General features: G+C 70.4%; 28 protein-coding genes and 2 pseudogenes (1 of these 30 only partly in view). 15 read left to right on the top strand and 15 right to left on the bottom strand.

Features of this window, described 5'->3' with window-relative positions:
• The 4 genes and pseudogenes from Cba03nite_RS14975 to Cba03nite_RS14960 all read right to left on the bottom strand — a co-directional run.
• On the bottom strand, nucleotides 1-2739 hold a 2739-nt coding region (locus Cba03nite_RS14975), incomplete at its 3' end, for an nSTAND1 domain-containing NTPase (protein WP_203746204.1).
• A 272-nt stretch (nucleotides 2740-3011) separates the two neighbouring features.
• Nucleotides 3012-3638, bottom strand: a pseudogene (locus tag Cba03nite_RS14970) (hypothetical protein); the annotation flags it as partial.
• A 194-nt stretch (nucleotides 3639-3832) separates the two neighbouring features.
• Complete coding sequence (locus tag Cba03nite_RS14965) at nucleotides 3833-4513, bottom strand: vWA domain-containing protein (RefSeq protein WP_203746200.1); 681 nt, start codon at nucleotides 4511-4513, stop codon at nucleotides 3833-3835.
• 139 nt (nucleotides 4514-4652) lie between these two features.
• Complete coding sequence (locus Cba03nite_RS14960) at nucleotides 4653-5921, bottom strand: OmpA family protein (RefSeq protein WP_203746199.1); 1269 nt, start codon at nucleotides 5919-5921, stop codon at nucleotides 4653-4655.
• A 179-nt stretch (nucleotides 5922-6100) separates the two neighbouring features.
• On the opposite strand from Cba03nite_RS14960, the gene Cba03nite_RS14955 reads away from it, so the two are divergent.
• From Cba03nite_RS14955 to Cba03nite_RS14935, 5 genes are all read left to right on the top strand, one after another.
• Nucleotides 6101-7399: a hypothetical protein gene (locus Cba03nite_RS14955; RefSeq protein WP_203746198.1), complete on the top strand. Its 1299-nt coding sequence runs from the start codon at nucleotides 6101-6103 to the stop codon at nucleotides 7397-7399.
• 230 nt (nucleotides 7400-7629) lie between these two features.
• Entirely contained in the window at nucleotides 7630-8847 is a 1218-nt protein-coding gene (locus Cba03nite_RS14950; protein ID WP_203746197.1) for a hypothetical protein, read from the top strand.
• A 19-nt stretch (nucleotides 8848-8866) separates the two neighbouring features.
• On the top strand, nucleotides 8867-12118 hold the full coding sequence (locus Cba03nite_RS14945) for a tetratricopeptide repeat protein (RefSeq protein ID WP_203746196.1): 3252 nt from the start codon (nucleotides 8867-8869) through the stop codon (nucleotides 12116-12118).
• Nucleotides 12115-12900 (top strand): tetratricopeptide repeat protein, encoded by a 786-nt coding sequence (locus Cba03nite_RS14940; protein ID WP_203746195.1) that lies wholly within the window; start codon nucleotides 12115-12117, stop codon nucleotides 12898-12900. Before Cba03nite_RS14945 ends, Cba03nite_RS14940 begins: the two co-directional genes overlap by 4 nt.
• Entirely contained in the window at nucleotides 12887-13663 is a 777-nt protein-coding gene (locus Cba03nite_RS14935) for a DUF3825 domain-containing protein (RefSeq protein ID WP_203746194.1), read from the top strand. Before Cba03nite_RS14940 ends, Cba03nite_RS14935 begins: the two co-directional genes overlap by 14 nt.
• A gap of 675 nt (nucleotides 13664-14338) precedes the next feature.
• Here the strand turns inward: Cba03nite_RS14935 and Cba03nite_RS40500 are convergent.
• The 8 genes and pseudogenes from Cba03nite_RS40500 to Cba03nite_RS14900 all read right to left on the bottom strand — a co-directional run.
• Nucleotides 14339-14557 (bottom strand): annotated as a pseudogene (locus tag Cba03nite_RS40500) (hypothetical protein); the annotation flags it as partial.
• 37 nt (nucleotides 14558-14594) lie between these two features.
• Nucleotides 14595-16631 carry a right-handed parallel beta-helix repeat-containing protein gene (locus Cba03nite_RS14930; protein WP_203746193.1) on the bottom strand — a complete coding sequence of 679 codons (2037 nt, stop codon included), beginning with the start codon at nucleotides 16629-16631 and terminating at the stop codon, nucleotides 14595-14597.
• A 66-nt stretch (nucleotides 16632-16697) separates the two neighbouring features.
• Complete coding sequence (locus Cba03nite_RS14925; RefSeq protein ID WP_203746191.1) at nucleotides 16698-17117, bottom strand: hypothetical protein; 420 nt, start codon at nucleotides 17115-17117, stop codon at nucleotides 16698-16700.
• Between the two features lie 60 nt (nucleotides 17118-17177).
• Nucleotides 17178-17723: a YesL family protein gene (locus Cba03nite_RS14920; protein ID WP_203746189.1), complete on the bottom strand. Its 546-nt coding sequence runs from the start codon at nucleotides 17721-17723 to the stop codon at nucleotides 17178-17180.
• A gap of 143 nt (nucleotides 17724-17866) precedes the next feature.
• On the bottom strand, nucleotides 17867-18820 hold the full coding sequence (locus tag Cba03nite_RS14915) for a carbohydrate ABC transporter permease (RefSeq protein WP_203746187.1): 954 nt from the start codon (nucleotides 18818-18820) through the stop codon (nucleotides 17867-17869).
• 9 nt (nucleotides 18821-18829) lie between these two features.
• Complete coding sequence (locus Cba03nite_RS14910; RefSeq protein WP_203746185.1) at nucleotides 18830-19882, bottom strand: ABC transporter permease; 1053 nt, start codon at nucleotides 19880-19882, stop codon at nucleotides 18830-18832.
• Nucleotides 19883-19970: 88 nt separating this feature from the next.
• Entirely contained in the window at nucleotides 19971-21662 is a 1692-nt protein-coding gene (locus tag Cba03nite_RS14905; protein ID WP_239125743.1) for a type 2 periplasmic-binding domain-containing protein, read from the bottom strand.
• Between the two features lie 543 nt (nucleotides 21663-22205).
• Nucleotides 22206-22388, bottom strand: coding sequence for a hypothetical protein (locus Cba03nite_RS14900; protein WP_203746182.1), 183 nt, complete (start codon nucleotides 22386-22388; stop codon nucleotides 22206-22208).
• A gap of 116 nt (nucleotides 22389-22504) precedes the next feature.
• Here Cba03nite_RS14900 and Cba03nite_RS14895 point away from each other — a divergent pair, with 116 nt between their 5' ends.
• The 5 genes from Cba03nite_RS14895 to Cba03nite_RS39725 all read left to right on the top strand — a co-directional run bounded on the left by Cba03nite_RS14895 (nucleotide 22505) and on the right by Cba03nite_RS39725 (nucleotide 30547).
• The gene (locus Cba03nite_RS14895) at nucleotides 22505-23554 is read left to right on the top strand and encodes a LacI family DNA-binding transcriptional regulator (RefSeq protein WP_239125742.1); all 1050 of its coding nucleotides are present in this window, start codon (nucleotides 22505-22507) and stop codon (nucleotides 23552-23554) included.
• 425 nt (nucleotides 23555-23979) lie between these two features.
• The gene (locus Cba03nite_RS40310; protein WP_203746180.1) at nucleotides 23980-25506 is read left to right on the top strand and encodes an alpha-N-arabinofuranosidase; all 1527 of its coding nucleotides are present in this window, start codon (nucleotides 23980-23982) and stop codon (nucleotides 25504-25506) included.
• On the top strand, nucleotides 25506-27194 hold the full coding sequence (locus Cba03nite_RS14885) for a glycoside hydrolase family 43 protein (protein WP_203746178.1): 1689 nt from the start codon (nucleotides 25506-25508) through the stop codon (nucleotides 27192-27194). Before Cba03nite_RS40310 ends, Cba03nite_RS14885 begins: the two co-directional genes overlap by 1 nt.
• Nucleotides 27187-28869, top strand: coding sequence for a GH39 family glycosyl hydrolase (locus Cba03nite_RS14880; RefSeq protein WP_203746176.1), 1683 nt, complete (start codon nucleotides 27187-27189; stop codon nucleotides 28867-28869). The genes Cba03nite_RS14885 and Cba03nite_RS14880 overlap by 8 nt, the downstream gene beginning before the upstream one ends.
• Before the next feature lie 391 nt (nucleotides 28870-29260).
• Nucleotides 29261-30547 (top strand): ricin-type beta-trefoil lectin domain protein, encoded by a 1287-nt coding sequence (locus Cba03nite_RS39725; protein ID WP_239125741.1) that lies wholly within the window; start codon nucleotides 29261-29263, stop codon nucleotides 30545-30547.
• A gap of 346 nt (nucleotides 30548-30893) precedes the next feature.
• Here Cba03nite_RS39725 and Cba03nite_RS40305 read toward each other — a convergent pair whose 3' ends face one another.
• On the bottom strand, nucleotides 30894-41132 hold the full coding sequence (locus tag Cba03nite_RS40305) for a Tc toxin subunit A-related protein (protein WP_203746173.1): 10239 nt from the start codon (nucleotides 41130-41132) through the stop codon (nucleotides 30894-30896).
• A gap of 16 nt (nucleotides 41133-41148) precedes the next feature.
• Nucleotides 41149-49134 carry a SpvB/TcaC N-terminal domain-containing protein gene (locus tag Cba03nite_RS14865; RefSeq protein WP_203746171.1) on the bottom strand — a complete coding sequence of 2662 codons (7986 nt, stop codon included), beginning with the start codon at nucleotides 49132-49134 and terminating at the stop codon, nucleotides 41149-41151.
• 240 nt (nucleotides 49135-49374) lie between these two features.
• On the opposite strand from Cba03nite_RS14865, the gene Cba03nite_RS14860 reads away from it, so the two are divergent.
• Nucleotides 49375-49758, top strand: coding sequence for a hypothetical protein (locus Cba03nite_RS14860; RefSeq protein ID WP_203746169.1), 384 nt, complete (start codon nucleotides 49375-49377; stop codon nucleotides 49756-49758).
• Between the two features lie 335 nt (nucleotides 49759-50093).
• On the opposite strand, the gene Cba03nite_RS14855 is transcribed toward Cba03nite_RS14860, so the two are convergent.
• A complete protein-coding gene (locus tag Cba03nite_RS14855; RefSeq protein WP_203746168.1) occupies nucleotides 50094-51017 on the bottom strand; it encodes a class I SAM-dependent methyltransferase in 924 nt (307 codons plus the stop codon).
• A gap of 460 nt (nucleotides 51018-51477) precedes the next feature.
• Here Cba03nite_RS14855 and Cba03nite_RS14850 point away from each other — a divergent pair, with 460 nt between their 5' ends.
• The 4 genes from Cba03nite_RS14850 to Cba03nite_RS14835 all read left to right on the top strand — a co-directional run.
• Nucleotides 51478-52242, top strand: a complete 765-nt coding sequence (locus tag Cba03nite_RS14850) for a CHAP domain-containing protein (protein ID WP_203746167.1) — start codon at nucleotides 51478-51480, stop codon at nucleotides 52240-52242.
• Nucleotides 52243-52444: 202 nt separating this feature from the next.
• Nucleotides 52445-53299 carry a class I SAM-dependent methyltransferase gene (locus tag Cba03nite_RS14845; protein WP_203746166.1) on the top strand — a complete coding sequence of 285 codons (855 nt, stop codon included), beginning with the start codon at nucleotides 52445-52447 and terminating at the stop codon, nucleotides 53297-53299.
• A gap of 133 nt (nucleotides 53300-53432) precedes the next feature.
• Nucleotides 53433-54086 (top strand): DUF6357 family protein, encoded by a 654-nt coding sequence (locus Cba03nite_RS14840; protein ID WP_203746165.1) that lies wholly within the window; start codon nucleotides 53433-53435, stop codon nucleotides 54084-54086.
• Nucleotides 54087-54178: 92 nt separating this feature from the next.
• Nucleotides 54179-55304, top strand: partial view of a DUF6357 family protein gene (locus Cba03nite_RS14835; RefSeq protein WP_203746164.1) — the 5' portion only. 137 nt of this gene lie beyond the right edge of the window; only the first 1126 of its 1263 coding nucleotides appear in the window; the start codon lies at nucleotides 54179-54181; its stop codon lies beyond the right edge, outside the window.

The following is a 55304-nucleotide window of genomic DNA, read 5'->3' as shown; positions in this document are numbered from 1 at the left end:
TAGTTGTCCTTGTCGGTCCCAGATCCGCACGGTGCGGTCGCTGGAGCCGGTGGCCAAGCGTCCATCGGCGTCGAACGCAACAGCTACAGCCGTAGCAGGCAGGTGGAAGCTCAGCAGTTGCGGCGAAACCACTCCGGTGATGGTGGACGCTTCGTATAGTGCGGCCGCAAGCGTAGCCAATGGTGAGCCGCGCAGTACTGCCAGTGCTTCACCGCCCTGCCCCCAGAACCGTACGCTTTTGTCAGCTGAGCCGGTGGCCAGGCGTCCTTCGGTGTCGAATGCCACCGCCGTGACGTTGTCAGTGTGGCCGGTGAGGCTATGCAGTAGATGTCCTTGTTGGTCCCAGATCCGCACGGTGCGGTCGCTGGAGCCGGTGGCCAGGCGTCCTTCGGTGTCGAATGCCACCGCCAAGACGCTATGGGTGTGGCCCGTGAGGGTGTGTAGTAGCTGTCCCTGCCGGTCCCAGACCCGCACCGTGTCGTCGATCGAGCCGGTGGCCAGGCGCCCGTCGGTGTCGAACGCCACCGACTTGACGTTGTCGGTGTGGCCTTTGAGAATGTGTAGCAGTCGTCCCTGTCGGTCCCATATTCGCGTGGTGCGGTCGTGAGAGCTGGTAGCTAAGCGCCCGTCGGTGGCAAACGCCACCGCCGCGACAACGCCGGTATGGCCCTTGAGGGTGTGCAACAGTTGCCCATGTCGGTCCCAGATCCGCGTGGTGTGGTCGCTGGAGCCGGTGGCCAGGCGCCCGTCGGTGTCGAACGCAACCGCCAAGACGCCGCCGGTATGGCCGGTGAGGGTGCGTAGTAGCCGTCCCTGCCGATCCCAGACGCGCACAGTGCGGTCGAGCGAGCCGGTGGCCAGGCGTCCATCTGTATCGAACGCCACCGCCAAGACGTCGTCGGTGTGGCCGGTCAGGACGTGTAACAGCTGACCCTGCCGGTTACAAACCCGTACGGTGTTGTCATCGAAGCCAATGGCCAGGAGCCCCTCGGGGTCGAACGCCATCGCATGGACATAACCGACTTTTTGCCACGCCAGGACCTCTTCAGCGGGAACGGTGATCTTCAAGGCGTACCGGGCTGCGGATGTGGCGGCCAGTTCGGAGCAGATGGCGTAGGCCATGGCCAGAGCCAGGTGCGGATCGGTGGCCAAGGTAGCCAGGGCGGTGCGGGCCGCAGCGTCGGCGCGGGCCTCGCGCAACTCGCAGTCGCGCTCGACAGCTGCGGTCAAGTACCGCCGGGAGTCCTCGGGTAGGACAAGTCGGCCGAGCGCAGCGTCGAGCTCCCGGAGTCGCCGTCCGTCGACCAGGTAATCCGGGCTGTGTCCGGCATTGCGCCACGCCGCGGCCAAGGCACCGAGCTCGGTCGCGCGGCTGAGCATCACGGCGTGGGCGTCAATGTGTGCACGCATCGCATCCCAGCGGCGTAGTAGCGCCTCGTGGGCGATTTCGTAAACGGGTGTGCCTGCGCGGACATCGCTGGTGATCAGCCGCTGGGTGACGAACGCCTCCACGACGGTACGGGCTCGGCTGTCAAGGTCGGCGGCGGCCACGAGTTGGCGGGTGGGCTTCGCCCCGACCTCGGTCAGCGACACGAACGCCATCAGCACATCCAGGCATTGCCGCAGGGGTAGGGAGGTGTCGGCCACCGCCAGCGCCGCGCGCCGGTTGATGACGTCGAAGACCGTCCCGGCCGTCCGGTAGTGCTCACGGGTGATGTGATGATCACCGCCTCGCCGTGCATACAGGTCAGATAGGTAGCACGACAGTAGCGGCAGCACATCACCGCCCCCGGTGGCGTCCGCGTCGGCCAGGATGTCATCGACCAGGCGCGCGGCCAACGTCGTGTCCGTCTGCTCGGCCGGCTTCTCGATCACCTGCCGCAGCTGGTCGCGGCCCATGACATGGACCATGAACGGGAACGTGAACAGCTCCGCCCCCGGACCCTGCTGGAACACTCCCAAATACTCCGAACGCACCGTGGCCACCACCACCAGCCGTCGGTCAAGCCGCACCAGGCACGCCAGCAACGCCATGAACCGGACACGCTCCTGCTCCGTGTGCAGGGTAGCCAGCTCCTCCAACTGATCGACCACCACCAGCAAGGCGTCTGCAGACCCACGTAGTCGTGCCAGCCGCGCCAGCACGGGCCCCAGCGCCAGATCGTCAGCCCCAACCTTGGGCTGCTCGGACACCCGGCTGGCAGCCGCGCCGAGGCCAACATCCAGCGCAGCAGCCAGTGCGCTCAGGCCGTCAGAACCTGGGCTGACATCGGTCAGGACCTTCCACCGGTTGCGATCCAGCTGCGGCAAGAGCCCGCCCAGGACCAGCGACGATTTGCCGGCCCCAGACGGCCCCACCACCGGCACGAACCTCAGCCGCAGCTCCGACGTTGTCGCCACTCGCTCCACCAGGGCACTGCGCTCCTGGTCTCGGCCGGCGAACACACCCGCCCGCTCCTGCCGGTATGCAGACAGGCCAGGATATGGGTTGTCATCACCACCAACGCCGTCCCAGCGGGGCACAGCCCTCACCCGACCCCATCGCTCCCGCGCCCACGCCACGCCCAAGCCGGCCAGCAGCAGCACGCCAAGCAGCCAGGCGTAGGCCACCACCGGCTGCAACCAGTGCGGCCAGCCAGCAGCCTGCCCCGTGGCCAGGTTCGTGACTACGCCTACCGCGACCGCGTACACCGTGGTCTTGTAGTCGAAGCGCTGCTTCTCGCGCCGTCTGACCGCCACAACACCTCACCAACAATCGCCGGAACAACGCCCGTGAAGCCGTAATGGACAGCTGTCATTTCAGCACCCCCGCACAGGCTGGCACCGTCAGCCGATCAGACGCACCCAAGCGACGCGTGTTATTCGAGGAACATGTGCGGCCTTTGGCCTGGCCGCGAAGGTTACGGTGCGACTACCCGTCCGTGGGTACGGGTGGGTCAGGCAGTTGAGACCCGCTCATAGCGACCCGACCGACCGCGAGATGGGATGGGGCACCAGCAGATCGGGCGCGACTACCGTCGGAAGTCCGTCCAGCCATTCGGTGAGTTCCTCGGGACGTCGAGGAACGAAGGTCCTGATCGCGCGCATTCCTTCGAACTTTGCAGGGACGCCCGCATAGCCTTGTCGGGGAACACCGCCTCGCATACGTAGGCGACCGATACGGCGTCGATGTCGACGATGTCGTTCGCCGTCAACCGATGCAGCGGATCTTTGTGGTACCTGGTCTTCACGCTGATCGCCACCTGGGTGTGTGGCATCGAACCCATGAACAGTGGCGGTACCAGGCGTCGTGGCGATCGGCGGATCAGCAGCCAGCGGGTGAACCCGTGGTCGGCGGTGCCGGTATCGGGCAGCGTGGCCACGGCCCAGTCGTACAGGCGCGGGCACTTGGCGCGCTCGCCGCAGCTGCGTCGCTTCCACGTCGCGACCGGGGCGAGGCCGGCGAGGGCGTCGGCGCGGGCGCTGCCACCCTCGGTGGGGATCTTCTGGTTGCAGGCCACGGCCAGCACATAGGCCATACGCCGGCCCTGGAACCAGAGCCGGAACTTGCCGTCCTTGCCGTACGCCTCGTCGGCGGTCACCCACCGGGCCGGGATCCCGGCCTCCAGAGCGCGGCGCAGCATCGCCAGGCCGAGCGCCGGCTTCGTCGCGCCCCTTCACGCCACCACCGGGGACGCTTCATGACCGCTGTTGGGGATTATGCTGCCGCGTCCGCCGACAGCGGTAGAACTCAGGCATGTCTCTGTAGTCCTGATCCTGTAGTCAGTTTCGACTGGTCTGTCCTGGTTGTCTTCGACAGGCCACGCGCCGCTAGGGCTGGGCACGGCGGAGATCACGCGAGGAATTGACCGGTGCACGAGGCGAGGACTCGCGCGAAGGTCAGGCCGGTGGCGTTCGCGTCGTTCCCGTCGAAACGGTCTGGCTCCGCCTCAGGGAACGCCGCTGTCCACCCACCAGGCACCTCGATGTCGGCACCGGGCACGAGCAGGCGGATTCCGGCCAGGCCATGGGCCGCCCGCATCCGATCGGCGGCATCGGTGTCATCTGGCAGGCCGCGGAGCTGCCCGTCGGAGAGCAACACCAGGTAGACCTCACTGGTCGTGGCGGGCATCTGCGCGACGCTGTGCAGGACGGGCCCGAACTCCGTGCTCGAGCCGTCGACGGCGACTGCGCCAGGCAGCCGTCGCGGGAGGCTGGCTATCGCCGTCGGCCGCAGTCGCGCGCCGCTGCTGCCGGCGAAGTCAAGCACAGCGATCTCGTCGTCTGCCAGCATGTTGCCTCGGGCCCATCGCAGGAACATGTCCAGGGCGGCGTCGCAGGGCGCGGCGAAGTCCTCCATCGAGCCGGAGACGTCGGAAGCGAGGACCAGGCGAATACGGCCTACCCGCGCCCCGACCAGTCGCGCGTTCTCCAGCGTGGCGGGCCGGACCGGCTCGAACGACCCGCGAAGGGCCTGAGGTCCCCCCAGGCCGACCGGCCCGCGTAGCGTCACCGGGCCACGTAACTTCCTCATTGTCGCCTCCAGACTTATCGGCGGGCGCTTGCCTATTCGCTGCGGCTCCCCCGGCGCACGGCCGTCGGGAGCCGCTAGAAGGTCGTGCGCCCACCGACCGGGATCCGTAACTCGTCTATATGTGGACGTGGTTGCCGACTCAGGACTCCGGGCAGACGGCGGGTGGAATCTTCCCGGCGGGGTGAAGGATCACTTCGATACGGCGGTTGAGGGCGGCCGCGGCGGGGTCGTACACACCGCCCGGCCGTTCGGGCACGCGGGGTCGGGTCGAGCCGTAGCCCACGGGGTTGACGGTGGTCGCCGGGGCCAGGTGACGTAGCGCGTCGGCTGCGGCCTCGGCCCTGGCCTGCGACAGGGCCTGCTGCCCGGCCTGCGGGCCGTAGTCTGCCGTGTGGCCGGCGACGGTGGCCACCCACCCGGGGTGCTGGGACAGCTCGCGCGCCGCCGCGGCGAGTTCAAGTTCGGCGCCGGCCGACAGCTGCGAGCTGTCGGGGGCGAACAGGAGACTGCTTGCCAGCCGGTGGCAGGTGCCGCCTGCCGGCAGCGTGACTGTCGCGTTCTCCGGGGCCGGGACGGGGTCCGGGTATGCCCGCGGTGCGGGCGTCGGCTGCGCGGGTGCGCTGGTGCGGGTGTCGATCTGCACCGTGGCCCCGGAGACGCCCAGCAACTCTCGCCACAGGGCTTCCAAGCCGTTTCGGGCGGGCTGGGTGAGGGGCTGGTCGGTCTCGCCCATCCCCGTCCACACGACTGCCACTCCGGTGAGCGTGGGCAGGTTGCCGCTGTTCTTCGCTGCGGCGGCCGCTGCCTTGGCGTCGGCGTCGTAGCCCAGAACCGCAAGGTCCAGCGCGCCGGCGGTGGAGACGCCATCGGAGTTCACCATGATCTCCTCTGGCAGTTGGCGGCCGGCCGCGGCGATGGCAGACAGGATGTCTGAGCCGGTGGCGGTGGGCGCTGTGTCGGGGCCTTGCATCCACTCGTACACGCAGTCCAGGGCGATACGACGGGCGTTGTCGGCGGCAGGGGAGTCGTGTCCTGGGCGGGGGTCCAGAGCGACGGTGCGGACTGTCGTCGGGGTGGCGCCCGAACCGTTGACGGCGATGATCGTCAACACTTGGGACCGCTGCTGTGCCTGCGACAGGTGCTCGCGGACCGCAGGCGGCACGCCCTGGCGGGCCACGGACGCCGTGTGGTCCACGACGAGCACGCTACGACCGGCTCCATCGGGGAGTGCGGCCTCGGCGACCTGTGCGCACTGCTTCGGGGACGGCTGGCCGCTGGGCGCCGCTGTGGCCTGGCCGGCAAGTCCCAGCAGCCCCATGGGCGCCAGCAGCACCGCGAGAATTCTGAGGCGCCAGGACCTGGCGCGGATGCGTTCGCCGGTGGTTGCGCCGGCCGGGGTCGTGTCCATCGAGACCTGCTTTCGTGGCGGAGCGGCAGCCGGGCTGCCCGGTTGCCTCTTCAGCGGATCCCCCATTCGCCTGATCGACCGACTGGCATCGCCGGTCGGCGGCTCAACGGTGCCTGATTGGGGGAAAAGCATGAGCTGCGAAGGCTTGGGGTGGCCGAGCGGCAGCGAGGAGGCAGCAGATGAGCAGAACAGACAAACCGGGCATGGTGGAAGCGTGGCTGAGGAAGCTGATGCAGGACGAAGTCCACTCCCAGCCGCGGGAGGCAACGCAGCCGTCCAACGCCGAGAGCACGGTCATCGAGACGGTCGACGCAAACGCCACGGCGGCTGACTCGGGAGGCAGAGGGCCGCTCGAGGCAGGTGGCCGACGGCTCGTCACGGCCGTCCAAGAAGCCGCGGCCGTCGAGCAGGAAGTGGCGGCGGTTCAAACCGACCCCGGGCGGCAGGCGCGCGACGCCGAGCACGCCAAGCGTGGCGGCGAGAGCCTGAACCGTCCCATCGACCTCGACCGGCCGACGGTGCCGCTGGGATTTCTGATGGTGTGCGAGATCGTACTGTGCCTGGCGGAGTTGAACTTCTGGTTCGAGACGTTCAGCACCGACATCGACCGCTCCGTTCCGGCGCTGGGCCAGCAGCGCATCAGCGCCTTCCTGCTAGCGCTGGCGCTGCCGCTGCTGGGCGTCATGGCCGCGCGCTGGGCCGGTGCGACCGCGCAGCGCGCGCTGCTACACCCCGCGCCGGATGAAAACCAGCGACGCCACCAGCGGATCGGTGCGTCGCTTGCGCTCTCGCTGCTCCTCGGCGTCTGCACTGCGGTCTTCGTGCTGGTCCGATGGCGGTTTACCGCCGGCGTCAGCCTGGGCGGGATCGAGATCCCCGCGACTCCCATGGCCTTGATGTTCGCGGGTTTCATCATCGCCGATGCGCTCGCCCGGGCATTCCTCGTCAGTGAGAAGCAGCGGCAGAGCGCCGACCGCGACCAGGCGTGGCACGCCGACCGTGACCGCGAGCGCACCGCCGCGGCGCGCCGCACGAGCGCCGACGCGGCGTGGGTGCAGGCGTGGCTCGATCTGCGCGGCCAGGTCGACGCGGTCCTCAACGAGGCTAACCTGATGGCCAACGCGGGCGCGGTGCTGATCACGAGCCACCGGGCGATCGACCCGCAGGGTCCGCAGTCGGTGATGGCCGCCGCCGTGACGGCGCGTCCGGTCGGGTCCTCGGGCCTCACGGTGGCGGATGCGTCGATGCCGCAGCTGCTGCAGCTGCCCGCCGGGTCTACCGTGCTGCGGCACGTGGCGTCGGCCGTGAACCTGCTGAACGTATACGCGCCGCCCAGCCTTCTTCCGCAGGCTCAGGTCACCCACCTGACGCGGCTGTACGCCCGCGGTGGGCACACCGCCGCTGCACCGATGGTCGGTGCTGGCGCGAGCGTGCCGGTTGCAGTGCACCCGTGGTCACCGCGTCGGGCGGGACTGTAGGGGCCGCCGTGACGGCCTACGCATCCCGACCTGACCGGCACGCCAGCTCCCAACCCATGGCCAAGTTACAGTGGAAGGGCAAGTAGGACGCCTGCCGTCGCTGGTGGGAGGCCACGGTGGTCTGGTGGCGCACTGATCGAGATCGAAGTCCCACTAAGGAGCAGCTCTGCAGCCAGTGGCTGGACAGGGCGCTCCCGGTGGGTCGGCCGAAAGATGGGCTGAATCGTGGCGTGGTCACCAAGGAGTTGGTAACCTGCGTCGGCAGTGTGCTCGAGCGTACGACCTGGGTCGGCCATGCGCGCCGGGAACGCCAGTTCCGCCAGTACGAGCCGTACGCCGTTGCAGCAGGCACCACCCTGGCCGGGCTCACCATCGGTGATCTGGACGCAGCCAAGGTCGCAGGCCAATGGGACCAACTCGATCAACCGGGTATCTGCGCGACGGTGGCGACGGTGATCGCCTGCTTTGCATGGCCGGTGACGCACTCGATCTGCAACGTCGGCCAGGAGGCCATCGAACTTGTGAAGGCGCGATGCGTGCTGCGTAAGGAGGAGAGGGACAAGCTCAAGGATCGGGCCAGGCGTCGGGCGCGCGACCACGTGACCGTGAACGGCCGGGAGCTGGCTGCGCCAGGCTGGATAGCGCAGCTGCTCGAGCCCGGTTCACCGCAGCGGGCGCAGTGGGTCGACACGGTCCTTGCGATCCTCGTCGAAAAGGAGATCGTCCTCACGGCGCCGATTCCGCCCGCGCGAGCCGGTCGCGGCAGGAAAGAAACGACGCTGCCGATCGCGTACGTCGTCAAACGGCGCGACCCCGACCGGTTCGCCGTCCTCGCCACGCCTGAGGGCCGCGCGCTGCTCGACAAGGTCTTCAGGTCGGTTGCACGCCCGCTCAAGGTCTCGGGGGCGACCGCGGACGAAGTCGATCAGGTGTTGGGGCGGGCGGTTGACGAACATACGGTCTACCTGCTCGGCCTGCCCGACCCTCACGCCGAGCTGGATCCCAAGAAGGTCACCAACCGGGTGCGGAAGCTGGTCTGGTACCGGGTTCTCGATGCGCGGGCGGCCGCCCGCTACCAGCGCCGAACGCCCCGGCACTCATCCGGCGCTGAACACCCCTCATCCGACGACACGGCAGCCGCCGCGCTGATCGAGGCACGAGACACCCAGGACGCGATCGCAGCGGCGTCGGCGAGCCTCGCCACGGCCGGGTACTGGGAGGCACAGGCGGCTGCGCAGCTGCTCAGAGACCTTCGGGAGGTGGGTGGAGACAGCAGAACCCAATCGCGCTGGCGTAGCGCGCTGGCGAAGAAGTGGGACGAGGATGCCCGCCAGGCTGCTGCCGGCTGGCCGCCACTGGCCAGACATACGTCCTGCGAGGAGGCGATAGAACACATCATCGAACTGATCCGTGCCGCGCTCAGATCCGGTAGTGGGGGATCCGCGTGAACTGGTGGAGGGACGAAACGTGACACGGATCGAGCACATAGCGGACACAGCCGGTGGTGGACTCATCGTCACGCCGCACGGCAGCCTGACCTGGTGGAGCAGCCGGTTGAGTCCCATCCGACCGGCGCTGATCCAGCTGGCACCGGACGTGTTGGTCGGGGTCGACATGACCGATCCCCGCCGCGTGGTGTCCTGGACCGCACCGCACGCCGACGCGCTGGCGCTGCTGCGAACGTTGTTCGGGAATCGATGGCACGCCGACGCCTGCGCAGCGTTGCGTCAGCCGAAACCACCAGTCACGATGCTGGCCGCGCCCCCGCGACTGCCGGACGCCTGGGCGCGCTTCGCACTCGCCCAGGGTGTACGCCGTTGGCTTCCTGTCCCGGTCGACGAGGCCACCCTGGCGATCGACGACGCCCTGGCGATCCACCTGCTCGGGTGGCGGGAGCAGGCCCGAACCGAGTTCGCGACGGTATCCGCGAGCCTGCTGGATCGCGTGGACGGCTACCTCCGCCGTGAACTGCCGCCCGGCATGTTCCCCGACCTCCGCGCGGCGACCCGTGCCGCAGCTGAGCTGCTCGGCAGCGGGCACCCCGATGCGGCAGACCTCGCCGCCAGCGCACATCAACTCGATGCCGCCGGCCCCCCGACTGCCGTCGGGGCGACGGACTGGAGCGTGGCCATCGATGCCGTGTCCGGCGCTCCTGCAGGAGCACAAGGCGCGCCCGCGGCGTGCTCAGCGGCCCTCGGCGTGCGGAGTGCCGACACCGCCGGCACATCCCAGCTCGTCGCGACGATGATGATCGACCCGGCGCTGGTCCAGGCACGGATTCTGAAATGGTCTGGCGCCGACGTGCCCGAGGTCATCGTCGCCACCTCTGCCGGTAGTGATCTGATCAGCATCAGTGCGGCCCTGGGCGAGGACACCGACAGCGCCGACCGGGAAGTGTCCGAGCTGCGTCTGCGGACGCTGCCGTCCCACATCGACGAAAAACACACCGGCGTGAGATTGCGCGCCACCGCCGACGGCACGCGCGTCACGGCCGAACTGCGGCTGAACGGCCGCGACCCGCACACGCTGCAGCTACAGATCTACCAGGTCGGTCGCGAGCGGCTTCATCACGGTGTACGCCGGCCAGAGCTGGTCCACGCCGACCGGCTCATGCTGGAGGCCTGGGCACTGCAGCGGCTGGCCGTCGCCGCGCAGGCCGTGGACCCCGCCGCGCGCGGGCGGCCATGGATCCGTGACGTCCTGCAGCGCGCACTCACCTGCGGCCTACGCGCCGCCGCACAGCTCGGCGCGTTGGCCGCCGAGCCGCAGTCGCCCACGGGGATCATCGGACCCGACACCCCGCTGCTCGCCGGGCTGCGGCTGGCCGCCGGACGCCCCACGACGAGCGACCTGCGCGCCTACCAGGCGGCAGCCCTCGCCTATTGCGCCGTGATCCGCGCCACACAGCTGGACCCGGGGCCGGCAGATCCCGCATGCCCGGCGCTGCTCGCCGAGATCCAGTTCGTCGGCGAGGTCGCCGGCGGCGCCAGGCCGCTCACCGACATCACCTCCGTCGACGACGTCTGGAAGCCGTCGCTGGAGCTGATCCCCGACCAGGAGCAGGCCACCGCGCACACATTGCTGGGGCTCCTCGCCACGCTCGCCGACGAGCCCATTCCCCAGCAGTTGCTCGACGTCACGACATTCGCGTCCCACAGCCTCTTCGCTGGCTGTGATCGGGCGTCGATAGGCCGAGCGCAACAGGCCCTTTGCGACGTGGGCCTGGCCGACGTCGTGCGGGGCGGCTCTGACGACCACGCCGGAGACGGTCCGCCGCGCCTTCTTCGACTCGTATCGCAGGTCCGCGGACACGCGTGGCCGCAAGTGCAACCATCGCAGCCCGCATACGTGGACCTGGCGACCACCCTGGTCCGTCGGGCGGTGGAGGACGCCGACCCCGAACGCCCGGTCCACTGGCCACTGTGGCGGCTGCTGACACCACATTGCCTACACCTTCGCCGGCTCGTCTCCTCGGCTCCGCCGGCCGACCTGGCGACCATGCATGCCTGTGCCGACATCGCAGAGCAGGCGGCACGGTACCTGAGTGCCACCGGTCGCTATGAGGAGGCGGCGACCGAGTTCGATGCGATTCTCAGGCTGCGCGCACGGTGCTCCGGCAGCCCGGCGTCCACGCTCCGCACCCGCCACCTCATCGCTGAGACACTGCGCGAGCGCGGACGGCTCGACGAGGCCGAACGCGAATTCCGCGCCATCTACCGACAGCGCCACGACCTGCTGCGCGATGTCCCAGAAGACACCGAAGGCGTGCTCCACGACCTGGTACAGGCCGGTTGGGACACCCCGCAAGGCCTCGCTCTGCTACCGCGACAGTGGCACCCGCAGCTGCTCACGCCACTGCTCGATATGCTCGAGACCTACCAACAGCTCGCCATCACTCAGGCATATCGCGCTGCGGTCAACGGTGACGAGTGCGAGGGCGAGGCGCAACAGATCTACCGGGACGTCTACGAGGCCCGCATGCGGATACTCGGACCCGGCCACCCGCACACCCTCGACAGCCGACGTGGCCTGGCGATCAGGATGTACCGACGCGGGCAGCTCGACGAAGCCGAAAGGGAGCTCCGCGACATCTGGGAAGCCGAGCAGCGCCTGCCCGACCACCAAGCTGATCATCCCGACACCCTGGTGACCTGCAGCTGGCTCGCCACGGTGCTGGCGGCCCGGAGCGAGCGGGCGCAATCCACCCGCACGGAGCAGTACTCGGAGGCCACCGCGCGCGCCGTCGGCCCCGCAGACGACCCTGCGTCGGCAGAGGCCGAGATCCTGTTCCGCGCCGTCTACCACGCTCGCAGTCACACACTGGGTGACGAGCACCCCGACACCACCCGCAGCCGACTCGACCTCGCAGATCACCTGGTCACGCGCGGACGCAGGCTGCTCACACCACCGGCACAGGCTGCGCCGACCGCACCGGCGACGGCACCGCCGCCGTCCGTCGTCGTGCCCGCCGCGCCTCCGACGATCGGCCGCAGGGTAGGACGCGCCGTGCCGCTGGCACTGCGCAGCCAGGACTCGTCCGCCGACGCCCTCTACGACCTTGGCCAATTCGCCGATGCCATGCAGAACGAGTGGCGGAACCTGCTCGATCTTGAGCGCGACCCCTTGGCGATCCCCGGCCGTGACGTCGCCGCAGACGACTATCTGCAGGCGGTACATGCGCCCGCGGATCTGCTGAACGCAGAGGAGACACCACAGTGACGACTCAGCACTCATCTCAGGACCAAGAGCGCGCGGTGGCGCTCGACGAGGCCCTCTCCGCGTTCGAAGAGGCACTGGCGCTGATCAACGGCCAGCAGGAACCCGGCTTCTACGGCGTGATCCTTCATGACATCGGTGACGTCCACAAGGCAAGGGGCGACGCCGACCAGGCGGTGGTGAACTACCGGCAGGCCGTCCAGTACAAGCAACTCGACGGCGCACGCGACCCGGGTGACCTGGTGACAACGATGCTGTCGCTGGCCGACAGCCTCATCGACGGCATGAAACTGCCGCAGGCACGCTCGGCGCTGGACGACGCCAGAGATCTGCTCGCCACCCATGCGCCCGAGATGGAACAGGACCGCCGGGCCGTGCGAGTGCATCGTCTCGGCCAAACCTATGAACGCCTCGGCGACGCAGGCGAGCAAGGCGCGTACGACGAGGCCCTCAGCGCGTACCGGATCGCCCTCGATCTGGTCGAACGGCCGACCGATCCCGTCTCGTACGCCACAGTGTTGCGCGACATCGGCGATGTTTACCAAGCGCAGGGCAGGTTGTCCGAGGCCGCGGTCGCGTACGAGACGGCTGTGGAGTGCATGCGCAACCAGCGCGGAGCTGAACGGAACCTCGCTGCCCTGCTGCTCAACCTCGGCCGCATCCGACGGCACCTCGGATCGGCTCGCCAGATGGTTCGCAACGACGGCCAGGCCGAGCAGACGGAGGACGCTGCCTCGCACGTCGGGCCATCGGGAATATCGGAGGCTCGCGATGAAACTCAATGACTTCATCTGGATGCCGTTCAGTGACAGCCGGGACGACTATCGCAACGACATCGCGAAGGCGGCGATCAACGAGGACTGGGGCCACGACCTTCGTTACCTCTACGACTACGTGCGCGACAACTTTGAGATCTCGCACAAGCAGGGAAAGGTCCGGACAAGTCCGGAGGGGGCGTACTGCCTGTTCCGCGCCGGTTCGCTGGTCACCCGCGAGGGGGAGCCGTTGACGATCCTCGGCGTGAAGAACAGGCTGTCCGGCAAGCAGCCGTACTTCTATAAGCGACTGTTCGCCCGGGAAAGATTCGTAGTGCGCGACGACGACAATGTGGAGCACGACGAGGAGGCACCGCCGGCTCCGGATTACGAGATACCGCCGTACCACCCGGAATACAAACTCGCCTACAACTTCGAACACTATCTAGACGATCATGAACCGCGGATGGAGGAACGCTTCCCCGCCTTGACCACGCACCAACGCTTTCTGTGCATCTACGCGGCGTTGGAGCTGGCGCACAAGCGGGGCAACCAGGCGGCTGTTCCCCAGTGGTACTGTGACCGCAACGCCGATGAGGGAAGCTACCAGTGGCTTCTTCCGCTCTACGTCACCACCGAGGATCTGTCGATCAAACCGGACCTGGTCGCTACGTTGAGCCCGCAACCCGAGTACGCGGAGTACAACGTCCGCACGCTCATCCCGCCCGAGTACGCCTACAGCCATGCTCGGGCAGTATCCGGCCGAGACCCGCAGTTCAGAACGTGGGCGTAAGGTCCAGCTGTCGCGACCTTGGCGTCATCGCCGTACCGGATCCGGTCGCTATGATCCCGGCCCATGCCGGAAGGGGTGGGGTGCACAGGTTGGTGGTGACCAAGGCCAGGTCGTGGCCGGTCGTGGTGCCGGGCTCTCGGACGGCGGTTCGTCCTGGGCCAGATGAGGCCCCAATTGTCCAATTCGTTCGATCGCTGATGTCCGGCGCTTGCCCGCTGGGTATCAGCGCTACATGACCGTCGCCTCGGGCGGTTGCCGACCGGCCTCGGTTGCGCTGCTGAGCGGCCGGCTGCCGATCACTAGAGTGATCGGCCCGTCGGCACTGATTACCCGGCGAAAGCAGCAGCGGGTCGGCGGGCCGCGACAGTAGCCTGGACGTATGTCCATCTTGGGATGTTTCCCGAATTGAGTTCTAGCTCGGCAGTCACTTGAGCTGGGCAAACACGACGCAGAGTTGGTGCGATCACAGACCCCTTGACTCGGGCACTTTATACTTCTGGCGACCTCGGCAAACGTTGCCTAGTACACCGCTGACCCCTTTTATGACTGGGGGTCAAGGGGTCGTCGGTTCGAATCCGGCCAGCCCGACAGTGCGAGTACAAGGGCCTTGGCTGGCGTTTCTGCTGGTCAAGGCCCTTGCTCTATGTCGCGACAGTCGGACTCATCGGTTGTCGGTCATGATCGCTGGGAACCAGTTGGGGAACAGGACACCATCGCGACACCTCTCACGTCGCGTTGAGTAACTGCTAGATGTGTGCTGAGTGATTCCCCGGCGGCCTCGATCGCGCGTCGGTCGGGATGCAGGTAGCGCTGTGTCGTGGTCAGGGAACCGTGCTCGGCGATCTTGCGCAGGACGTGCACGGGCACCCCCGCGTCGGCCATCCACGTCAGCCCGTGTGGCTGCCCGAGGACCACAGCCTGCGCAGGATGATCAGGCAATGGGCTGCCGGCCCGCCGGTTCTGGCGCGGCGAGTATCCGGGTGACGGGCGCCGATGTGGCGAAAGGCCCGGGCACGACCTCACCTCGGAGGATCCCACAGAGGTCGGCGCTCAGGTCCAGGTCAGACCCGTCGGGGTTGGTGTAGCCCATCTCGGCTTGGTAGCTGGTCCCGAGGCGGTCGGTGGTCACCGGGGCGACCACGTGGGTGCCCAGGTGGGTCACCTCGACGCGAAGGGTGCCGGCTGCGGTGTCGAGCACCTCGACTCGCACGGGTGACGCGCCTGTGATGATGGCCGTGGGTTCCGCGCGGAACGGCTCGGCGCCCTCCGCGTAGAGGTTGCCCTCGATCCAGACCGGGAGGCGTGGCCCGGCCATCGCGTTGCCGTGCTCGTTCGGGTACTCCTGCGCCGTCGGGTAGGCGTCGTACTGCGAGGTGCCCACCGGGGTGGGCATGAAGGTGGCCTGCCCGGGCACGCCGTCCACGTCGATCGCGCCGGACCAGAAGCTCGCGAGCGTCGAATCCGACTGCGGTTCGGTGTGCTCGGCGCGCGCTCCGTCGCCGACGAAGACGTTGTTGTAGAACCGGTTGTCTCCACCGAGGATGTTCGAGACTCCGTAGACGGCCGTGGAGTGCGGGAGGTGGTACGGGGTGTACCGCTGGTGCTCGGTGCAGTTCGCGATGCGACCGGCGATGTAGTTGTGCACGTACGCGCCGCCGCTGGACATGTCCTTGACCGCCCACGGTGACAGGAACAGGTTCGAGTCCACGAGGTACGGGCCGTGGCAGACCTCGACCATGAAGTCTTCGGCGGTGGAGGCGTAGAAGACGTTGCGCCGCACCAGTGTGCCCTGGGCCTGCCAGTCGAGCCACAGGGCACGGTGCGTGTGATGGATGGTGTTCCCGCTGATCACGGTGTCGATCGCGGCATGCAGCTTGATGCCGGCCACCTCGGCGCCGTGCCACTGACGCTTCACGTGGATGCGGGAGATGTGGTTGTCGCTGATGGTCGAGAACGCCGCCCCCAGGTGCCCGACGATGCCGGCCTGCTCGCAGTCCCGGATCGTGTTGCGGCGCACCGTGTGGGAGCCGACGTGATCCCGGTCCCACGGGTGCGGCTCGCCCGCGGCGGGCCCGCGCAGGGCGAGCGCCCGCTGGATCACCTCGCGCTCGCGCTGTGTGCCGCCCTTGGCGCCCTTCGGCCCTGCGGCGGCCTCGTTCTGCCCGGTGCTGGCCTCTTTGCCCAGCGAGACGCCGACGTTCTTCGAGTCGGTGATCGTGTTGTCCTCGATCACCCAGCCCTTCGACCAGTGCGGGCCGATCAGGCCCTCTTGCAGCGCCGTGGGCGGGGCCCACTGCGTGGCGGCCTTCGTCAGGATGAAGCCGCGCACCGTGATGTAGTCAATGCCGGTGGCGGCGGGCCAGAAGACGAACTTGCGCGCGTTGATCTCGATCTGGTGCTCCGCCGGGTCGGCGCCCCCGAAGTTCGCCCAGATCGTGGTGACGTCGTCGCCCACCTCGCAGTACCAGGTCAGCAGCGAGCCCGCCTGGTCGGACGAGTCCACGGTGACCTCGGGGTGCTCGACGCCGGCCATGGTCAGCGACTCGTACAACGACTTGCCGTCGAGATACACCTCGCCTGTGTGCCAGGTGTTGACCTGGTCGAAGAACCAGTCCCCACCGATGCGCTCGAGGTAGGGGTTGCGCGACCCGAACAGGGAGTTCGGCACGGTCGCCACCCAGACCCGGCCCGCCGAGCCGGCGTGCGGATGCCAGTCGCCGATCACCTCAGCACCCGAGATCGTCACCTTCTCGAACAGGCCATCCGCGCCCAGCGCAGCCTGGTAGGTGATCGGCGCAGCAGCCGTACCGCCGCGCGGCGGGTTGACCCACTCGCGGTACACGCCTTCGTGCACGACGACGGTGTCCCCCGGCTGAGCCAGCGCCGCGGCAGCGCCGATCGTGAGCAGGGGGGCCTGCGCGGTTCCGGCGGCGGTGTCGGAACCAGACTTCGCGACGTGCAGCTCCACGCCGGTAACCTCAGCCTCGGGGACGGGGAAAGCAAGAGCGCTGCTGGTCATTGATGATCTCGGTTTCTAGAGTTTCCATCGGTACCTGGAGGTCTGCGTCTGAGTGCGATTACCTTGCGAGACGGTGGCGAGTCCGATTACGGCAGCCGGCGCGAATCGGGATTGCCGGCGTTCGACGAGGCACCCTTGGTGCGTGCGCAGGAGGGTCACGACCGTGACACCGGCGTCGGTCGTGACCTCGAGCTGCGACTCGACGGTGAGCGTGGCGACAGTGCCTCCGTTCTGCAACGTACGACCGGCCGAACCGCCTGGGTATGTGTCACCGACGGTCTTGATCTGGACGAGCGAGTCGATGGCAGACGACTTCTCGGCGACCTGACCTGCCATTGCCGCCGGGAAGAGCATCATTCCCACCGGCCCGCCCGGACCAGGCCGCATGTAGCGGGCGATCGTGTCCCCGAGGACGTAGTCCTTCAGGACCTCCACAACTACTCCTTCTTGACGGAGCCTCACCCCGAGACAACTCAGGTCCACGGCTGGAGAGCGTCAGACCTCCGCCTCCGGTTGCACGTACCCCCGGGCGACGAAGAACCGCTCGAGCAGGTAGCACCACCACAGGAGGATCAGGCCGGGCGCCACGAACACCGCGGGCATGAAGTTCCAGATGGCGACGCCCCCGAGGACCACGGCGATCCCGAGCAGGAACGTCAGGCTGGGCGTCGTCAGCCCCAACGTGAGCCCGTTGAGCATCTGGCGCCAGGTGGGGTTGGTGAAGCGGGCTGCGAGGGGCAGGCACCAGAAGACCAGGAGCAGGAGGAAAAGCCCGACGACAATGAGCGGCACCCAGACCTCCGCCAGCCCGAGAGTGGGCAGGTAGGAGAGCGTCAGGATGCCCACGGCCGCGACCGGGACGGCCAGCAGGCCGATGACGGTCGCCTGCCTCCAGCTCTGCCGCAAGGCCTTCGTGGTGATGGCCCAGAGGCCTGCGTCCTTGCCCAGGACGTACCGGCGGCACACCTCGTAGGCGACTACAGTTCCCGCTCCCGCCGTCACGACTAGGCCGAGGCTCACGAGCCAGAACAGGCTGATCACGATGACGGAGCCGAGCGAGTCCAGGATGCGCCACAGTCGCGACGCGGGGTGGTAACGGAAGATGGTCGGCGCCTTTCAGTGTGCGGAGTTGCGGGTCCTGAGGACGGGGTCGGCCTGCCGCGGCGGGCGGGAGCCCGGCGCCATCAGCCCTTCACGGAGCCGATCACGAGACCGGACACGAAGTGCCTTTGCAGGAACGGGTAGACGAACAGGATGGGGACGGCCGCCACCATGGTGATCGCCGACCGCAGCGCGATCGGTGTGGTGACCTGCCCGCCAGACTGCGCGCTGCCCGTGCCGGCCACGGAGTTCATGCCGGCGTTCATCGAGCTCGCCAGTAGCTTCTGCAACTCGTACTGCAGGGTGGACAACGCCTGATCGCCCGAGTTGTAGAGCAGGGTGTCCAGCCAGGAGTTCCAGCTGCCCACGGCCACGAACAGACCCACCACGGCCAGCGCGGGCTTGCACAGCGGCATCACGACCTGCCACCACATGCGGAACTCGCCCGCGCCGTCGATCCGTGCCGACTCGATGATCTCGTCGGGGATCGACTTCATGTACGTGCGCAGGACGATCAGGTTGAACGCGCTGATGATCGTCGGCACCCAGTAGGCCTGGAAGCTGTTCAGCATGCCCAGGTCCCTGATGAGCAGGTAGTTGGGGATCAGCCCGGCGTCGAAGTACATCGTCAGCACGAAGATCAGGGTGATCGAGCGGCGGAAGATGAACTCTCTGCGGCTGAGCGCGTAGGCGAGCATCGAGGTGAAGACCAGGTTTGTCGCCACCACCACCACCGTCTTCAGGACGCTCATGAAGAACGCCTGGTAGATCGTGGTCATGTTGAACACCACGTTGTAGTTCTGCAGCGAGAAGACCCGAGGCCAGATGCCGATCCCGCCACGGACGGCGTCGTTGCCGTCGTTCAGGGAGATGGCGAGCGTGTTCAGCAGCGGGTAGATCATGAGCGCCGCGAGGACCAGCAGGAAGGTCGTGTTGAGCGTCGTGAAGATGATCTGCTCGACCGTCCGCTTGCGACGCCGCGACCCGCCTCGTGAGGCGCGCCGCGCCAGCGGCTTCGCGACAGTGGTGAGTGACATGAAGTCCTCCTAGACCAGCGTCTCTTGGTTGAGGCGCTTGGCCGCTAGGTTCGCCGAGCCCACCAGGATGACGGCGACGATGGTCTTGAAGATGCCCGCGACGACGGCGAGGCTGTAGTTGCCCAGCTGGTAGCCATAGCGCAGCACGAAGACGTCGATGGTCTCGGACTTTTCGGACACCAGGCCGTTGCCGAGGAAGTACGGCAGCTCGAAGTTCGTGGACAGGATCCAGCCGCTGTTGATGATGAGCAGCACGACGATCGTGGGCCTGATGCTCGGGAGCGTGATGCTGAACATCTTGCGATAGCGGCCCGCTCCGTCGACCTCGGCGGCCTCGTACAGGCCCGGGTCGATCGCAGTGATCGCGGCCAGGTAGAGGATCGTGTTCCAGCCCAGCTCCTTCCACAGGCTCGTCCCGGCGACGATCTCCCAGAAGTAGTTCGGCTCGGTCAGGAACAGGACCGGCTCGTCGACCAGGTGCAGGCTCATGAGGCCCTGGTTGATGAACCCGCCGGAGGAGGGCAGCGAGAGCGCCACCGATGCCAGGCTCGCCACGATCACCCAGCTGAGGAAGTGGGGCATGTACGTGATGTTCTGCAGGATCCGCTTGAACGGCAGGTTCTTGACCTCGTTCAGCAGCAGCGCCAGGACGATGGCCCCGAAGGTCCCGACGATCAGGGTCAGGACCGACTGTCCCATCGTGTTGACCACGACCTGGCGGAACCGCTCACCGTTGACACCGGTGAACAGGTTGTAAAAGTTCTCCAGGCCCACCCACTGCTGGTTCCAGATGCTGCCGCGACCCGGCTTGTAGTGCTGGAAGGCGATCGCCCAGCCGTAGACCGGGACGTACTTGAACAGGATCTGGTACAGCAGCAGCGGGACGGCCATCGCGAGCAGGGCCCGCTGCGCCCAGACCCTGTCCCAGGTGATCTTGCGCTTGGGATCCTTCGCCGCGTTCTTTCGGGCCTTGCGCTGCTGGGCACGCGAGCTGCTCGCCGGCTCCGGGGCCGGTTCGAGCCCGGTGGTGGGCACAGGGGTGCTGACCGTGGCGTCCGTCATCTGTCAACCTCGTCCGGAGCAGTGGGCGGTAATCGAGAACGCGTCGTGGTGGGGGCGCACGCCGCCCACCACGACTGCTCGCAGACTGTTACCAGTTGGCCAGACGGTTCTTGATGCCGGCGTTGACCGCGTCCTCGTACACCTTGACGTCGATCTTGTGGAGGGAGTCGACGTAGGCCTGCCAGTTCTTGTCGAAGTCGGCGGGCTTGCCGGCGATGATCTTCGGCAGGTTCTGCACGCTGGTGTCGGTCACCTGCTGGTTGACCTGGTTGGCGGCGTCGGAGAGCTTGATGTTCCACGCCGGGTAGTACTTGGGGTTCTCCGCGATCTTGTTCATGAAGTCAAGCCAGGTCTTCTTGCCGTACTTCTCCATGAAGTTCTTGTCGTAGTCGCTCAGCGTCGCGTAGAACTCGGCGGGCTGGTCGTCGGGGCTGTAGGCGTTGCCGTCGGAGAACTTGCCCTGGTGCTTGGGCAGCATGTCGAGCAGCGCGTCGAGACGGTTGTGGGAACGCCAGGTGATGTCCTTGTAGTTCTTGCGCTGCTCGTCCGTGCGGGAGAAGACGCCGTCGGCGCCGACCTGGTAGTCCTCGCCGGCGATGCCCCAGGAGAGCGTCTTCTGCCACTCCTCGCTGAGCATGGTGTCGAGGAACTTCAGTGCCTTCTTCGGCTGCTTGCTGGAGACCGAGACGCCGAACCCCTGGTTGATGTTCATGACGGGGCGGTCGGCGTACCAGGGCGTCACCCCGTCGTAGACGGGCATGAGGGGCACGTAGGTGTTCTCGTCCTTGCCGGCGCTCTGCAGCGACTGGGTGGCGGTCCCGAAGTTCCAGCCCTGGTCGTGCATGCCGAGGACGGCGCCGGTGGCCAGCTTCGCGGTGTACTGGTCGAACGTCAGCGTGAAGGACTCGCGGTCGACGAGACCCGCGCTGTACTGCTGGTTGAGGACCTTGTAGAAGTTCTTCGCGACGTCCTTGTCAGCGTAGATCGACGCGTTGTTGTTGCTGTCGACGATGACGCCACCGTTGTTCGGGGAGCCTGCCAGCAGCGCCGGCGGGTTGGTCATGCCCCACTCACGGCCCTTGGACGCCAGAATCTCGAAGCCGACGGTCGGGGCACCGTTGGTCTGGGGGTGCTTCGCCTTGTAGTCCGAGATGAGCTGGAAGTATCGGTCGAGCGTCATGTTGCTGAGGTCCGGGTAGCCGGCGTCCGCGAGCACACGCTTCTGGATCCAGAACGCGGGACCGTAGTAGGTGCCGCCGGTGATGTCGCCGTAGAAGCGGTTGTAGTTCGGGAAGATGTACAGGCCCTTGTCTACCTCATCGCCCGAGTAACTCATCTTCTTGATGTCGTCCTTGACGTGCGCGGCGAGGTTGGGGTAGGCACCAGTCTCCAGCATGTCGTCCAGGCGCCGGAGAGCGCCGCCCTCCAGGAAACGCTGCTTCAGGTCGCCGGTGCCGATGAGGTCGGGGTACTGACCGCCCGCGAGCATGACACCGATCTTCTGGTCCTCGTTGTCCGGCGTGACGATCTCGTAGGTGAGGGTGACACCAAGCTTGTCCTTGAGCAGCTTGGAGATCTTGTTGTCGGGTGCCGGGGCCTGCTGGGCCGACGTGATCCAGACCGAGAGCGTCGTCGGGTTGCTGGGGCTCAGCACGTCCGAATCGTCCGTGCTCTCGTCCTCCGTGCAGGCAGCCAGGGCGATCAGTGCCATGGCCGTGGCGGCCACGGTGAGCTGCCGCCCGGCCCGGCGCAGGCCGCCGAGTCTGAGGTTGCGCTTCATGTCTCTCCTTACGAGAACTGTCCTGATGTCTCCGCTGTGAGAAAACTGTCCGGGCGATGTCGACCGGAGCTGTGCGCTGCGGACGCGAATTCGGCCTCGCGTCTTAATCCCGGCGTGATTTTAGCGATAAAGTAGAGAGGCGATCGAATTCCGTCAAGCCCCGCGCACGAACCGAGACTCCGCCGTGACGTCCCGGTCCACATGCAAGGAGCCGCATGCGTCACGCCCTCCAGAACGGCGCCCTGTCGGCGTACGGGTTGGCGTGGACAGGTGGGTGCGGCTGAACGTACCCAGCTCGCCGCACGCGATCGATCCCGCAGCGTGACTGCCCGTTCACTTTGGCCACTTCGGCGGTGGCGGTGGTAGGCCGAGGTCACGGCGAAAGGGATGGGCTCGATCGAGGGATACACCGTCGTCGGCCTTCCGGGGCGGGCATATCCAGCCGGTGACGGTAGGCCCCGGACCCGTACCCCTGATGGCGGCCAGGTCCTGGGACCTGACAGCTGCCCGGCGCGGCATGCGCGAAGCGGCCGGCCAGCCGCGCTAATTCGAGTGGCGGGACAGGGTGCCGTCGAGCGTGGTGCCCCACGCCTTGGCGACGCGTGAGGTGACCGTCGACGTGCCCGGAGACGGGCAGGTGCGCATCAGGCGCAGGGTGTCGCGGCAGGCCGGCGCGACGGTGACCGTGGTGGCGCCGCAGGCGTGGGATGGTGCCGGGGCCCCCACAGGGTCAGCAGCAGCTCGCCCCGTCTGGCTCGGTGGACTCACTTGCCAAGCCGTATTTTATCGATAATATGACGGCACCCCGCGGTATGGCCGAGCCGCGAGCCTCTCGTCAGAGGTTGCTGGGCTGGCAGCACGTCGCGCACAGGAGGATACACATGGCGAGGGTGACGATGGCGGACGTCGCCCGTGAGGCGGGCGTGTCGGCCATGACCGTGTCGAACGTCCTCAACGAGCGCCTCCCGGTCAACGAGCCGACACGTGCCCGCGTCATGGCCGCCGTCGCGGCTCTTGGGTACGAGGTCAACCTGACCGCGCGACACCTGCGCGCGGGACGGACCGACACCGTCGCCTTCATCGTGCCCAGCTTCCACGACTACTTCGGTGAGATCGCCGACAAGATCGCGCCGCTGATCGAAGCCGACGGGCGACACCTCGTCCTTGAGCGGACGAGCGCCAGCCCGGAGTACGAGATGGCGGCGGTGAGCGTCGCGCGACTCCAGTACTACGACGGCGTCCTGCTGTCCGTCGCCGGCCTCGACCGCGACCAGCTGGACCGCATGCGCACGCCCAAGCCGATCGTGCTGCTCGGCGAGCGTGACGTGCCCGACCGCTTCAACCACGTGCGGCTGGCGAACGAAGAGGGCGCCCGCCTCGCGACGGCGCACATGATCGAGCACGGCTCGCGACGCATCCTTGCACTGGGCTGCACGTTCGACACCGCGCACATGATGTCGTCGGACCGCCGCGCTGGCTGGGAGCGCGCACTTCGCGATGCCGGCCTCGATGTCGACGCACGCCATGTGGTGCCCGTCTCCACCTACACGTCGGCGGCCGGACGCGATGCCCTGCTCGACGTCATCGCGTCCGGTCTGCCCTTCGACGGCGTCTTCGCCGTCACCGACGTCATCGCGCTCGGCGCGATCGCGGCCCTGGCCGAGAGCGGGCTTCGTGTGCCCGTCGACGTCCAGCTCGCCGGGTTCGACAACCTCGACATGGCGAGGTTCGTCCCGCCCGGCCTCACCTCCGTCGACGCGAACCATGAAGGTGTCGCCGAGACCGCGGTGGGTCTGCTGCGCCGGCAGATGGCGGGCTGGACCGGCCCGGCCGAGCACGTCGTCGCGCCCGTCAGTCTCGTGGTGCGTGGCTCCACCCGCGGTGGCGCGTAGGGCCGTGCACTCGCGCGGAACGCCGCGCGCCCCTCTAGCCCGGTTCGGTCGAAGGGAACCAAGCTGTGAGCACGTCTGCGCGCACGTCCGCCTTACGCGCCGTCCCCGCATCCCCGCTCGCCGGGACGCGACACCGGCCGCTGCCGATCCCGTCCGTACGCCTTTGGGCGGCGACGGGCGGGTCGAGATCCGCGCCGAGGGCGACGTCGTCCCCGGCACCGAGCTGTCCGTGCGCATCCCCGGATGGTCGCCGCGCTCCACCGCGGTAGGCCCCGACACCGCCACCGAGCTCGGCGACGAGCGAACGGTAACAGCGATCCCGCTCTCGACCCGGGGCAACCGTGCTCCCGGCCTGATGCGGGTCTGGCTTCCGCGAGCTCCTCGCTGGGCCTGCAATGACGGACCACACAGCTGATAGGAAGACGATGACGACGAGCACGATCGCAGTGATCGACCTCGACCTGCCCGGCGCCACGATCAGCCGGCACGTGTACGGGCACTTCGCCGAGCACCTAGGGCGGTGCATCTACGGCGGGTTCTGGGTGGGCGAGGACTCGCCGGTCGCGAACGTGCGGGGCATCCGCTCGGACGTGGTCGAGGCGTTGCGGGCAATCTCGATCCCGAACCTGCGCTGGCCGGGCGGCTGCTTCGCCGACGACTACCACTGGCGTGACGGCGTCGGCCCGCGCGAGAGCCGCCCGCGGATGGTCAACTCGCACTGGGGCGACGTGGTGGAGGACAACGCGTTCGGCACGCACGAGTTCATGGACCTGTGCGAGCTGCTCGGTGCGGACCCGTACGTGTCGGGGAACTTGGGGTCCGGGTCGGTGGCGGAGATGTCGGCGTGGGTGGAGTACCTGACCCGGGCGGACGACTCACCGATGGCGGCGCTGCGGCGGGCGAACGGGCGCGAGCAGCCGTGGCGGGTGCCGTTCTGGGGACTGGGCAACGAGGCGTGGGGCTGCGGCGGCAACATGCGCGCCGAACAGTTCGCGTCGCTGGCCCGGCAGTACGCCACCTACTGCCGCAACCACGGCGGCAACCTGCTGTACCGGATCGCGGCGGGCGCGAACGAGGCCGACCTGCACTGGACCGAGACGCTCATGCGCTCGTTCGACGACCTGGCAGCGGACCGAGCCGGTTCGGCGGGCCCGTTCCAGGCCGTGTCGCTGCACTACTACACGATGGCCGGGTCGTGGTCGGACAAGGGCGACGCCACCGGGTTCAGCACGGACCAGTGGTACGTGACCATGGCACGCGCCCGGCGCATGGAAGAGCTGCTCACCCGGCACTCCACGGTCATGGACCGCTACGACCCGCACCGCAAGGTCGGCCTGGTCGTGGACGAGTGGGGCACGTGGTGGAACGTGGAGAAGGGCACCAACCCCGGGTTCCTGTACCAGCAGAACACGCTGCGCGACGCCCTGGTCGCCGCCGTGCACTTCGACGCGTTCCACCGTCACGCCGAGCGCGTGGTCATGGCGAACATCGCCCAGACCGTCAACGTGCTGCAGGCCATGATCCTCACCGACCCCGACAGCGGGGCGCTCGTGCTCACCCCGACGTACCACGTCTTCGCCATGAACACCGGCCACCACGACGCCGCCGCGCTCGCGGTGCACCTGCGCGGCGTCGAGACTCGCGCCGTCGGCGCGACCGAGCTGCCGCTCGTCTCGGCGTCCGCGTCGGTCAAGGGCGACACCGCCCTGGTCTCGCTGTCCAACCTCGACGCCGAGACGGACCGCACCCTCGTCCTGGACCTGCGCGGCCGCGATGTCGTCGGGCACACCGCGCGGGTGCTGACCGCCACGGCGCTCGACGCGCACAACACTCCCGAACAGCTCGACGCCGTCGCCCCTGCCGACCATGCCGGCGTGCACCCCCACCCCCGGGGGCTCGAGGTCGAGCTGCCTGCCCACTCCTACGTCACCGTGGCGCTCGAGCTGCGCTGATGGACCGGCCGGAGGTGAACATCCGCGACGGCGGGGTGCGGGCAGACGTCACCAACCCCGTCATCTTCGCGGACGTGCCCGACCCGGACGTCATCTTCGACGGCCGGTACTACTACATGGTCAGCACGACCATGTACTTCGCGCCGAGCGTCCCGATCATGCGCTCGGGCGACCTGGTGCACTGGTCCATCGCCGGGTACACCGCGGCGATCCTCGACGACACGGACGCGCTGGCGCTGCGCAACGGCCAGGACGCGTACGGCCGGGGCAGCTGGGCAGCGAGCATCAGGTTCCATGAGGGGACCTACTACGTGTCGGTCGGCAGCCTCACCACGCAGCAGACGTACGTCTACTCGACTCCCGACATCGAGCACGGGCCGTGGACCAGGTCGGTGCTCGACGGGTACGCCCACGATCAGTCGCTGCTCTTCGACGGCGACGACGTCTGGCTTGTCTACGGTGGCGGGTCGATCGACCTGCGCAGGCTGCGGCGGCACGGCGACGGGACCCTTGCCTGGGACGGCCCGGCGACCCGGCTCGTCGAGGACGCCGACGTCGACCAGACCAGCGGACTGAACGCCGAGGGCGCGCACGCGTACAAGATCGGGGACTACTACTACGTCTTCATGATCGAGTGGCCGTCGGGTGGCATCCGCCAGGAGGTGCTGTGGCGGTCGACGTCGCTGACGCCGCAGTCGGCCGGCGGCGTGTGGGAGGGCCGGGTCGTGCTCAGCCAGGGCGTGACGGTCGGGGGCCGACCCGGAACCGGCGTCGCCCAGGGAGGAGTCGTCCGGACATCCGACGGACAGTGGTACGCCATGCTGTTCCAGGACGAGGGCCCGCTGGGTCGTGCGCCTCAGCTCATTGGCGTGACCTGGGACGACGACGGGTGGCCGGTGTTCGCTCTCCATCCGCAAGCGCCCGCGGCGGCCGCCCGGACGGCCGGTGACGGGGCCGCCGTCGTCGCCTCGGACGACTTCGACAACCTCCTGCAGCGCGCGGGCCACTGGAACACGGCCAACGCCGACCTCCTGGCAGAGTCCGCCGAGAACGCATGGAACGGGTCCAACCTGCGGCTCCAGTGGCAGTGGAACCACAACCCGGACAACCGGTTCTGGTCGCTCACCGAGCGGCCCGGACACCTGCGGCTGACCACGGGCCGCGTCGCGTCGAGCATCCTCGATGCCCGCAACACGCTCACCCAACGCACGCTCGGACCCGCGAGCTCCGGCGCCATCTCGCTGGACGTCTCGCACATGAAGGACGGGGACGTCGCAGGCATCTCCGCCTACCAGCGAAAGTACGGATACATCGCCGTGACGATGGAGGGCGGGACCAAGAGCCTGGTGATGCGCCGGGCGGGCGGCGACGGCGTCATCGCCTTCACCAGCGCACCGGTGCCGCTGCGGGCGGACGTCGTCTACCTGCGCGCTGACGTCGACTTCCGGGATGCCGTCGATACGGCGTCGTTCGCGTACTCGTACGACGGCGGCAACTGGACGTGGCTGGGCGACACCCTGCGGATGCAATACGACCTCGCGCACTTCACCGGGTACCGGTTCGCCCTCTTCAACTACGCCACTGCCGAGCCCGGAGGCTACGTCGACGTGGACTGGTTCCGTGTCAGCGAGCCCACCGGGCTCGCAAGCCCTACTCACCGACGGAGCGAAGGAGCTGTTCTTGACTGAGCAGGCGACGTCAGCCCTGCTGATCGACGGACAGGAACCCGCCGAGGTGCGGCTGCATCATGTGTGGAACGAGTGCGTCGGTGCCGGCCGCGCGAATGAGGCGTTGCGGGCGGACTGGCAGGCGCACTTCCGCGAGGCCGTCCAGGTGCTGGGCGCCCGGCACGTGCGCTTCCACGGCCTGTTCCACGACGACATGTTCGTCTACCGGACGGACGACGGCGGCGGCTTCGGCCCGAACCAGCCGCTGCCCGAGCCGGTCTACACGTTCGCATATGTCGACAAGGTGTTCGACGCGATCCTCGACGCGGGCGCCCGCCCGTTCGTGGAGCTCGGGTTCATGCCACGCGAGCTCGCCACTCAGACCGAGACGCTGTTCTGGTGGAAGGCGCACTGCAGCCCGCCCAAGGAGATGGGCCGATGGGTCGCGCTGGTCGACGCCACCGTGCGGCACTGGATCGAGCGGTACGGCATCGACGAGGTGCGGCAGTGGCCGTTCGAGGTGTGGAACGAGCCGAACCTCGTGCCCAACTTCTGGACCGGGACGCGCACCGAGTACTTCGAGCTGTACGAGGCCACGGCGCGCGCGATCAAAGCCATCGACCCCCGGCTGCGGGTCGGCGGCCCGTCGACGAGCGTGTTCGTCCCCGACGCCCGTTACTCCGGAGAGACCCACGACCCGTCGCTCGAGGTCGAGACCGCGGTGGCCACCGACCCCGACGAGCTCGACTGGCAGCCGGTGTGGATCCACGAGCTGATCGAGTACTGCGCGCAGCGCGGGCTGCCGATCGACTTCCTCTCCACCCACCTGTATCCGACCGACTACGCGGCGGACTCCCTGGGCAACCTCAAAGCGATCACGCGCCAGAAGGACGCCACGTACGTCGACCTGCAGGTCCTGCGCACGATCATCGAGAACAGCCCGTACCCGGATGCCGAGCTGCACATCACCGAGTGGTCGACCTCGCCGTCGAGCCGCGACGCGATCCACGACACGCTCTTCGCCGCCGCGTACATCGTCCGGGCGTTCCTCAAAGGCGCGCCGCTGGCCGACTCGATCTCCTACTGGACCTTCACCGACGTGTTCGAGGAGGGCGGCGGCGGCATCGGCCCCTTCCACGGAGGCTTCGGGTTCGTCAACGAGAACGGCCTGCACAAGCCGACGTTCCACGCGATGGCCATGCTCCACCGCCTCGGTGACCGCCTCCTGGCCGAGCTGCCCGACGGCGCCATCACCCGCTCGTCCGCGACGGGTGACGTGTCGGCCATCTTCTACAACTACCCCGCCGATATGGGCACGACGGGGCTCGCGTCCCGCAACGGCTACGCCGAGACGCGAGCCCTCGCCGAGATGGGCCCCGAGCGCCGCGTCCGGCACCGGGTCGAGGGACTGCGCCCGGGCACCGAGCTCACCGTGGAGATCCTCGACTGGGAGCACGGGAACGTCGCCGAGGCCTGGTACCAGATGGGCGCCCCGCTCAACATCACGCGGGAACAGACCGCCGAGCTGCGCCACGTCGCCGACGGCCTCCACCGCAGCACGCTGACCGTCGGCGACGACGGCGTTCTCGACATCGACCTCACGCTGCCCGCCTGGGCGGTCGCCTCGGTCGCGCCGACGCTTGCCCGCGCCGCTGCTTGCCGCACTCCCGGAGCTCTTCGACACGAGGAGGGTTGAACGTCGTAGTGCTCGAGAGCGGGAACGTCAAGCCGAACTGCTTGCGGTAGAACGCGCGCTGTGGTTCGCCGATCACGTCACGACACCCTCGAACCCGCGATGAGGATCGCGCAGTGCGGCCGCCTCGCATCGTTCGGGTTTGTCGCCTCTTGCGCGAGTTCGTTGCTATGGCATGCCAGGTTTATTGACAACAAGGTTTGCAGTCAATCACCATGTGAGAGCGCTCTCACGTCTGCCCCGTGAGGGACTCGAACAGGCATTTCCAGCCCTCGCACCACCTCCGCTCCTGCTCGAGAAGGGCACATTCGCTGTGGAGATTCAACAGGAACGCGCACCCCGCATGCCCCGTGGCCGCGCCGTGAACCGAGCGCTGTCACGCGTCCGGCGCCTCATGATCCTCCTCACCGCGGTCGTCACTGCACTCGTCGGCAGCGTGGTCGTCCAGCAGCAGCCCGCACACGCCGCGTGGACCCTCGTGTGGGCCGACGAGTTCAACGGGTCCGGCGCGCCCAGCAGCGCCAACTGGAACTACAACGTCGGCAACGGCCTCAACCCCGGCCTCAATACCTTCGACGGCTGGGGCAACGGCGAGTGGGAGTGGTACCGCCCCGAGAACTGCACGCAGTCCGGCGGCAACCTCGTGATGCGCGCCAACTGGCTCACGACGCCCATCACGGTCAACGGCCGCAACTTCTACCAGACGTCGTGCCGCATGACGACGGACACGAAGAGGTCCTTCCAGTACGGTCGTATCGAGGCGCGCATGGCGCTCCCGACCGCTACCGGTTCGTGGCCGGCTTTCTGGATGCTCGGTGACGCGTGCGACGAGTCGTCGACGAGCGCCTACAACCCGGCGCAGACCTACTACGACCGCCTGCCCACCAACTGGGCCAGTTGCGGCGAGGTCGACATCATGGAACACGCGAACGCGAACGCGACCGTCACGAACAACATCTTCTGGGATGTGCGGACCGGCGTGTTCCCGTGGACAGCGGGTCAGAACGCCAACTACGTCGCGAACCCCGCCGTCAACAACGTCGCGGCCTTCCACGTCTATGCGATCGAATGGACGGCCGGGCAAATCCGCTGGTATGTCGACGGTACGCAGACGCACGTGATCGACACGACACCGGCGACGTTGGAGGAGTTCCGCAAGCCGTTCCACCTCATCTTCAACCTGGCGCTGGGCGGCACGTACCCCGGACAGAACCCCGTGCAGAGCCAGTTCCCGCTCACCGCGTTGATCGACTACGTCCGCTACTACCAGGACGGCGGGGGCACGGGCGGATCCGCGACGCAGATCAACGGGCCGGGCGGCAAGTGCGTGGACGTGGCCGGAAACGACACGGGCGGCAATGGCGCGGCCGTGCAGCTGTGGACGTGCCAAGGGTCTGCTGTTTCGCGGGACCAGCAGTGGAGCCGGGACGGCCAGACCCTGCGGACGCTGGGCCGGTGCCTCGACGTCAACGGCGCGGGTACGGCCAACGGCACGGTGGTGCAGCTCTGGGACTGCAACGGCAGCGGCGCACAGAACTGGGTCCAGGAAGGTAACCGGTTGCGCAACCCGAACTCCAACAAGTGCCTGGACTCCCCGGGAGGCTCGACAGCGGACGGCGCGCGACTGCAGATCTGGGATTGCAACGGATCGGCCGCGCAGTACTTCGTGAAGGCCGCGTGACGGCCGGCCGAGGGGCACGCTGACGCGTAAGGGCGCGGGAGCGAACAGGCTCCCGCGCCCTTTCGGCGCGTTCCGGGATACGACTCGCGCCGGGGTTTGTCCAGCGCGGGCGGAGATTTCGGCACGGCGACGAGGTGTACTCCCTGCTCAGGGATAGCGAACTCGGCCCCGACGACTATCTGTCGCGCTTCTTCGACACCGGCACGGAGCGACTGATGTGAAATCCCTGCCGCCTCGGCCCGGCGGGCATCGCCGGGTGGGGCCGGGCGATGCCCACCCCACCCGGCTACGGTGAGCCCGAGCCGGAGGAGCACCCGCTGCCGGCTCACCGGGTCCGGCTGGTTGCTCAGGTGGCCGACTTGGCGCTGTAGTGGCAGACGATCAGCAGGTCGTCGAGCTGGTCCAGCGACGCCGCGACGTCGCCTGCGGCGACCGACAGCCGCCACTGCGCCTGCTCCCCGGCCGCCTTCACGGCCACCGGCCCCAGGTCGGCGCGCTGGTGCAGCAGCGGCGGCAGGGGCGAGCCGCCCGCCAGTGCCACCTCCTCCTCGGCGGGTTTCGGCGTACGCAGCGACGGCAGCTTCGCCGGTGCACCGCCCGCGGCGGGCACACCGAAGAGGTCGACCGCGCCGATCGACAGCGCACTGTGGCGCATCAGCGCCGGGAACCGGTCCCGGCTCAGCATGATGAGCTGGACGTGCGACCCGTCCGCCTCCGCCACGGTCTTGAGCCGGTGCCACTCGCCCGGGAACTCGTGGCGCAGGCTGAACACCCGCGACAGCGGCAGGCCCTCGACGTCGGCGAGCACCTTCTTCCACCGCTCCTTGGCCTTCTGGCGCAGCTGGTCGCCGCCGTCGCGGGCGGTGTAGCGCAGGTGCAGCACGACGTCGGACACGGTGCTCAGGTCGAAGGCGTTGCAGTCGGGGTCGATCTCGACGCGCCAGCGCCCGGCCGCGCCCGCGCCCTCGAACGGCAGGTAGCGCTCGTCGTGGAAGTTGACCTCGAACAGGCCGGCGTCGTTCTGGCCGCCGCTGGTGGCGATCTGCTGCACGGCCGCGAAGTCGCGGACGAAGCGCGGGTCGTCGCCGTCGGTGTCGCGCTCGTACTTGCCCGCCCGCAGCGCGGGGCTGACGCGGGTCTCGTTGGCCAGCATCGTCAGGCGCGCGTTGACCGAGCCGTACGGCCCGACGACCGCCGGGACGGTGATGCTGACCGACTTGAGCCGCCGCAGGTAGTGCCCCGGGTGGTCGAGGTCGAACGTCAGCTCCGGCAGGTCGATCTCGCACCGGCCGGTCTCCCGCAGCGCGATCAGCGCCAGCGGGGCGTGCTGCAGCAGCGACACGTGCTTGGTCAGCTCATGCTCGCGCACGTCCTGGTCGGCGTAGGCCCGCTGGAGCTGCTGGAGCTGCAGTTGCAGGCGCTCCCCGGCGAGCAGGCCCTTGCGCAGGCTGTCCCAGGCACCCGCCTGCACGATGTTGCTGCTGCTCAGGCCGTGCTCGAACCGGTAGCAGCGCTCAGCCTGCCTGGCCAGCTCGTAGGCGTGCTGGTACGCCTGGAAGTACAGCCCGCCGAGCTGGCCCTGCAGCCACGAATACAGCTCGGTGCCGGTGTACTTGCCGGCCAGGTGCGCCTGGACCAGCTCGGCCTCGGCGATCTGCTTCTCGACCTGCCGCACCTCCAGGGTGGCCAGCTCCTTGGTGATGGCCATCGTGGTGACCTGCTTGTCGATGTTGGCCAGTTCCAGGGCGGCGGCGTTGGCGCCGATGGCGTACTCCTGGCCGCGGCGCCGGTAGCCGGCCATCTTCTCGGCGTGCTGGGCCTTGTAGGCGTCCTCGTAGCCCAGCCCGGCCTGGTATCGGGAGATCGCGGTGAGCGCGGGGCCGATGTGCTTGCCGCCGAACTCGATCTCGGCGCCGACGCCCCACGGCTCGACGTGCACGGCGAAGCTGGGAATGTAGTACGACAGGCTGGCCAGGACCTCCATGGCGTTGGCCCGCACCTGCCAGTCGCGGGCCGAGTGCGCGGCGGCCAGCTGGTCGATCTCCTCCTGGATGAGGAACGCGCCGTCCTGGCGCTGGGTGGCGGGGGCGTAGGAGGCCATCGCCACGACCTGGCCGGGCTCGGGTGTCTTGTCCTCGGCGCCCATCAGCCAGCGGTAGTAGCGCAGCCGCTCGGCGGGCACGGCGCGGGAGTGCTCCAGCGCCGCGAGCCGCGCGTCGGCCTCGTCCTCCTGCTTGCGCCGGGTCTCCAGGGTCGCGTTGAGCACGAGCAGCTCCTGCTCGGCGCGCAGCGCGGCCAGCTCCTCGCCGTCGCGCTGCTCCAGCGCCGACAGCAGCGACTGGCCCAGGCCGCGCAGCGTGGCGCAGGCGTCCAGCGCCCGGCGCAGCACCACCTCGAAGCGGTGCGGCGGCAGCGCCGCGTTGGCGTCGGCGACGGCGCTGCCCAGGTCGATGCCCTGCGCCGCGGCCCGGACCAGCAGCGCGGGGTCGATGGGCGGCTCGAACAGCGGCAGCTGCCGGACGACCCCGGCGAGGTTCATGCAGTTGCGGATCTTGAACAGCCGGTCGGCGACGGTGTCCCAGTAGCCGAGCAGCTTGTCGTTGGGCGGCACGCAGAAGTACAGCGTGCGGCCCATGCCGAGCAGCCCCGCCGCCTCGGGCGCGGCGGTCAGCGTGGCGCTGTTCAGGGTGGGGAACGCGTTCTCGAACTCGGCCGCGACGTTGCCCAGCGCGTCCAGCCTGCCGCGCATCTGCGCGAACGTCTGCGGCGCGGGCTCACCGGCCGGGGGCACCCGGCGCAGGGCCGGGCCGCACAGCTCGGCGGCCAGGATGTAGAGGTTGGTGGCCTGGTTGATGCTCTCCATGGTGTCCTGGGCGTAGAGCTTGTCGCCCCACCCGATCAGCGCGTCGAGGTAGCGCATCACCACGTACTTCTTGTACGCCGCCGGGCGCATCCGGGCCAGCAGGTGCGGCTGGAACGGGTGGTCCTTCCACTCGGCGATCTGCCGCTTGAGGTCGGCGTCACCGGCGTTGAGCCGGGCCAGCCACTGCTCGACGGTCTCCTTCGGGGTGGTGCGCAGCGGCAGCACCTTCCAGTAGTCGCCCGTGCCGTCGGTGGGGTCGAACACGTAGTGGTAGGCGCGCAGCGCCTCCTCGTAGCGGTGGTTGTCGGCGAGCATGTCGCCGATCAGCATCGGGATGTCGAAGAACAGCTCGCGCCGGTAGCCCGACTGCGCGCTGCTCCAGTCCAGGCCCGGGTTGCCGGGCAGGCCGAAGTCGACCGTGTCCGACGGGTGCGGCGTGGACACCAGCCACGGGTCGGGCCGGTACCGGTCGGCGAAGCCCGGCTTGAGCACGAGCTGCTGGTTGGCGGGGGTGAGCACGCCTTTGACGCCGTACTGCTGCAGGCGCTTGAGGTAGGTGCAGGCGAACGGGTCGAACAACGTCTGCAGCTCCACCGTGGCGGCGGCCTTCGGCCGGGCGAAGATCGAGCCGACCCGCTCGATCTCCAGTGCGACGGCGAGCTCCTTGGTGAGCGGCCGGTCGGCGGTCAGCGCCTCGGCACGCGGCGCGGCGTCGGTGAACAGACCCGGGTCGCTCAGCGCGAACTGCGGTGCGATCAGGGCGGCCCGCGCCAGCGACGCGTTCGCCGCGGCCCAGCTGCTGCCGGTGAGCTCGGCGGCGTGCACGGCCTCGGACAGCCACGGCGGCTGCGGGATCGCGATGACGTCGGTGCCCTTGGGGGTCAGGTCGAGCTGCGGGTAGATGCGCGCCGGGTCGGCGATGACGCCGCTCAGCGCCGGGGACGCCAGCCGCAGGCGGCCGAAGTAGGCGCGCCTGTCGTCGCCGATGACGAAGTAGCCGCTGTCGGTGTGGACCCAGTGCTCGGTGCTGATCAGCATCCCGGGCGCCTTGGCCAGCACCGTGTCTGCGGCGACCGGCTTGCCCCTGGTCAGTGGCTTGACCTGGAGCTTGTCGTCGGACACGCGCAGCAGCACGCCGCTGTTGCGCCAGGTCTGGTCCATCCGGGAGTCGGCGGTCATCCGCCCGTGGCAGCCGTCGAGCACGAACGTGCCCAGCGCGTACGTGTAGGCCTGGTTGCCGTCGGCGGCAGCGGCGCCGTCGCCGCTGATGACCACCGGCGGCTTGTAGCTGACCTTCTTCTCGTCGTCGGCCCAGATCAGCGCGCGGCTGGCGATGCACAGCACGCGCAGCCGGTCGCCGTCGATCCGGGTCTCCAGGCGCTCGATGATCCCCTGCGGCTGGGCGGCGCCCTGCACGTTCGTGCCGCCCGGGTCGCCGGGGTCGTAGTCGTCGGTGAGGACGTCGCCGCCGTCGGTGACGTGCTTGGGCCCCCACGCCCCGTCGCGGTACTCCGACCAGGCGAGCTGGACCTCCTGGTAGTACTGCTGCGGCTGGGCGGACTTGGCACTGGTGGCGGCCTGCTTGGTCTTCGTGGTGACCTGGGCCCAGAACAGGTACAGCCGCCGGTTGAACGTCACCGCGGTGACCAGGTCGCCGCGCACGTCCACCGGCACCTGCTCCCACGGCGTCCACTTCGCGGTGCCGTTGGCGGTGACGACGTAGCGGCGGTAGTAGTACACCTGCGGGGTGTTGGCGGTGCGGCCGAACAGGTGCACGACCGTGTCCAGCTTCTCGGCCGGTTCGAAGTCGTGCTGCACGTGCAGCGCGGTGACGTCGAGCTTCGCGACGGTGTCGAGCTTGCCCAGGTAGCCTGCCACGGCCCGCTCGGCGCCGGCCTCGGTCAGGTCCTCGCCTAGCAGCGCGCCTTCCAGCTCCTTGAAGAACGGCGTCTTGTCGTCGCGCAGCTGCGGCAGGATCCAGTTCTCCGGGTAGAGCAGCACCTTGCGGTTGGCCTCCCAGACCCGGTAGTTCTGCATCCACCGCCAGTGACCGGCGTCGACCGCCTGCGCGGCCACGGCCGGTGACTCGTGGTTGAGCAGGACCCGCTGGATGAACAGCTGCACCGAGGAGATCGCCTGCTTGATCCGGGACGTGCGCATGCACGGGCTCATCTCGACGTCGATGAGCAGCTGCTGGTAGAGGCCGTTCGCGTCGCGTACCCCCAGGCGCGGCGCGAGGTAGGCGACCAGGGCGGCGCGGCGGCGGTCGCGCTGCGCGTCGCTGAGCGCGGGGGCCACGTCCAGCCAGGCGGTCTCGTCATAGCGGGCCTTGACGGCGCGGCGGGTGTCGTCGGCGACCGCCTGGCCGGTGGGCCCGTGCGCCCAGCCCGCCGCGACGGCGGCCGGCACGCCGAGCGTGGTGACGACGGCGGCGGCGTCGAGCAGTCGCTCGGCGGCGGCCGGGTCGCGCAGCGCGGGCAGGGCCAGGCCCAGCCCGGCCGGGTCCATCAGGTCGGTGATCGTGGCGGCGGGCACCCCGGCGGCCTCGGCCAGCGCGGCGGCGGCCTGCTCGCCGGTGGTGGCCGACCACAGCCGGGCCAGCGCGCCGTCGGGCTGGCCGGGGCGGGAGCGGGCGCGGGCGTACGCGCCGACCGCCTGCGCGGCGGGGTGGTCGAGCAGCCGCTTGCCGTCGGCGCGCAGCGTCACCACCTCGGTGACCAGGACGCGCAGGTCGGCGCCGGGCAGGCGGTGGCCCTCGGCGAGCACCTGGACGCGGGCGAGCAGGCCGTACGCCTGCCGGGCCGGATCGGTGACGCCGGGCGCGGCGGCCAGGTCGAGCAGGTCGGCGATCAGCGGCGTGCCGGGCACGGTGCCGCGCAGCGCGGGGCCGCCCGCGGTGCGCCGCCCCTCCAGCAGCAGCGCGACGGTCGCCGCGTCGGGCACCACGGCGAGCATGGTCTGCCGGATCAGGGCGCGCTGCTCGCGGTCGCGTACGGCGGGCAGGGCGGCGTCGAGCAGCAGCCGCAGCCGCGCGGTGACGGCGGCCTCGCGCTGGCCCGGGTCGTCGGGCAGCGGCGCGGCCAGCAGCGTCGCGGGCGCGGTGACTCCGGCCGCGGACAGGGCGGCGGTGAGGTCGGCCAGCACGGCGCGAGGCGCGGCGTGCAGCCGGTCGGCGGCGGCGGCCCAGCCCGCGTCGGCGGTGAACGCCTTGACGTCGTCGCGCTCGGCGTCGGTGAGCGCGCCGAGCACCGTGACGGTGCGGTCCTGTGGGCTGTAGCGCAGCCGTGCGGCCCACCCGGCGGGGATCGCGGGCGCGGGGGCGGGCGGCGCGGGCAGGGTCGCACTGGCCTGGTCGTTGCCGGTCAGCACGGCCACGGTCGCGTCCGCCAGCGGCGCAGCGACCTGCAACGAGGCCAGGGCGCGGCGGGTCAGCGCGCCGTCGCGCTCGGTTGCCGGGTCGAGTTCGGCGGCGACGGTACGCAGCCCGTCGCGCAGCGCGCCCAGCACCCGGTCGCGCCCGGCGTCGGCGTCCGGGGTGGACAGATCGGCCAGCACGTCGGCGAGCTGCGCCGGGTTGAGGTCGCCGCGCTGCAGCCGCCGCACCTCGCGGACCAGGGCGTTGGCGGCCCAGTCACCGGAACCGGGCGCGGTGAACGGGTCGGCGCCGCTCAGCGTGATCATCGTGATCAGGTCGCGGACGTTCAGCTCCAGCGCGCGGGCCAGGGTGACGTGCCGGAACATGGCGCTGACCGCGGCGACGTCCAGCGGGGCGGTGTCGTCGGCCAGGCCCAGGTGCGCGCGTAGCGCGGTCAGGTCGGCGGCCCCGGCCCGCATCCCGGCCTGGAGGGTGGGCAGCTGCTCGCCGAGGGTCGCCCCGGCCAGCACGGCGCCGCGCCAGTCGGGGTCGAAGGCGGGGTCCAGCCGCAGCAGGGCCCGGTTGCGCAGGCGGCGGTGGTACAGCGAGCCGGGCCGGGTCGGGTCCAGGTCGGCCCACAGCAGCACCACCTGCGCGACGGTGAGGTCGAGCGCGCGGGCCAGGTCGGCGACGTGCGCGACGGCGGTGACGGTCGCGGCGTCGAGGTCGGTGGCGCCCAGCGCGGTCAATGCGAGGTCGAGGTCGTCCAGCTCCCAGCCGGTGGCCCGCCACAGCCGGATCAGCCGGTCCAGCCCGATCCACTGGTCGTCGGTCAGCCACGGGTCGTCATCGGCCCAGTGCCGCACGGTGACGGCGTCGATGGAGCGGTCGAGCGGCCCGTCGGCCAGGATCGTCGCCCGGACGCGATCCCAGGCGGGACCGGCCAGGTGTACGGCGGCCCAGTCGGTGAACTCGCCGACGGTGCGCCCGGCGGCCGTCAGCGCCGCGGTCAGCGCGGCGCTCGGGTTCACCAGGCCGCCCGTGACGAACGCGATGAGGTCCGCGCCCGGCAGGTGCAGGCTCTGCACGGTCTCGAAGGCGTGCTGCGCCGGGTTCAGGAACCGGGTGCGCAGCAGCGCGAGCAGCTCGTCGTACGTGATCCCGGCGCGGTCCAGCAGCAGCGGCGTGTGCGGCAGCAGGCTCGCCGCGAACGACGGGCCGTGCGCGGCCAGCGCCTGCCACGTGGCGGCGTCGGCGCGGCCGGTCGCGGGCAGCCCGTTGGCGGTCTGGAAGGCGGTCACGGCGGCGGTGACGGGCGCGTCGAAGCGTTCGAGGACCGGGTCGGCGCCGGCGGCCAGCGCGGCGCCGGACGCGGCCAGCTTGCGCCGCACCGCCCACACCCACCAGCCGCTGTCCCCGTCGGCCAGCGGCGGCGGGGTGACCGCACCGAACCCGAACCGCTCGTCGGCGCTCACCACCGGGGCGGGCGCACCGGCCAGGTCGACGCCGGTGATCAGCTCGAACGCCGCCGGGGCCAGCCCCAGCCGCTCGGCGGCCAGGCCGTGCGCGGGCACGCCGCCGGAGAACGTCTCCAGCAGCGCCGCCCGGGACACCCCGAGGTGGTCCAGGTGCGCGCGGGCGGCGCTGAGCGCGGCGTCGAACGGCAGGCTGTTCGGGTACGCGGCCCGGTCCAGCCGGGCCCGCGCCGGGGCGGGCGGGGTGACGTACGCGGCCCAGTCGGTGTGCTGCGGGGCGGCGGCCAGCTCGGCGGCGGTCGCGTCGGCGGTGTCGTACGCCGGGATCGCCGCCGGGTCCAGCGACACGACCAGGCTCTCCAGCACCTCGTTGACGAGGTCCACGTACGGGATCGTGGTGTTGGTGTTCTCGCACGTCAGCGGGGTCTGCGCCAGGTCCGGGCGGCGGGCGAGCAGCACGTCCAGCGGCCGCTGCCCGGCCGCGTTCGGCGTCGCCGTGTCCAGGAAGTTCAGCAGGTCCACCAGGTACGCCGCCGGGCTGTACACCGAGCGGCAGTGGTCGCACTCGCACCAGCTCACGTCGCCGAACAGGCCGCTCCACGTCGGCAGGTACGTCGCGACGCTCTGGTCGATCCCGGCGGCGGCCGCCACCCGGTCGCCGCCCTGCAGCGCGGCCAGGTCCACGCCCAGGCGGGCGTCGACGAGGTTCACGTACGTGGCGAGCATGGCCGTGGCGGTGTGCTGCGCCCGGCTGTGGATCATCATGGCCTGCGCGGAGTCCAGATCGGACGCGTGGGCCAGGAACGTCTGCTGCGGCAGCTGCGCGATGTCGAACGCCGACCGGTACGGCTGGCTGATCAGCCAGTCCATCGCGGCGGGCCCGGTGCTGACCCGGTAGAGGCGCTGCGCGCGGCTCAGCTCGGGCACCAGCGCGGCGCGGACCGGCTCGTCGATGCCGTCGAACAGCACGTCGGCGTGCTCGGCCAGGAACGGCTCCAGGCGCGTCGTGCCGATGTCGAACGCGGCGCCCCGGCCGCGCACCTGCTCGCCGGTGGCGCGGGCGAGCACCGTGGGCAGCGCGTCGCGCACCGCCTCGCCGCCCACCGCACCGGCGGGCGCGGCGGCCAGCGACCGGGCCACCGAGGCCGTCGGGAACGCCAGGTGCACCTGCCCGAGCAGGCCCGCCGCGTACACCGACGCCCGCTCGGCCTCGTCCACGCCTCCCGTCACACCGTCGGGCAACCCGACCCGGGTCACCAGCTCGGTCAGCTCCTCGTGCCGCAGGTCCAGCAGCGCCTCCGCCGAGGCGATGCCGCGCTCGCGGTGCAGCGCCGCCATCAGCGGCAGGTGCCGGTCGGTCAGCGCGTCGAGCTGCAGCGCGAACTGCGCCCGCTCGACAGTGCCCGGCTCGGCGAACGCCGGATCGGCGCGCAGCTCCTGCCACATCGCCGCCGGGTCGCCGCCGCGCCCGGCCGCCGCGCGCAGCAGCGCCCGCTGGGCACCCGCGTCGGGCAGCGCGTCGGCGAGCACCGGCCCGTACGCGGGCGCGCCGGTGCCGGTCAGCAGCGCGTCGGGGGACAGGTCGACGATGAGCGCGACCGCCGCCTCCAGCACCCGTTCGGGCTGCTCGGCGATGACCTGCCGCTCGATCGCCTGCCGCAGCCCCGAGTGCAGCTCGTCGCGCCCGGCCAGGGTGAGCCGGGGCAGGTCGGCCAGGTGCCGGTCGCAGCGGGCCAGGCCGTACAGCAGCTCCGGGTCGAGCTGCCCGTCGAACACGTGCCGGGCCAGCTGGTGCGCCTGCGCCAGCAGCCCGATCAGGGTGCGGTCGGCGCCGGTCTCCCGGGCGGCGAAGGTGACGTCGCGGTGCCTGTCCTCGTCCAGCTCGGCGGGGGAGCGGCCCTCCAGCAGCGGCTCCAGCGCGGCCATGAGCCGGGCGTACTCGGTGCCGGCGGCGGGCACCCGGGCCGCCAGCGTCAGCTCCAGCTCCTCGTCGCGCCGGGCCGGGATGCCCAGCACCAGGTCGTCCTCGGACAGCGGGGCCAGCGCCCGGTGGCCGTCGAACACCCGGTACACGGTCGCGGCGACCGGCTGCCCGCCGGCCAGCACCTCCAGCACCAGATCGGCCTCGGCGCCGCTGTCGCCCTCGCCGCGGCCGAACGCCGACCTGCGGTAGCCGACCCGGAACGTGCCGTCCGCGCCCGTCTGCGCCTCGCCGAGCAGGTCCCGGCGCGGGCCGAGGTCACGGTCGAAGGCCCGTACGGTCAGCCCCTGCGCCGCACGCCCGCCCGGCTCGACGACCGTGCCGCGCACCGTGTACTCGCCGTCGTCCTCCGGCGGGGCGCTGCCCGCCACCAGGTCGATGCGCTCGCGGGGGCCCGGATCGGCCAGCGGCACCGAGCTCGCGATGACCGCACCATTCGCGTCGTAGGCGAACAGCACCAGGTCCAGGCGCTCCTTGGGCGGCTGCCCGGCCGTGGCGTAGTGGCGCGGGTCGTAGCGCATCCGGTACGCGCCCTCGACGTCGGTCGTGGCCTCGGCCAGCAGCGCCCCGCCGACGAAGTCCACGTCGAACGCGAACACCAGGCGCTCCGGCATGCCCATCCCGGCGGCGCCGGTCAGCCGCCCCTCCACCACCTGGAACACACCCAGCTCGACGAGCAGCGCGTTGAACCGCTCGGCGCTGTCGCGGTCGAGCACCCCGGGCTCGCGCACCGGCCAGTCGTACTGCGCCTGCAGCCGGGCCACCGCCTCGCGGGTGCCGTCGCCGTACTCGGCCCGCTCGCGCTCCTGCGCGGTGACCGGGTCGCCGAACCCGGCCGCGTCCAGGGCGTGGTGCAGGTCGGTGATGAACTCGCCGGTCCCGCCGGGGGACTGGGAGGTGAGTGCGCGCATCGTCTCGGCCCGTCTGTCAGGGGGTGTAGGTCGGGTAGAGGCCCCAGTACGTGCCCGGTGCCGCCTTGTACACGTGCGTGTAGTAGCCACCCTGCGTGGTGACCTGGAACTCCATCCCCGCGAACGGGGTGCCGGGAGCGCCGACGAAGTCAGGTCCGCCGCGGACCAGCGGCCGGTTGTCGCCGGTGTGGATGAGCAGCCCGGTGGGCGCGGCGCCGCGGGCCAGCGCCCGCTCGACCGCGTGCCCGTAGGCCATGCGCTGGCCGAACAGGCCCAGCCCGCCCCAGTCGCGCTCGTATGGCTCCATGTACTGCCCGGCCAGGGTGGGGTTCGGGCGCAGCTTGGCGTCGACCAGATCCGTCGCCCCCTGGAACACCTCCTGGACCGGCCGGTCGGGCACCTTCTGCCCGGGCAGGTTGTTCAGGTGGATCTTGCCGTCGCCCTCCCGGCGGTACGGCGGGGGAGTGCCGCCGCCGGAGCCGCCCGAGCCGCCGCCGCCACCCGAGCCGCCGCCGCCGAAGCCGCCGCCTCCGGTGCCGCCGGCCTTGGCGGCGTTCAGCCGGCTGACGCCCGCGCCGACGAACAGCCCCGACATGATCAGGTTGTCCATCCCGTTGCCCAGGTTGATCATCCGGGCGGCCTCCTGCGCGTCGGCGCCCAGCGCGACGGCGGCCATGCCGTACAGCGAACCGGTCAGCGTCGGCTGCTGGATGCCGGCGATGCGGTCACCCAGCTCGATCGCGTCCAGATCCTCGGCGGTGCCGATCCGGCCGCCCGCTCCCATGTAGAGCGTCTTGTCCTCGGGGACGACGATCGGCTCCGGCGGCGGGATCAGCGCGTCGGCCAGCACGCCGTACTCGATCGCGCCGACGCCGTACTTGTCCTGGAAGTCCTGCGGGGACATGTTCTTGATGTCCTTGGCCACGCGCTCCTTCGTGATCGGCTTGTTCGGTGTGATCACGTCCTGCTTGGTGGCTTTGAACGCTATCGCGACCCGGTCGGCCTGGTGCGCGCCGACGTCCACCCACAGCTCGGTCAGCTGCGCCGAGTCGCGCAGCGTCAGGCCGCGGTCCTGGTCGTAGTAGTAGTTCGCGTTCGGGTCCTCGGTCTCCAGCTTCTCGAACCCGGCCGTGCCGCCGGGGTCGGCGCAGGAGACCGGCCGGTTGTGCGCGTACGCCCAGACGTTGATCCCGTCGCCCAGGCCGATCGGGTCCGCCGCCGTCCACCGGCCCAGCCACGGCGCGTAGTAGCGCGCCCCGTGGTAGGCCAGGCCGGTCTCCTCGTCGCGCTCCTTGCCGCCGAACCGGTAGCGCTTCAGGCTAACCTCGGCCCCGGCCGCCCCGGCCTGCAACGCCGTCGTGCCGAACGGGTGGTACTCCTCGTAGGAGATCAGCCCGCCGACCGCGTCCAGCTCCACGCACGCCGAGCCGAGCAGGTCGCCGACCTGGTAGCGCAGCACCGCGGCGGGCGCGGGCACCGCCGCCCCGTCGGCCACCGTCTGCGTCTCCACCAGCGCAACCGGCTGCGCCCCGTCCAGCACGTGCAGGGTCGTGCGCTCCAGCGACACCCGCCCGTCGGTGAACTCGCGGTAGCGCTCGAACCCGGAGGCGTACACGCGCTCGCTGCGCACCACCCCGCCGCGCTCGATGACCTTGCGCACCCGGTTGCCCGCCCCGTCGTAGACGTAGTACGCCACCCCGCCGCCGCCGAGGTCGGCCCGGCGCAGCCGATGTGCGTGATCCCAGCCCAGCGCCAGCGAGTTCACGCCGGTCATGGCCCCGCCGGCGTCCTCGCCGCCGTCGTCGTAGCGGTAGGTCTCGGTGAACCCGCCCAGCGTGCTGCGGGTGAGCCGGTTGCCGTCGCGGCCCGGTTCGAGCAGGCTGGACTCCTCGTACACGTAGTCGCGGACCCAGGTGGTGGTGCCCGCGACGTGCCGCAGCCGGGTCAGGTTGTCCACCGGGTCGTACTCGTAGTGCTCCACGTAGGAGCGCAGCGCCCGCAGGTCGTTGGGGTGCACCCGGGAGCCGGTGAACGGCAGGTCGCGGCGGCCGTCGCCCGGCGGCGGGGCCGGGTCCAGGGCCACCTGCCCCACCTGCTCGCGGCCGGTCGCCGACACCAGCCGGTACGCCGCGTCGTAGGCGTACTCGCGCAGCGGCTCGACCCGCCGGTTGTCGAAGAACACCGACGCCGCCGCCGCGTCGTCGACGCGCAGCAGGTTGCCGACCGGGTCGTAGCCGTAGCGCACGTCCTGCACCACGGACGCGTCGGTGAACAGCAGCGACGCGGCCGTGTCGGCGGTGCCGGGCCGGGTGGTGCGCCGCCGGGCCAGCCGCGCGGTCAGCGGGTCGTACTCCTGCCGGGTGGTCACCCCGTTGCCGTAGGCCAGCTCCACGCGGCGACCCCGCGCGTCGTAGGCGACGCCGCGCAGGTACGCCGTGGCACCGGCCGCGCCGCGGTGGCGCACGTCGACCCGTTCGAGCAGCCCGGCGTCGTTGTAGCCCGGCAGCACCACGCTGCCGTCGGGCGCGGTCACCGAGACGGCCTCGTCGCGCGCGTTGTACGCCGTCGCCGTCGTCATCGGCTCGCCCAGCGCCGGCGGCACGGGCCCGCCCCAGTCCGGATCGGCGGCGTACGCGGTGACCAGGCGGCGGCTGCCGCGCAGCAGGTTGCCCTTGAAGTCGTAGGCCTGCTCCTGCCCCGTCGCCGGATCGGTGTCCAGGTTGGTCACCACGCCGCCGCTGTCGTACTGCTGGTAGACGTGCGTGAGCAGGTTCAGCTCCCGCGCCCGAGCCCGGGTCAGGCCGGTCGCGGGGTCGTCGCCGTAGACGGTGCGCGCCACCGTGATCTCCTGGCCGGGCGGTGCCCCGACCGCGCCCGTGACGTGCCTGCTGACCGGGCGCCGCAGCACGTCGTGCACGCCGCGCGCGGACCGGCCCCGCCCGTCCCAGGAGCGGATCAGGTGTCCCGTGACGTCGCGCAGCTGCCACGACTCGCCCGAGTCGGCCCCGGCCTGGTGGATGAGCCCGCCCAGGGCGTCGTAGGTGAACCGCGCCGCGGTGCGGCCGAGCCCGTCGACGACCGCGCGCTGCAACCCGGCGCCGTCCACGACGCTGCGGGTCACCACGACCTCCTCGATCGTGGCGCCGCCGCGCTCGAACCGGTTGTAGACGACGGTGCGCACGGCCCGCCCGAGCGGATCGACCCGCACCATGCCGGGGGTGTCGGCGTGCGCGGCGGCCTTGCGGGCCGCGTCCTGCTCCGCCGGGCCGAGCTGCCCGGCCGAGCGCCGCTGGTGCCAGGTCCGCCAGTCCGGCGGCTGCGCGGCGAAGTAGGCCGCCACGTGCCCGGCGACGTCGGGATCGGTGCGCGGGTCGCTCAGCACGGTGTCGTTGGCGTCGTAGGTGGCCTGCTGCCACGGGTCGAAGACGACTTTGCCGTAGCCGCCGTCGGGCGACAGCGTGGCGATCACCCGGGCCAGCGGGTCGTAGACGAAGACGGGGCTCACCCCGGTCTCGACCAGCTCCGGTTCGGTCTCGTACAGCGGCGTCGCACTGAAGAACGGCTCGTAGCGGCGTACCGGCTTGGCCTTGTTGTTGAAGACGGTCCGCCCGGTGCCGACCCAGCGCCGCGCCACCTCGCCCGGCACGGGCGCACCGGCGCCGTCGCGGCGCAGCGCCCCGGGCAGCGCGTCCCCGGACGGCGTGACCGCGGCGGCCTCCCGCAGCGGCGCCGGACCGGCCTCCGCCTGGACCTTGCGCTGGATCTCCCGCCCGAACCCGTCGGAGAAGGTCAGGCTGATCCCGATCGGGCTGCTGTTGCCGCCCGGGTCGGCGGCGTGGACCTGCCGGGACAGGCTCACCGCGACCGCGGGCTGCCCGCAGCGGGCGAACCGGTGCACGTCGTACACGGTCCGCGTGGTGGCCTGCCCGAGCATCGCCGCCGCCCCGGCATGCGGGTCGGCGACCAGCGCCCGCAGCGCGGCCGGCGCCGGGTCCGCGTCGAACCCGGTCAGGTCGTCCCCGGCGAGCTGCCCCGCCTTGCCCTGCACGGCCGACGCCGCGACCAGGCCCAGCGCGTCGAACACGACCGCGCGCCGGTTGCCGTTCGGGTCGGTGACCCGCCACGGCCCCAGCACCCGGTAGTCGTTGGCGGCCGTCCACACCTGCCCGGCCGCGTCCTGCGTGGTCGCCACGAGCAGGTCCGCGTCGTCGTAGCCGACGAGCGTGACCTGCCCGAACGGGTCGACGTACTGGCACGGCAGGAAGAAGTGCGCCCGCGCCTGGGCCAGCTCCGCCGCCGCGGTGCCCGCCGGGCCGGCCGGGTCGGCGGCCGGGCTGTACAGCACCCGCCCCGACGGCGCCCAGAAGCCGCCGTCCATCGCGACGTAGCCGCCCTGGTCGCCGCCCCGGCCGGTCAGCACGGCCGGGTCCGGCAGCAGCGGCACCGCCGGGCCGCCACCGGCGGGGGTACGCGCGTACGCCTGCGCGACCAGGCCCTCGGTCAGCGCCAGCGTGTACGTCTCGTACGGCAGCGCCCGCGACTGCACCACGCCCAGCGGCAGCGGGCCGGTCAGGTCGTCCGCGCGGTACACCGTGCGCACCCGGCTCAGCGGGCGCAGCATCGGCACGTCCGGGGGCGCGCCGCGCCAGTCCCACCGCTCCGCCGGCCACAGCCGCTGCGGCACCGGCGCGTCCGCGCCCACCGGGAACAGCTCCTCCACCAGCGCCGCCAGCCGTTCGAAGCGCAGCGGCAGCACCCGGCCGTCCACCAGCTCCGGCTGCGGGCCGCCGACCACCTCGTACGTGGCCGCCTCGACCGGCAGCGCGATCCGGTGCCAGTCGTCGGCGGCGTGGTTGGCCACCCGCGTCGTGCGCAGCAGCAGATGCGTGGCCTGCTGCTCGGGCAGGTCCACCCCGGGCAGCTGCCGCCGCCGGTAGGCGAGCGCCAGCGTGCGCAGCACCGTGCCGTACGCGTCGACCGCCAGCGTCACCGTGTGCGTCATCCGGGGGTCGGCCACCCGCCGCCCGGCCACCTCGACCAGCACCCGCTCGTAGTTGAGGTCCAGCTGCTCGCGCGGGTGCACCGAGAACGCCGCACACCGCAGCTCGGCGCCGCGCTGCAGCAGCTCGACGGTGTAGTTGCGCTCCGACACCGTGTACGGCCGGTCCTGCGCGGGGCCGCCGTCGAGGGCGTACACCTCCTGGCGCAGCACGCTGCCGCGCAGCGCCCGCGCCGCCTCCCGGCACTCCCGGGGGCTCAGCGTCACCGCCGTGCGCCCGGCCGGGCCGAGCAGCGCCGAAGGCAGCACCGTGTCGTCGAGCAGCAGCGCGGCGGCGTCCACCTCGCCCAGCCCCGCCACGCCCTCGCTCCGGTCGCCCTCGCGCCAGTAGTCGCGGGCGTAGCGGCGGGCCAGGCTCGGCCCCTCATACCAGGCGCCGGTGTGATACCAGGTCTTCGTCAGCGCGGGCGGCAGGTCCGAGGCGCGGTCGTGGTTGGACGCCGCCCCGCCCACCGACGGGATGACCACGTCGTCCCACTGCTCGACCATGCCGAAGCCGCGGAACTCGCGCTCGTCGCCGTCGTAATAACCATGGTGGTACGCGTAGCGGCTGGTGAACCGGTTGCCGCTGATCCCGTCGGAGGTCTGCACCTGCGACACCACCTGCACCGGGAACGGCAGCCGGGTCGCCCACGGCCGCCCCTCACGCGCGTCGCGCTGGGCGAACACCGTCGAGGGCGTGTACCGCACGTCGGTGCGCGCGCCGAGGTTGTTCACGATCGCGGCGAGCAGGTGCGGCTTCTCCTCCAGCAGCGGCAGGTGGCGCAGGTGCCGGCCGGAGTCGCCGGGCAGCGGTGACGACCACACCAGACACGCCGTGCCCGTGCCCAGCAGGTCCAGCACCTGCACCTCGGCGACGGTGTCCGTGCCCGGGAAGCCGCCGAGGCGGTGCCCGTCGCTCCAGGAGTTGCCGGACCGGTTGAAGAACAGGCGAGCGCCGTCGGGCGCCAGGTAGACCAGATCGGTCGGGCCGGTGCCGTCCAGGTCGGCCAGCCGCAGCCGGGCGGGGTCGAACCGGTCCGGCGCGGCGAACCGCGGCGCGCCGTCCATCACCACCTTCGCCCCGAACCTGCCGTGTCCCAGGTTCGGCCAGTAGCAGACCTCGCCGTCGCGGATGCGGACCAGGTCGGTCAGGCCGTCGCCGGACATGTCCGCCAGGAACACCGTCTGCGCGGCCTCGGCGAACACCAGCCGCGGCCCGTCGTCGCCGGTCACCGGCACCCGCACCGCCGGGCCGAAGCCGTCCTCGCCCAGCGACGGATACCAGGTGAACGCGTCACCCTCGGCGACCACCACGTCGGCCCGGCCGTCGCCGCTCAGGTCCAGCAGCCGTACCCGCGGATCGTCCAGGTCGACCAGCGACCACGAGCCGAACGGCCGGAACGCGCCCCAGCCCTGCTCGCCGTCGCGCTCCCAGAAACCGCGCACCGCGTCGTCGAGCACCACCAGGTCGGCGCGGCCGTCCCCGGCCAGGTCCAGCCACCGCGCGCCCGCGCCCAGGCTCGCCGCCGGGCGGCGCTCCACTTGCCGCGGCGCGTCGAACGCGGCCCGCTCGGCCAGCGGGCTCACGTTGCGCCGGAACCACCAGCCCGCGCCCTCCTCGGTGAGCAGCCCGGCCACGCCGTCGCCGTCCAGGTCCAGCCAGTGCGCCTCGTGCAGCCCGGCGGGCAGGTGCGCCAGCGACTCCGGGTCCAGCGCGCTGCTCGCCCGCGCGGCCAGCTCTGCCGCGCCGGGCGCCGCCGTGTACGCCAGGTCCAGCGGCGGCATCGGCACCCGCAGGTAGCGGTCCGGGGTCTCGGCGGTCGGCTGTGCCCGGTGACCCGCCGTCTGCACCCGCACCAGCCGCGACACCGCCGGGCTCTCGTCATAGGTCAGCTCGGTCGAGCGCACCAGGCAGTCGGCCCGGCCCAGCTCGCGCGGGAACCGGTGGAACATCAGCACCCGGCGGCACAGCCGGTGCGTGCGGATCTCGAAACCCGACCGGTACGACGACGTCGCGTCCGGCCGCGCCGGCCACGTCCCCGCCGCGGCGGCGCTCGCGCTGACGAACTCGCGCTGGTCGGGGCCGGTCGGCAGGGGAGTGACGTGCCCCTGCCCGTAGTCGAGGACCACCTCGAACAGCCACGCGTCGGCGGGCAGGGCGCGCGGATCGCGCAGGCCCCCGTCGCTCTCGAGGGCGGGCGTGCGGTTGCCGTAGCGGATGGTGCGCAGGTAGCGCCCGGCCGTACGCTGCCGCCCCGCCTCGCTGACCGGGCTCCGGGCCACGTTCGCGGCGTCCTCGGCGGCATAGGAGTAGACGATCGCGTTGCCGGTGTCCTCCTGCGCGTAGGACACCAGCCACGAGTAGATCCGCGTGGGGTCGGCGGGGTCGGCGACCCGGCTGGCCGCGTCCCGGCCGAACACGGTCACCAGGTTCGCGCCGGACACCGTCCGCCAGAACACGTCGGCCGGGTCGGTCAGGCTGCTCCACCGCTCGATGCGGGCGTAAGCCCCCTCGACGCGCGGCCGGTAGCGGCGCACCCGGTAGCCGTCGCGCACCCGCTCGGCGACGACGCCGGTCGCGTCGACCACGGGCACCAGATCCTCGTCCCCAGCCAGCTGGAACGTGTCGGCGTCGGGCCGCTCCCCGTGGCCGTCGCGGTAGGTCGGCACCCCGCGGTCGGTGCGGCGGCTGATCGCCGGTACGGACAGCTGCCAGCCCAGCCCGAACGGGCCGTTGCCCGCGCCGGAGTCGTACGCCAGCGCCAGCTGCGGACCGAGGCCGCCGCGGCCGGGGCTGACCGGCAGCGGGATGCTCAGCGAGGCGGTGCCGGTGACCGGGTTGGCGGCGAAGGACTCGCCCATGCCCCGCACGGCGCCACCGGCGTGGGGCAGGGACAGGGTCGGCGCCGCGGCCGGTGCGGCCGTCGCGGTGCCGCCGTCGCCCGGCAGGGGTGCGCTCACCAGGACCGGCTCCTTCCGACGGGCGGACCCGACGCTGCCGCGGGCCGCAGGACGCAGTCACGATGACGCTGCGATTGTGTCCGCCGCCACGACGAGAGTCGATCTAGAGTCGGATACCTGCTACCGGAAAGGCTGAGCGGTCCACCGGATGGTGGAACGAACCATGGACGGTGCACGCCAATGCACGGCTGCGGGACACCCTCGACGCCGCCCGCTCCGAGACCGGCGTCTCGTGCGAGCGTGTATCTGGTGATCGGCCGGATCGTTGATCACGGCATGAAGCCACGCGCCGTACTCAGGGCCATCGCCCTTGCGGCCATGCCGTTGTTCCTGGCGACGCCCGCCCAGGCAGCCGATCCCGGACCCCGCGAGCAGATCGGGGGACTGGATGTCATCAGCGACCTCCTGCGGCCCGGCAGCGACGACGACATCAAGATCGCCAACGGTGGCCCGGTAGGCCCAGGGCTCAGCGAGCTCGTCGCGATCGCGGAAGGCATCCTGAGGAAGTACGGCATCACAAAGTCGTTCGCGGACATCCAGGACCTCGACGCGGGGATCCTCGCGATCGCCTCCGGCATCCTCAACGTGAACGGCAAGGACGGCGTCATCGGGGCGCCTGGGTGACTGCTCGGCGATTCTTCTCCGGGTACGGCAGTCACGGTTGGGCGCTGACCTGCTGTAGGCGGTTCTGGATGCTTGGCGATGTGATGATGGTGGGCCATCTCGACGCCCTGGTACCAGCTCCCCGCACTTGGTAAGCCTGCGGCTGCCTCCTGTCGGCAGTGGAGCGACACGTCCGGGTGCGGTAGCGCTTGCGACGTGTCGGTTTGGCGTGGGCCAGCCGGGCAGCACCGTCACGTTCACGGGAACGGATGTGGGCGGCGGTGTCTGGTGAGAGCGGCGACTAGCACGGCGACCTATGGGTGTGTTCGCTCACCCGACCAGCGGTGCGCCCGCTGTCAGGCGCTGCGGCCGGCGATCAGGAGAAACTCACCGTCCGCCCGCCGATGGACGGTCAGCGGCTGGTATCCGGCCGCGTCGAGCATCGACGTGAGCTCTTCAGGCGAGCGATGGAGGTACCGCAACAGCTGTACCCGGTAGCCGACGGGTAGCGTGACCCGTCCGGCGACCGTCGCCGGGCGGGTTAGGCGGACCCGCAGGTACCGCTGCCGGGTTGTTTCGTCGAACCCGAACTCCGGCTCGTAGTATTCGCGTGGCACGCCGAGCTGGTCCAGCATCGCGCTGAGGCGCATGGGCAGATCCGCCTCAGCCTCTCCACGTGCGTCAGCCTTGTCCTCGCCGAAGCGGACGATGCGGTTGGCCACCGTATCGGCTCGGACAGTGAAGGCGACGACTCTCGCGATCTGCCGGACATGGCGCAGCACCGCGACCGGATCGGCGAAGTTCAGCAGCGTGCCACCGGTCAGCAGCACCAAGGTCGCCGGTCCCCGCAGATCGGCCAGTGCGTCAGAGGCGAAGTCGCGCCGATGGAACTCCAGCTCCGCGGCGGGCCCAAGCCATGAACGTAGGTTCGTCTGCGCGATCGTGAGCATCTCGGGACTGGTGTCGACGGCCACATACCGTTCGAGCCGTCCGGCCGCTTGCAGCCGCTCCAGCACGCCCCGAACAGGCGCACCATTGCCAGGGCCGAGGTCGACGACGCGTACCGGCCCACGCAGCGGGGCAATCAGATCTTCGTGAGCGTCACGCAGCATGCTCAACGTGGACGTCAGGATGTTGGGGGAACCACCGTCCTCCTGCCACCGGACATAACGGTCCCATGCTGTGGCACCCATGCCGACATACGAGTAGGAGGCGTCGATCTCCCCGGTGGTCGCCAAGCGGGCGGCTATCGCATCCAGATCGGATGGCGTGAATGTCATAGCGGCCATTCTGGGTGGTGCCGGCAACGGGGATTCCGCGCCGTGTAGGCCTGGCCGGGAAGTTTGCCGGCCGCCTCCACACCTACAGCGGACCTGGCGGGATCGGCGACGCCGCTTGCATGAGCAGCTCACCGACCACGCCCGCGACTTCAGCCACCTCGCCGGGCGACCATCCCTGGCGATCTCCGCCCGCGGCTGAACCTGGTCGCTTCCACGGAAGCGCCTGAGCGACCCGGACCGGGCTGGGCAACCGATCGACAAAAGATCCGAACACCGGCCGACTGCATCGAAACGGATCGCTCGTAGCGGGCCGACCAGGTGAAACGAGATTCTTTCGGTGGAAGCACAACGGCCACTTCGCCGTGCCGGACGGGCCTGCGGTTGCGTCCCAGCGGCCCGTAGCCAGCGACTATTCCACTGTGTGACCGTACGGACACCATTCTTTCTGGAGGGAGATCGAGTGAGAGTCACACGCATCCTGGGCACCGTCGCGGCGGCCGTCGCGCTGGTGGCCGGTCCGGGCCTGGCCCAGCCGGCGCACGCGGCAACGGTCACCGTCAGTGGCACGGTCTCCTGCGAGTACGGGCGTGCCGTGGTCGGGGTCTGGGTTCAGGCGAACTCGGGCGGCAGCGGTTTCGCGAGCTGGAGCGCGATTCCGGGGCGGGTCAACGTGGCCAGCTACAGCCGCGCGGTGTCGTCCGGCACGGTCTCGCTGCACATCGGTTGCGGTGGGACCGGCGGCAGCTGGTGGGGCGACAACTGGACCGGTGGCGTCAACGTCGGCGGCAACGCCACGCTGAACGCCCGCTGCTACGAGGCCGCGGGCACCGGTACCCGCTGCAACTGGCCCGCCCGCGGCGCGACCACCGACCGCAACTGGTTCGTCGCCGGCTACTGCACCTGGGGCGCGGCCGACATCTGGCGGTCGCGGACCGGCTCCTACCCGGGCTGGGGCGGTAACGCCCTGGACTGGGACACCAACGCGGCGGCGAAGGGGTGGACCGTCGTGGACACCCCGCGGGCCCGGTCCGTCGTGGTCATGGAGCCGGGTGCGACCACCAGCAGCCTGGGCCATGTCGGCTGGGTGAACCACTACTACCTCTCGGGTGGCACGGTGTATCTCAACATCACCGACATGAACTCCAGCGGGTTCGGGGTGTGGAGCACCTACGACCGTGCCTGGAAGCCGGGGTACATGCGGTTCGTGTTGGCACCGACGCCGTAGCGCGACAGGCCGGTGTGCTCCGGACCGTCGGCTCCGGGGCACACCGTTTCACGCGTACAGCACCGGATGAGCCGGCCTGGCGCGGGCGTCGGGCAACTCGTCCGGCGCTCGACGGGCGTGGGCTGCTGCCGGGTCGCCTCCCGGCAACGCGGCGGCATGAATGATCTCACCTGCGTGACCAGCCCGGACCTATCGTTGAACAGTGACGTACGCCGATGGAGTCTTGGGTAAGGACAGCCCGACCGAACTGGCCCGCCTGCGCGCACTGGAAGCACTGTGCGACCCGATATCCAAGGAACTCATCACAGGCCTGGGCCTGGCACCCGGGTGGCTCTGCGCGGACGTCGGCGCCGGCGCCGGCTCAGTGTCCCGATGGCTGGCCGAGACGGCCAGCGTAGTGGCAACCGACCTGGACACCCGCTTCCTGACCCCCGGCGAACGGCTGACCGTGCTGGTCCACGACGTGACCACCGACCCGGTGCCCGGCGGCCCGTTCGACCTCGTCCACGCGCGCTTCCTGCTAGAGACGCTGCCTGACCCCGAGGCCGCCGTCGGGCGGCTGGTGCAGTGGCTGCGCCCCGGCGGTCACCTGGCGGTGATCGGGGTGGACCTGACGGTGTCGGCGCTGACCCCGCATCCGGAACTGCGGGCGGTGACCGGTGCCCTGCTGGAAGTGTTCCGCGAGCAGATGGGAACCGAGCCGACGTTCGGCCGACGGCTGCCGCCGCTGCTCGCGGCCCACGGCCTGACCGACATCCGGATGGCGGTGCATCCACTGCTGGTCGGTGACGGCGGGCCGGGGGAGAGGGTGATGCGGGCGACGTTCGAGCAGGCCTTCGAAAAGATGGTGACGACCGGGCGGCTGACCGTCGAGCAGGTCGAGGCGGGCAGGGCCTGGTTCGGGCGGCCCGGGCATCTCGACGTCCTCGCGTTGATGCCCGTCGTCTGGGCGCGCCGCCCGGGGCCGTCACCCGATCACGGACGCGATGCTCGACCGGCGGGCCGTCGCGAGTCAGTTTCATGCGCAGACGACACAGGGCCGGGCAGTGACGGCTGAGTCCGGGTCTGGGCTCGTGGGCGGTGGCGCTCGCGCAAAGCCAGCGCGCACGGCGCGTGTGATCAGGACCGCAGGCATGTCCCCTTTGATCCACTACACTGGCGGACCCGTCACACGTGAACGAAGGACGCACATGGCCCGCCCCTACCACCCCGGACCGAAGCAGTTCGTCTTCGCTGCCGGTGATGGCAACGACCAGCAGGTCTCCGTGGGCGACCCGCAGGAGGCCTATGTGGCGTTCTCCGCGTTCTACCGGGGCCGAGAGGCTGACATTTACACCATCAAGGATGAACCGGCGGGGCAGAGTCTGGTGCTCATGCCCGGTGCCGGTGTGATTTCCCGGATCAAGGATGCGGACCAGCCTCGGTCGGAGTACCTCCGGGTCGACAGGGCCAATCGCTACCTTCCGAGCGCGATGCTCTTCTTCGAGAACGGATTCAAGGGCCTCGACCGCTTCGGCCAGTGGTTCGCCGACCTCGCCGACCTCGACGCGTCGCCGGAGACCCGCGGTGCCGCCCGCGCCGCCACGATCACGACGGAGGCGGCGGCGATCGAGGAAGTCGCTCGCATCTGGGCGGATTCGGGCATCGTCGACCCGAGCGACCAGTACTACGTCTTCTTCGACTCGCACGGTGCCGGCGATGACCGTGCCGAACGAGCCGCACTGCTCAAGCTGCTCGAATTCCTCGGTCTCGAACGAGTCGACGCCCCGGCCGGGGCCGCCGACGGCGAAGTCTGGGTGCGCACCGACCCACGCCTCGACGCCGAATTCGCACGATGGTCGTGAACAGATGGCGCGGCGGCTGCGACATCTCCGTGACGCCCGCCGCCGTTCCGAGGCGACCACGTCCAGCCGGTGCCGTTCCGAAGGCCTGACCAATGACAGACATCGTCTTCACGCGCGGCAGCGGCTGGATCCCGAACGTGATCCGCGAGGACGGCGAGCTGAAGCTGATGCTCGCCGCCGGGGCCGACGCCAATCATGATCCCCGCACGTTCACGTTCCCGGTGGGCGAAGCCCACCTTGCGGTGATCCAGGAGGACCTGGCTAGGCACCTGCTGCTGTGGAGTGCGGTCCTTCCGCTGTGCGACGCCGCCGGAACGGGGGGCCTGCTCGACGAGGACGCTGCTGTCGCGCTCCTGGACTCGGTCCTGCTCTCCTCGCCCGCGGACGTGGATGCGCTCTTCCGGCGCATCCGGTGGGACAGAAGCCGACTCGTCGCCCATGGTGCCGACATCGATCTGCTGGAGCGCGGTCAGGTCTGCGGGGCGATGCGCACGGCGACCGAGGGATCGAACGAGAAACGTGCTCAGGAGTATCACGCGAACCGCCGTCGCGCCGAGCGCGGAGTCGTCCTCGGGCCGCTCGACGCCGCGATCCTGAGGTACACGGGCCAGTATCTGCATGGCGCGACGGTGCCGAGGCGAACGCCCGACGCCGTCGACCCCGCGCTGCTGCCCGAGGTCATGCGTGTGATCGCCACCGCGGAGCAGGCGTGCGCCGGGATGCGGATCGGCCTGGATCCGCGACGGGGAAACCGGGCCACGGACAAGCGCGACTGGGACCGGATGGAGTCGACGGTCGACGCGGCCGTGCGCCGTGCATACCCGCGACTCGTCGATGACGCGGTGCGTACGGTGAGCTTCCTGATGTGCTCGGAGGCTGCGGACCGCGCCAGGACCGCACCGGTGGAAGACGACGACGAGGCTGTCGGCGACCACGCCGGCCCCGGTGAGAGTGCGCGAAAGACGGCCCTGTCGTTCACCGATGACAAGGGCGGCGAGAGGAAGTGGCTACGGGACGGTCCTCGCTCTGCCTCCGCCGAGTTCTGGGAGTTCGTCGCCGATCGCTCCGCCGCGGACAACGAAGTGTTCACCATCGAGGACGAGCAGCTGGGCGAAGGGATCCAGCTCCACTTCTACGCGGACTCCATCGCCCGGATCACGACGGAGCGAGCGGGCGAAGCCGGGTCGGATCCGCAGTACCGGGTCGAGTACACCCTGG

Origin of the sequence: Catellatospora bangladeshensis (assembly GCF_016862575.1) — a bacterium.
In the GTDB taxonomy this organism is placed as follows: Bacteria; Actinomycetota; Actinomycetes; order Mycobacteriales; family Micromonosporaceae; genus Catellatospora; species Catellatospora bangladeshensis.
The sequence above is the reverse complement of the archived record's forward strand: the minus strand, read 5'-3'. Positions and strand labels throughout refer to the sequence as shown.

Coding starts and splice junctions, on each gene's coding strand:
- Cba03nite_RS39725 (WP_239125741.1), top strand. CDS start 29,261: ATGATCCTCCTCACCGCGGTCGTCACTGCACTCGTCGGCAGCGTGGTC.
- Cba03nite_RS40310 (WP_203746180.1), top strand. CDS start 23,980: ATGACGACGAGCACGATCGCAGTGATCGACCTCGACCTGCCCGGCGCC.
- Cba03nite_RS14955 (WP_203746198.1), top strand. CDS start 6,101: ATGAGCAGAACAGACAAACCGGGCATGGTGGAAGCGTGGCTGAGGAAG.
- Cba03nite_RS14965 (WP_203746200.1), bottom strand. CDS start 4,513: ATGAGGAAGTTACGTGGCCCGGTGACGCTACGCGGGCCGGTCGGCCTG.
- Cba03nite_RS14885 (WP_203746178.1), top strand. CDS start 25,506: ATGGACCGGCCGGAGGTGAACATCCGCGACGGCGGGGTGCGGGCAGAC.
- Cba03nite_RS14915 (WP_203746187.1), bottom strand. CDS start 18,820: ATGTCACTCACCACTGTCGCGAAGCCGCTGGCGCGGCGCGCCTCACGA.
- Cba03nite_RS14935 (WP_203746194.1), top strand. CDS start 12,887: ATGAAACTCAATGACTTCATCTGGATGCCGTTCAGTGACAGCCGGGAC.
- Cba03nite_RS14840 (WP_203746165.1), top strand. CDS start 53,433: ATGGCCCGCCCCTACCACCCCGGACCGAAGCAGTTCGTCTTCGCTGCC.
- Cba03nite_RS14855 (WP_203746168.1), bottom strand. CDS start 51,017: ATGACATTCACGCCATCCGATCTGGATGCGATAGCCGCCCGCTTGGCG.
- Cba03nite_RS14910 (WP_203746185.1), bottom strand. CDS start 19,882: ATGACGGACGCCACGGTCAGCACCCCTGTGCCCACCACCGGGCTCGAA.
- Cba03nite_RS14905 (WP_239125743.1), bottom strand. CDS start 21,662: ATGAAGCGCAACCTCAGACTCGGCGGCCTGCGCCGGGCCGGGCGGCAG.
- Cba03nite_RS40305 (WP_203746173.1), bottom strand. CDS start 41,132: ATGCGCGCACTCACCTCCCAGTCCCCCGGCGGGACCGGCGAGTTCATC.
- Cba03nite_RS14960 (WP_203746199.1), bottom strand. CDS start 5,921: ATGGACACGACCCCGGCCGGCGCAACCACCGGCGAACGCATCCGCGCC.